Origin of the sequence: Thiomicrorhabdus heinhorstiae (assembly GCF_013391765.2) — a bacterium.
In the GTDB taxonomy this organism is placed as follows: Bacteria; Pseudomonadota; Gammaproteobacteria; order Thiomicrospirales; family Thiomicrospiraceae; genus Thiomicrorhabdus; species Thiomicrorhabdus heinhorstiae.
Window position 1 is genome coordinate 1 of the sequence record NZ_JACBGI020000014.1, and the last position, 56,924, is coordinate 56,924.

Genomic DNA, 56,924 nt, shown 5'->3' on the forward strand with positions numbered 1-56,924 from the left:
TTTTTATATAGTCGCTTTCTGCAAAAAACTTTAGTGATTTCAGGCGCGGTGTGGATAGTTGCTTGAATACGAAAAAGCATAGAGAAACAGACTTAGCGCTTAAATTAAAAACCGCCACAGAACAGGCGGTTTTTTTGTATTAACAGATCGGCTGAATATTAACGGCGGCCGGCAGCGCTGCTGCGTGGCGTCATCATTCCGCCGCCAAAGCTGTCGCGCGGCATGGTCATTGACCCTTGCGGTCTTTGCGGCAGAGCGTTTTGGCTCTGTTTATTTTTCTCGCGTCCGCGGTACTCGATTTTCGCCTTGGAAGACAATCGATCTTCAAACAGTCGTTTAAATCCGCTTTGCACAACATAGCGCAATGCTTCAGGCACTTCCGGAGTCAGCTGATTAAATCTCTGTTGTGACGGATTGAGATTTAAACGAGTCGCTTGCCAGCTACCGTCATTTTGCGGGATTGCATTGACGGCGATGAAGCTACCTCTTTCCAGCTGAATACCGGTGTCTTTCGGTGTATCCGCCTGCCAATAAACCCACTGACGGTTGATTTTAATGCGACCGTTTTGCACTTCCTCGATCCGTCCGGCCAGAGGATAGTAGATTTCTATTTCCCGAGTCATGGTGCGATCGTTTGCATCCAGTGTTTTCAGGATAACCTGTTGACCGAGCTTGAGCTGCAATGCCGTTTGCAGTTTCGAGCTTAGGGCGACATCTTGCGGATAGGCAATTTCGATATCGTTTACCCAGATACTGCCGAAGGCTTCTACGGTTCCGATAATACCGGTTCCGCCGAATCCGGAGCTGGAGTGTCCGACCTGATCCCATTCCGCATCCACGGCAGCGACCGCCATGGTTTTTCCGGTTCCACCGAATCCGGAGTTTTCGGCATAGTTCCGATCAATCGTCTGAGAGCTGGCGCAAGCGCCGAGAATCAGCAATAGGGAAGGGAGGATTAATACACGCAGCAGCGATTTCATTTATTCTCTTCCTGGGCCGAATTTTTCTCGAAGTAAATACCTAGATGGAAACCGCTGTTTGTCTCGGTTTCTTCTTCGCTGTTTTGCAATTGTCGGGCTTCCTGGTTGATTTCGCTTAATAGCTGCATCGACTTCTGCTTAGCGAGTATTTCCAGCGTTTCGACCGATTGTTGGGAAAGTTGGTGGTAATAAACCGCTCGTTCGAACTGTGGATCGCTGACCGCTTTCAGGTTATGTGCGACCACATTAAGATGCGCTCCGATGTTCTTACCGGCAAAAAACAGCTTTTCCGCCTCATCATGACGCGGAACAAATCCTGCACTGTTGAGATGGACAAAATCTTCGCTATCCACAAAGACCATTTCCTGGTTTAGCCAGTCATCAAGAATTGAGCGGGGGTGTTTGTCTTTAGAGACACTGTAAACCAACGACTCGAACGAAGGTTCGGGGCCGTTTTTCGGTAGAGCCTTCGGGGTATGGTCGTCGTTTAAATAGATAGGGTCACCAAACCAAAGCGCCATCATCTCCGCGCTGATTCCGGCGCGAATTTCCGGCTGAGTGGCGGATTCTTCCACGCTTTCGCGCAGGCGCTTGACTTCCTTTCGATGCACACCGGTCAAAAGACTGATTCGACTGTCGGTCAAGCGTTTGTTTTCCAATTTAAAGTCCTTCTCCGCGACTTCTACATAGAGCTGTTTCAGGAGTTCGGTCAGCGCAGGGTAACCGATGCCCTTATGCAGAAGAAGTTTAACCAGCGGCAGCAACATGGCGCGTACCGCTTTGGCTAAGGAATTTTGTATATCGGAGGTGTTTTCGGACATCTTTCTGGATTGCTTAATGGTTAACGTTTAGAGCCTTTGAATTGAGAACCGCCACCGGTACCCATTCCACCTTGGCTGCCTTGGTAGCTGTGCGAATTATTATACTGGTTCTGGTACTGATACTGGTTCTTGATTTGCGACTGCTGTTTCACTTGATGTGTCCCAGGAGTGGCAAACATGTTCTGGTTCTGCAACTGTTGTTTGGTTTGTTGCTGGCTCTGTTGCTGCATTCGTGGGCCTTCGCTTTCCGCATGTACCGGTTGCATTGCTGCGAATAAAATGGCAAGAGGAAGTGTGATTTTAGCTAAAGATTTCATATCTTATGTTCTCCAGTTTTTATAAATCGCTTGTCGTAACACGAAAAGCCGGATTTTCGAAATGTCGAAACATCTCTGAAATGGCGGAATGCCAAATTCTAAATTTTTAAACTCACTTTCAGTTGAGGGCTGCCCGTCATGCTAGACGTGATTCTCGGTTGCTGCCCAACTTCAGCTTTCAATTGCAGCGTACCGATATTGCTATGAGCGCTGCTCCAATGACTAAGTTCCGACTCTCCACAGCCCTGCAAACCTAAAAGGGTGATAGCGCTAAGAGAAAGGGCACGGAAAAAAGGTTTCATTCTTTTGATTCTCTATTTAAATGTGATTTTTTTACATTTAAGTCTTGATGCTCATTTTACGCCTTACCGATTGTTTGTCAAATCAAAATGTAAAAAAAGCACATTTATTTTTAAAAGTGTTCGATTTCAAAGGAGCTTTGGCATAGTGAATAGATTGCGGGTCGCGTAAAATAGGCGGCAATTAATTTGTACATAAATCTGCAAACATGAAACCAGTTCAATGACGGCGACTTCCTCTCTACCGATTCAAGCTGTAATTCCCGAGCTTTTGCAAAGTCTGCAATCCTCTGCGCAAGTGATCCTGCAAGCCGAACCCGGAGCGGGGAAATCGACGCGGGTTCCGCTGGAAATTCTGGCTTCGGATCAGTTTGCCGGTCAGAAAATTCTCATGCTGGAACCACGGCGTCTGGCGGTAAAGAATCTTGCCAACTATCTGGCTTCCTGTCTGGGAGAAAAAGCGGGAGAGACGGTCGGTTACCATTTACGTAACGAGCGTAAAGCCGGCGATAAGACACGTTTACTGATTGTTACCGAAGGGATTCTGACGCGTTATATTCAAACCGATCCGGAGTTGAGTGATTATGCGCTGGTGATTTTTGACGAGTTTCACGAGCGCTCGATTCATGCCGATTTGGGACTGACGCTATTATTGGATATTCAGGAAGCTTTGCGCGAAGATTTAAGGTGCCTGATCATGTCTGCAACCTTGCAGCTCGAATCTTTGCAGGCTTTTCTGCCGCACGCTGCGGCACTATTTTGTCCGGGACGAACTTATCCGGTTGAAGTGCACTATCGGGACCAGCCGTTGACGGTTGTATTGAAAGAAGCCTTGCAAACCGTTCAGGGTGACCAGTTTGACGATATCCTGATCTTTCTGCCCGGAGTGCGTGAGATTCAGGAGGCGATGGAATCCTGTCGGGAAAATGTTTCCGGCGACTGGCTGGCTTTGCCGTTACATGGTCAATTACCGCCGGAAGAACAGGAAAAAGTTTTTCAACCGTCGCAACAAACCAAGGTGATTTTCTCGACCAATATTGCCGAAACCTCGCTGACGATCGAAGGAATCGGCGCCGTTATCGATAGCGGACGAATGAAGGCGATGGAATACGATCCAAGCTCGGCCATGACCCGTTTGCAGACGAGATGGATTTCGCAGGCTTCGGCCATTCAACGCTCCGGACGGGCAGGTCGATTGCAGGCGGGTATCTGTTATCGGCTGTGGAGCGAATCCCGGCAGAACAGTCTGGCTGCACAGGATAAGGAAGAAATCCTGCAAGCCGATCTGACTTCTCTATGTATGGAGTTGGCATTGTGGGGCGTTAAAAATCCGCATGAACTGCGTTGGCTGACACCGCCTCCTCAGGCACATTTTGCCGCAGCGAAAGAGCTGTTAAGCGAATTGGGGCTGTTGGACGAGCAGGGCAGCTTAAGTGAAGACGGTCAGCAAGCCATGCAGATGGGGATTGAACCGCGTCTGGCAAAAATGCTGTTACAGGCGCAACGCATAGGCAAAGGTGAATTGGGCTGCGATCTGGCGGCCTGTCTTTCGGAGCGGGATTTTCTGATCGATGCCGATTCGGTCGATATTACTGTACGTTTGCAGGCGTTGCAGGATTTTCTGCTCAACGGCCATAAAGGCATTAAAGGGGTTAAAGTCCGTTTTTCGGTCTTGCAGAATGTTGTGAAATTGCGTCGACGTTTGCGGGTCTTGTTGAAACTGAATAAAGATAACAGGGAGCGTCATGTCGAGTATGCATCCGCCGGTTTACTGCTGGCGTTTGCCTATCCTGACCGAATTGCCAAACAGCGTGATCAGCGCAGCGGCGAATATCGGATGAGTAACGGCAAGTCGTGCAATCTGAGCGAAGCGGATTCCTTACGTACCGAAAGCTATTTGACCATTGCCGATCTGAATGGTGACCGCCGTTCCGGTCGGGTTTTTCTGGCTGCGGCAGTGGATGAATCTGAGTTGCTGGATTATTTTCCGCTGCGTAGTGAAGCTGTTTATCGCTATCTGCCGAAAGAGCGTCGTCTGCAGGCACGGAAAACTACGTTATTGGGGAAATTAGTCATTCAGGAAAAGCCGCTTGAAAGAATTGACGAAGCCGCCCTGAAACACTGTTTAATGCAAGCGGTGAGTGAAGATTTGACGCTGTTGCCCTGGAATAAGCGCAGCGAGAATCTGATTGACAGGGTGCAGTGGCTGGCACAATTCAGTGGCTATGAGGCTTTGACAAGATTTTCCAAACTAAATCTCAGCAAGACGCTAGAGGATTGGTTGGAACCTTTCTGGAATCACGTTGCTTCGGTGGCGGATCTGCAAAAGATCGAGCTGTTTAATGCGCTGTATTACAGCATGAGCAGTGAAGAGCAGCAAGGATTGCAAAAAGGCGCGCCGGAAAACTACTCGGCACCGAATGGCAAAGCCTATCCGATTACCTATTCCGGAGAATTGGCCAAGGTTTCTTTGCCGCTGCAGGCATTATTTGGGGAAACCGCTTCACCGAAACTGGCAGGTGGGCAAACGGTCTTGGCGTTTGAGCTCTTATCTCCGGCGGCACGGCCGATTCAGATTACCTCTGATTTAGCCTATTTCTGGGATAACAGCTACAAAGATGTCGCCAAGGAGATGCGTGGCCGCTATCCGAAACACCGCTGGCCGGACAATCCGTTGGAAGAAAAGGCTGGCAGTTCGATTAAAAGAAAGTGATTTTCAAAGCCTGAAAGCAGGCTATCTTGTCGTAAATGAAAAAGCCACTTTCCCCCAATTGAAGAAAGTGGCTTTTTTGTTTTTTGAAGACTGTAAAAATTTTGATTGGATTACAGTGTTTTCATCACTTTACGAGCGGCTTCGATGGTTGCGGCAATGTCTTCGTCGCTGTGCTGACTGGAGACGAAGCCGGCTTCGAAAGCGGAAGGTGCCAGGTAGACACCTTCTTCAAGCATACCGTGGTAAAACTTCTTAAAGCGTTCCATATCGCCTTTGGCGACCTGCGCGAAGCGACGGATGTGTTTTTCCTCGTTAAAGAAGTAACCGAACATTCCTCCGACCTGATTGGTGGTGAATGGAATCCCTGCCTCGTCGGCAGCGGCCTGGAAGCCTTGCATCAAAGCGGCGGCTTTTTGATCCAGGTTTTCATAGAAGCCCGGTTCTTGAATCAGTTGCAGCGTTTTTAGACCGGCAGCCATCGCCAGAGGGTTACCCGACAATGTACCGGCTTGATAAACCGGGCCAAGCGGTGCAATGTGATTCATGATTTCACGTTTACCGCCGAAGGCACCGACCGGCATGCCGCCGCCGATGACCTTACCGAAAGTGGTCAAGTCAGGAGTAATGCCGTAACGACCTTGCGCTCCGTCCAGACCGACGCGGAAACCGCACATGACTTCGTCGAAAATCAAAACCGCGCCGGATTGATCACAGACTTCGCGCAGGGTTTCCAAAAAGCCTTCTTCAGGCGGAATGCAGTTCATGTTTCCGGCAACCGGTTCAACGATAATACAGGCGATCTGATCGCCGATTTCGGAGAAGACCTGACGGACTTCCGCGCTGTCATTGTGTGTCAGAGTAATGGTCTCTTTAGCCAATCCTTCCGGTACACCCGGAGAAGACGGCACACCAAGCGTCAATGCGCCGGAACCGGCTTTTACCAGCAGTGAGTCGGAATGACCGTGGTAGCAACCTTCGAATTTAACGATCTTGTCACGTCCGGTGTAGCCTCGCGCCAGGCGGATAGCGGTCATGGTCGCTTCGGTTCCCGAGCTGACCATTCGTACCATTTCCATAGATGGGATAAGTTGACAGACCAGATCGGCCATAGTGGTTTCGATTTCAGTCGGAGCGCCGAAACTCAGACCCATAGTGGCTTGTTTTTGAACGACTTCAACGACTTCCGGGTGGGCGTGACCAAGAATGGCCGGACCCCATGAGGCAACGTAATCGATGTATTGACGGTCGTCGGCATCGGTCAGGTAAGCGCCTTTGGCCGCTTTGAAAAAGACCGGATCGCCGCCGACGCCTTTAAATGCACGAACCGGCGAGTTTACGCCGCCGGGAATGTGAATTTGCGCGGCTTCAAATAGATCGTGTGATTTGCTCATGGAGTGTCCTTTAATGTGAATCGGATCAACCGTTTAAATAAAAATGCTGAAAAAGTGCCAATGAAAAAAGCGCTAATTTAAAGTGCCAAATATTATACCGTGAATCGACTCTGAATTTGTCGGCTTGCCCGGGTAATATCCGCTTGTGCGAAAACGCCTTGAATGACCGCCAGAGAATCTGCGCCTGCGTCGATCAGAGGTTGAGCGTTGTTCCCGTCAATACCTCCGATGGCGACCAAAGGGATTTTAAGCTGCTGCCTGGCATTTACCAGTGTTTGAATTTCGGCTTGCGGGGCGTTCGGCTTGGTTTTGGACGGATAAAAACGTCCGAAAGCGACATAATCGGCGCCGAGGGCCTGCATCTGCAAAGCACGCTCGATACTGTTGTAACAGGAGATACCAATCAGCGCTTGCGGACCGAGACGGCGGCGAGCTTCACTAATGGCAGAGTCGTCTTTGCCGAGATGAATGCCGTCTGCAAGACAACTCACGGCCAAATCGATGTCATCGTTGATGATGAGAACAGCGTTATAGCGATCGCACAAGGTGCGCAGAGCCTTGGCTTGTTGCCGGCGTAATTCGGGAGAGAGTACCTTGTCGCGGTATTGCAGTATGCGAGCTCCGCCCTGCAACGCCTGTTCGACATGATTTTGTAATTCGTCGGGGGCTGAGAGGGCGGAGTCGGTAATGACGTAGAGTCCTTTGATGCTTTTGGGGTTCAAAGCGACGCCTTGTTTATAGCTGCGGGCTCATGCGTTTAATCCGTTCGGCAACTTGTTCGAACTGTAGTTCGCCGACGATCTGGTAAACGATACGGCCGTTCGGTGCGATCAGGAAGCTGGTTGGAGTCAGCAAAACGTCACCGAATGCTTTGGCCAGTTTACCGTCGCTATCCATCACGAAAGTAAACGGATAAGGATTGTTGGCAATGAATTTCTCAACCTGCTCTTTCGGATCGTATTGCATCGAGATGGCAACCAGTTCGAAACGGTCTCCCAAAGCCTGTTTCATCTTGGCCATTTCCGGCATCTCTTTAATGCAGCCAGGGCAAGAGGTCGCCCAGAAATTGACCAGAACCGGTTTTAGCGGCTTGTCTAACTGAATGGTTTGTCCTTGGCTGGTTTTGACACTGACGCTAGGCGCCTGGCCGAGTCCGTCGGAGAAAACCGTTAAGTAGAGCAGCGTTCCGAGAAGTCCGATAATGAAAACGGTAAAAATCTTACTGCCGATATTTTGCATGGCGAACGACCTTAGAATCAAAGTGATGAAAACAAAGCCGGATAGAATGTATCCGGCTCTAGGTTTGCGTGCTTAAATCTGGGATTAAGCGGTAATGGTTTCAACGCCGTTCGCGGTTCCGCATAGGAAAACGTCCGCATTACGGGCAGCAAACAGACCGTTAGTCACCACGCCGACGATGCTGTTCAGTTCGTTTTCCATCGCAACCGGGTCAACGATCTGCAAACCGTGAATGTCCAGAATGACGTTGCCGTTATCGGTTGTGAAACCGTCGCGAAGAACCGGTTCGCCGCCGAAACGTTTAACGATTTCACGTGCCACATAGCTGCGCGCCATTGGAATCACTTCAACCGGAAGCGGGAATTTGCCTAGTACATCGACTTTTTTGCTGTCGTCGGCGATACAAACGAATTTGTCGGCAACCGCTAGAACGATTTTTTCACGCGTCAGAGCGCCGCCGCCGCCTTTAACCAGGTGAAGACCCGGATCGGCTTCATCGGCACCGTCGATATAAACGGAAATTTCGGCCACACTGTTCAGGTCGAAAACCGGAATGCCGTGTGATTTCAAACGTTCGGCTGTTGCTTCCGAGCTGGCGACAGTTCCTTGGATTTGGCCTTTGATTTTTGCCAGTTCATCGATGAAAAAGTTGGCGGTTGAGCCGGTTCCTACGCCGATAATGGTGTCTGGAACCACATATTCGATCGCAGCTTGCGCAACTTTTTGTTTTAGTTCGTCTTGTGTCATCGGTAAACCTCTTCTTCTTATTAAATTTTTTCGCAAATAACCGGAAATTTTACTGAAATGCCAAAGGATTGTATAGCTTAAGCAACGGCTATTTTGGAAACTTTTGTGAAACTTTGCATGACCCGAATCGCATAAACTGAATTATTGCATCGGGTTTGCCTGTGTCCCACTGCCGAATTCAAAAAAGGCGCTGCCGATTAAAGCAACGCCTGTTCCTGTTCTAAATGAACTTATTGCGGCATCGGAGCCGAATGCTTCATCATCGGCGGTGGTGCAACTTCCGGAACTTCTTCGTATAGTTTCGGTGGCATCGAACCTTCTGTCCGTTCATAAGCAGCGACGACCATTCCTGACTGGGTTACGTAATACATGTCAGGGTAGACGTGTACGACTTTGAATACCATCGGACGCAGTTGTCTGCCTTGCTCGGCAAGCGGTTTACCGCGGGACATATACATGCCGCACATCGTCATGCTTGGTTCGACTTGATGTTTCGGAACCAACTTATGGTCTTTTTCGCTCAACTGTGCGCGCAGATTCAACTCTTTCAAGTATTTGCCGCGATCGGCATCGTTATCAAGACCATAGTACTCGACGCAAAGATCCAAAGTGCGTTTTTGAGCCATTTCAGGATTACGGTCTTGCGCAGCAGCGGTAAAGGTTTGAGCCGACAATAGGGCGCCCACGATTAGACCGAGAGTATATTTTGTTGTTTTCGTTGTCGCTTTCATAACGTCTCTCTTTTTTATTAATATGCTTCACCGATTTTGGCCGGTGAAGGTATTTTTTGAACACAGCATTTTAACAAGCTTTTCTTCACCGATTAGCAAAAAAATCTAATCGAATCGATAGTCGGTATCTTTTTGGATCAGATTAAAAATGCTGTAAATTCAAATTCTTGTCTGCATCAAATGCAAGTCGGGAAGTCAGGCGTTTATTGCGCGCCGCCACACTTCATTTGACCTCCGCACTTCATTTGACCGCCACATTTCATCTGAGCACCGCATTTCATCATGCGTTTGACGGATTTCACCGGCATAGTAACGGTCTTACGGCTGCCGTCGGCAAATTCCAGTTCGACCTGAACTTCGTTGCCGGCTTTAAGCGCTTCAACCGGTTGAATCAACATGATGTGTAATCCGCCCGGTTGCAGAACGGTTTCGCCATGCGCAGGGATTTCAATGAATGGAATTTGACGCATGCGCATTACACCACCGTCGTTGGTATGGGTATGCAGTTCAACCGTCTGTGCCGCTTTTGAATGGGCATTAACCAATTTGATGTCCTGACCGCTTAGATTCTTCAATGTCATAAAACTGGCGCTGGCAGGTGCTCCCGGAGGGATTTCTCGTGCGAACGGGTTGCTGACCTGAATTTCTTCGGCCTGGCTGGCCATGGCCGAAAAAGAAGCCAAAGCTGCTCCGGCTGAGAGTGCCAGAATGGCAGCGGCTTTGCGTAAAAAGTTAAAAGAGATCATGGAATATCCTTTTGATATTGTTCGATAGCATTAATAAATTGCTGCGGCGAAGTGGCGTGCGGCAGCTGAGTCTGTAATTTGCCGTTTGCATCGACAACATAAGTGAATGCCGAGTGGTCGACCGCATAGTTTTCCGGGTTGCGATCATCCTCGACCTTGGCATAAACCACGCCGTAACGACGAGCAATTTCTGCAATGGTCTGCGGATCACCGGTTAAACCGACGATATTCGATTCGAAGTAATCGGCATACTGTTGTAGTCTTTTCGGTGTATCTCTGTGTGGATCGACCGAAACAAACAGGATTTGCAGCTTACGTTTCTGTTCATCGCTCAGTTGGTGATAAGCGACTGACAGATTGCCCAGATTGGTCGGACAGATGTCGGGACAGAAGGTATAACCGAAATAGATCAATACCAGCTTGCCGCGGTAGTCGCTCAACTTATGAGAGCCGTCGGCGGCTTGCAAAGTGAAGTCGCCACCTTGCGGTTTTTCCGAGGTGACGATCGGCATTTTGTGAGTGCTGTTTTGCGAACCGGGCCAAAAAACAATTGTGGCACCGATAGCCAAAGCCAGCAGAACATAGATAAGTGTTCGTAATTTCATGGTAAGGAGTGCTCCTTAATTTTTGTGTTTCCGGAGCTCCTTTAAGAGAAACCGATAAACACAAGCCGCGCAAAATGCGCGGCCGGTTTAGATTAGAACTTCACATTCAATCTTGCCCACAGAGTGCGGCCTGGTTCGTAAACCTTGTAGGTGTTACCGGAAGTGACGTCTACGCGGTTCAGATAGTTTTCATAAGCGTGGTCAAGCGCATTGTCGACACCGCCGGATAGAGTTGTCTGTTTGTTCAGACGGTAGTTTCCGTACAGGTCAACCGTGCTCCAGGCAGCGGTTTGCAGCTCGCCGTACTCGGAGTTGACTTCGGTTTGCTCGGTTGCGAAGTTGAAACGGCTTCCTGCATCCCAGTTACCGCCGTGCATTTCTGCATAAAGACTACCGCTAAGAGGGGCGATATTCGATAGGTTACGACCATCGGTTAAGTTACGGCCTTTGGTTAGAGACGCTTGCGCTCCCAAAGTCCAGATATTGCTTGGTCTCCATTGAGTGCTGGCTTCCAAACCGTAGATTTCCGCATCAATGTTGACATAGATTGAGCTACTGTCGGTTTTGTTGCTTTCAGTTTGGTTTTTGGCCAAGTCTCTCAGGATGTAGTTGTTGGCGCGGTCATAGTATGCATTCACCGACCAGTTGTAATTTCCTGCATGTTGGCTTAAACCGATATCAAACTGATTGTGTTCTTCCGGTTTCAGGTTCGGGTTACCGATCCATGACATGCTGCCGCCCTTAGCGATGAACAGTTCCGTTGCGTCAGGATAGCGGTAGGTGCGGCTTAAACCGGCAAAGGCTTTCAGATTGCCGTCGTATTCACGCTCATAACGCAGCAAGGCATTCAGATTGTCGCTTGTATTGCGAGTTTCACCTGCATAGGTTGCGTAAGTAGAGTAAAGCTGTTGAGCGGACATTCCACCGGCACCGGCAATGTCGGCCGTTTGTGCATTGGCTTCAAAGACGTCATAACGCAAGCCCATAATGACTTTTTGACGGTCTTTAAAGAAGGATGTCGCTTCGACAAAAGCGCTTTTGGTGACGCTTTCCACTTCCGGCCACATATAGAAAGTCGCCGCGCCACTGTTCATATTGTATAGAGTAGCGGACTTATCGACGTTTTCGACCTGTAGACCGTAATCCAGACGGGTGTGCCCGACCTGGCTGGTCAGTTTTAGTTTTGCACCGCGAGTTTGTACGCTGCTGCGGGTTTCCATCGGCATTCCGGTAGCCGGCAGGGTACGCAATTCGAAGTTGTTCATCACATGATCGACGTCGGAATAATACAGGTCAAAGTTCAGTTCCTGAATGTCGTCGTTGACCTTGGTGTTGCGGTATTGCAGACGGGTGGTATCGCCGTCGGAAAGTGGTGCATCCATACTGGCGCCTTGGAAAAGCGCATCTTCTACGACGCTGCGCTCGTAAGAAAATTTCAGTTCCTGGTGATCGTCTGGCGTCCAGCCAAGATCGACATGACCCTGTTGGCTTTCGTAACTGGAGTTAACCGTATCGCCGTTACCGTCGGTATAGCTTTCAGCGGATTTTCTTGAACCTTGTAATACGATATACCCCTGATCGCCGCCGGCTGCAACGGTGGCATTCAAATCTTTGCGCAGACCGTTCGAGCTGGTGCCCAGATTGATTTCACCTTCATAAGGTTTTCCTTCAGTGAAAGTCGGAGCGCTGCGCTCAAAGAGCACCGTTCCACCGGTTCCGCCGCTGCCTTCGGTGACAGTTTGCACGCCGCGGATAACGGTGATCTGATCATAGCTGCTGATTTCGGTATAAGCGGTCGGCGGGTCCATGCGATTTGGACAGCCACCTTCGATTTTGGCGCCATCCAATAGAACGTTAAGTTGCGAGGTTTTTTGGCCGCGAATGAATAGATCGACACCATGACCACCCATTCGAGATGCATCGACACCTTCCATTTGACGCATGGCGCTGCCGGTTTCGGAGTTGCTGCTGTTTAGAACTTCTTTAGCTGGGACGGTTTGCGTATTGGTTTTATCTGCTTGCTCCTGAACTTCGACAGGTTGCAGCTGAGTTTCATCAGCCATTACCGGTAGGCTTAAGGCAGTTAGAAGCGCTAGGCTTAGGGGTTTTCGTATAAACATAAAAAGAGAAACCTTTAAATAAGAATGATTTTGTTATTGTTTTTTTAAGTCATTTTTTTATTTAAGGAGAGATGCCCAAACACTCGCTTAAATATTTGATAGAGAATCGGCGCTATTTTAAATAAGAAATGGCTAATGAGTATTGAAAATAGTATGAGTGATGCTTTTTTTGTATGGATGTAATCTTGAGCAATTATTAAGGAAAGCTTAAGAGGGTGGTTTTGACGTTAAATCTACCGGTCGGATTCTTAGCCCGCAATCTCTCGGTGTTTGCAAGTCGCGATGTTATACTATGGCGGTTTTTAAATTCCAAGATTGAAGTCGTTAGGAGCCTCATGCCCGCAGAGATTTTACGCAGAGTCTTGACCGTCCCCGTTTACGACGTGGCTCAAGAGACCCCACTCGAAAAAGCACCGCTGTTATCGGAGCGTTTGAATAATCATGTCTGGTTAAAACGTGAAGATTTGCAGCCGGTGTTTTCTTTTAAATTGCGTGGCGCCTATAACCGGATGATTCGCCTTAGCGACGAGCAAAAGCGTGCCGGGGTGATCGCCGCTTCAGCCGGAAATCATGCGCAGGGTGTTGCCTTGTCGGCATCGAGAATGGGTGTGGAAGCGACGATTGTTATGCCGACCACGACACCGCCGATTAAGGTCAATGCGGTAGAACGTCTTGGTGGAAAAGTGGTTTTGCACGGCGATTCTTACGACGAGGCTTCGCGGTATGCCAAAGCTCTGGTCGAAGAGTGCGGGCTGACTTTTATTCATCCTTATGACGACCTGGATGTGATTGCTGGACAGGGAACCATTGCTCTCGAGCTGCTGCGCCAGCAGAGCAAACCGCTGGATGTCATTTTTGTTGCCGTAGGTGGCGGAGGTTTGATTGCCGGAATCTCGGCGGTGATTAAGCAGGTTTCTCCGAATACGAAAGTCGTCGGTGTTGAACCGGATGATGCGGCTTGTTTGACAGAAGCTCTGAAAGCCGGAGAAAGAGTGATTTTACCGCAGGTTGGACTGTTTGCCGATGGAGTAGCCGTGGCACAGGTCGGTGAAATTCCGTTCCGTATCGCTCGAGAGTGCGTTGACGAAATGATCACGGTTTCGACCGATGAAATCTGTGCATCGGTTAAGGATATTTTCGAAGATACCCGGGCGATTGCTGAGCCTGCCGGGGCGGTAGCCTTGGCAGGAATGAAAAAATATGTTGAGGAGCAAGCTATCAGTGGCCAAAACATGGCGGCGATTGTCAGCGGTGCGAATATGAATTTTGATCGTTTGCGACATATTTCCGAGCGAACTGAGATCGGTGAAAAACGCGAAGCGATTTTTGCGGTCACTATTGATGAAGTACCGGGCAGTTTCAAGGCGTTTTGCGAATTGGTTGGAACGCGTGCCATTACCGAGTTTAATTATCGCTATTCGGATGCCAACAAGGCAGTGGTGTTTGTCGGTTTAAGAACCGACGGCGGTAATAGCGAAAGACGTAAAATTCTCTCAGAGCTGCATGCTCAGGGCTTGCCGGTCGAGGATATGAGTGAAAACGAGATGGCAAAATTGCATCTGCGTCATATGGTCGGCGGCCATGCCAGTGGTATTTCCAATGAATTACTCTATCGCTTCGAATTTCCGGAAAGACCGGGGGCCTTATTGAAGTTCCTGACGCATATGAGCGAGGAGTGGAATATCTCTTTGTTCCATTATCGTAATCATGGCGCGGCCTTCGGTCGTGTACTGGTGGGTGTTCAGGTACCGCCGGAGCAGCACGGGGACTTTGAAAACTATTTGCAGTCTCTGGGTTATCCGTATGTTAATGAACAGGAAAATGCTGGTTACAGATTGTTTTTACGTCCGACAGAATGACAGACTAAAGTAGCAAGTAACCTATAAAAAAGGCCGGAATTATCCGGCCTTTTGTTTTTCTTGCACTATATTCTGAAAGCCTGCTTTAGTATTCGCCGCCTTGTTTCAGATCGCTCAAACGTTTGAGCAGATATTCCAGCTCGGCACGCTTTTCGTGTTTGTCATGGACCTTTTCTTCGATAAAGTCGACCACCTGGATTTGCAACTTCAATTTATCCAGTTTATTGATGTTGCTAATACCGCCCGGGTTAAGAACATTGACTTCAAGTATCTTGTCGCCGATCATATCGACCCCCACAAAATACAAGCCGTCTGTTGCCAGACGAGGACCGATTTTTCGGCATACCGCCATTTGCGATTCGGTCATTTTGTATTTATGAGCGGTTCCGCCGATCTGAATATTGGCGCGAATATCGCCTTCCGGCGGTTTACGATTGTATGCGCCAAGAAATTTCCCGTTCAGCATCAATACTCGCACATCACCTTCTTCCGCACCTTCGATGTACTCCTGAATAATGATGTAGTTGGCGTCGCCTTCACCTTGTCCATGAATATAAAAATCCAGAATCGAGTTGATATTCGACTGGGCGTTTTTCTCCAGAACGATCACGCCATGTCCGCCGGAACCGACCAGCGGCTTTAGAATGACCTTGTTGCCGGGCATTTCATCAATCATCTGGCGAATATATTCCTTATTCTTCGATACGTGAGTGATCGGCAGGAAGCTGTTACCGGGATCATTGAACGTCGTGGTGTACAGTTTATTGTTCGCCTTACGGATACCGTCGATATCGTTGATGATAATGCACTCGTTCTTGATCGAATCCAAAAAGTTGTAGATGGTCGCATCAATAGGCGGATCTTTGCGAATCATCAAACTATCCAAACTATGCAATGGACTCAGTACATTTTTGAAAACGACTTTTTTATGGAACTGTACGATGTTATCCGGAATCTTATCCATCGCTTCGATGCGCTTGAGGTTGCCGTAAGCAACGTTATTGCGGACCGTCAGGTTCTCCGGATACAGAATAGAGACCTTGTGGCCGCGTTTCAGACACTCGCGAATCACCAGAATTGTGGAGTTTTTGCTTGGGGTGATTTCCGACCAGTCGGCCATCATGAAGCCAATATGCATAGTTTTTTATCCTCGACAAAGAAGGGTAGATGGCCGTCTTATGGAGGGGCAGCCTTGTAAAGTTGAATTATCAGCGCTTTTGCCGAAAAGTAAAGTAAAAAAGGCGTTGAAGAAGTAAATCAGCCGGGTGCTTTTCCGGCTGAAAATGAGAAAGGTTTGCGCAGGTTATCCCAACAGATCCATCTGACGATCGTTGAGCTTTTTGTCCTCGTTAATCCGGCTTGCGGTCGGACCGGACTGGTTGCGATATTTTGCGTCGCTGCGTTTGTTGTACGGTTTGTCGCTGGCGCTGGAAAGGGTCTCGAAGTTAATGGCACAGATGTCCATTCCCGGTCTTAATGCCAGAGGAAGTTTTCCGCTGTTAAAGATTTCCAACACGATCTGGCCATGCCAACCCGGATCGATACGGTGAGCGGTTACGTGCACCATTAGTCCCAAGCGTGCCAGACTGGAACGGCCGTCGAGCCAGCCGACCAGATCATCCGGAATGGTTACCGATTCCAGAGTGGCTGCCAGAGCCAGTTCGCCAGGATGCAGGAAAAAGGCTTCGCCTTCCTCGATGCAGATTTCGTCGCCCATTACGCTGTCCATGATCTTCTGAACTTCATCTTTCGGTCCGCTCAGGTCGATATAAGGCGCGGTATGATCGTTGAAAACACGGAAACGTTTGTCTAATCGAAGGTCGACGCTGATCCCTTTGATTTTATCGGTATCGGGCATAGGTTCGATATTGATTTTGCCGATTTTCAGGTGTTGAATTATGTCTCTATCACTTAGTTTCATACTGTTTTCTTGTCTATTGGAACTGAGGCGGTTTCGCCAAGGTTAAGACTATTACCCGGTCTTCTTCGGTATTTTCGATGCGAATTTTACCCGGAAAATAGTCGTAATCCGGCAGCAGCCATAATTGAATGTTTGCCTGTTCGCTACTGAAATCATAGCGTAAAGCGTTGACGTCCTTTTTTTGGAACGGCAATTCAAGTTTGACGGCTTGATCGATGGTGTTAAACGTCAATTTCTGCTGTAATTTGCTGTCCTGCAGGTAGAAATCTTCCAGCGGTTTATTATTCAGCTTCCAGTACTGGATCGCATACGCCAGGGAACTGGCGTCGTAAGCATTATCCTGTTGTGGCCAGAAACGCTGCTTTTCGACATATTCGATGCGTTCTTCGTCACTGTCCAGTTTCAGGGTTTCAATCTTGGCAACTTTGTCGTTTTTCAAAGTGGTTTTTTGGTAGCTTAGCCACTGAAAACCCTCGTCCGATTGCTGCAGAGCGATCGATTCAACCGAAGATTCATCGACGAAGTTGCTGATCCAGCCTTTGGGTTTGGCGATACTTTCAATCGTGCAGTTCAACTCTTTGTCGCAAGTCATCTTCTGGTGAGCGAGACCTAGATTAAAGCCGAACGCATTGACGGCAAAGTCCGCGTTGAAAGGCGGAATAGATTGCGCCTGAGCAAGAGCAGGGATCAGCGTTAAGCTTAGAGTGAAAACGGTTGCCTTGAATGTCGTCGCAAGTTTCATACAGCGGCTCGTCGGTTGGTAATTTAATGCTGCTAGCATACCCTTAAATAACGGCATTTAACAAGAGCGGGGTCTTGAGAAGTTGTTGATCGAAATAAGCCAGATTATCGCGTAATTCGATGCGGTGTTTACAATACCAGTCCACTACCAGCGGATAGGCGATATGCTCCTGAGTGTGTACTTTTTTGGCCAGGCTTGCAGCATCGTCGCTTGCTTCGATCAAGACCTTGGCTTGCAGGATCACCGGCCCGCCATCCAGTTCCGGTGTAACGAAATGAATGCTTAACCCATGTTCGGTGTCGCCGGCGTCCAAAGCACGCTGGTGGGTGTGCAGACCGGTGTATTTCGGTAGCAAAGACGGATGGATATTGAGCATTTTGCCGAGATATTTTTCGGTGAACCACGGCGTCAAAATGCGCATAAAACCGGCTAATACAATTAAATCGACTCTGGCACGATCGAGTTCCAGACTCAAGGCATGGTCGAATTCCTGACGAGATGGGTACTGTTTGTGATCCAGCGCTACGGTCCGAATATCGGCATTTTGCGCTCTTTGCAGCCCGTATGCATCCGCCTTGTTAGAAATCACCAAAGCGATTTCGTAGGCCGACGGGTGTTGGCGTTGATAGTCGATAAGCGCCTGTAAGTTGGAGCCGTTGCCGGAAATCAAAACAGCGATTTTCTGAGTCATAAGGTATTGCTGGATGGAGTAGGTGTATAACTAAAAACCGCCGAGCTGGTCGGCGGTTTGTCGGTTGGCTTAAGCTTGAATCAGCTTAACGCTTGGCTCGACTTGATCGGATGCTTCGATGCGGCCGATCACCGAAACGGTTTCGCCGGCGGCAGTCAGTAATTCGGTTGCCTTGTCCAGATCGGCTTCCTTAATTACGATGACCATTCCGATACCGCAGTTCAAAGTACGGTGCATTTCTTCGTATTCAACGTTACCGGCTTCCTGAATCCAGTCGAACACAGCAGCGCGTTTCCAAGCATTGGTGTTGACCGTAGCTTGAGTGTTTTTAGGCATAACGCGAGGCAGGTTTTCCAACAGACCACCACCGGTAATGTGTGATAGAGCGTGAATTTCAATGTGTTTCATCAATTCAAGAAGCGGCTTGACATAGATGCGGGTCGGGGCCATCAGTGCATCGATGAGCGGCTGACCGTCCATATCCATTTGCAGGTCGGTATTGCTGACTTCGATGATTTTACGAATCAGCGAGTAACCGTTTGAGTGCGGGCCACTGGAACTTAAACCGATCATGACATCGCCGGCAGCTACTTTAGAGCCGTCGATCAGTTCCGATTTTTCAACGATCCCGACGCAGAAACCAGCCAGATCGTAATCACCTTTCGGATACATGCCCGGCATTTCCGCCGTTTCACCGCCGATCAAAGCACAGCCTGCTTGCAGGCAGCCGTCACCGATTCCTTTTACTACATCGGTAGCTACATCCAACTCAAGTTTGCCGGTGGCATAGTAGTCCAGGAAGAATAGAGGTTCAGCACCCTGAACGATCAGGTCGTTGACGCACATTGCGACCAGATCGATCCCGACTTGATCGTGTTTTCCGCTGTCGATCGCCAGACGAAGCTTGGTTCCCACACCATCGGTTCCGGATACCAGAAGCGGGTTCTTGTATTTTTGCATATCCAGTTCGAATAGAGCGCCGAATCCACCTAAAGAGGCTGGTACTTCAGGTCTTGAAGTGGCTTTTGCAATTGGTTTGATGGCTTCTACTAAGGCATTTCCGGCATCAATGTCGACACCGGCGTCTTTATAACTGATGGATGGGTTTTTCGCTGTCATATTTTATTGTTCAGTGTTCTTAATAAATCGGCTAGGGGCTGTTTCGATCCGACATGCTTGAAATAGCCTGACCCTTTATAAAAGGTTGTGTCGGTTCGATGAAAAAATATTATGATATTGTAACTAAAATTTTAGGTCCGGATATGAGAAGTTTTCAGCAATTTGTGTTTCTTGTTTTTTTGTTTGTCGTTCAAAACGTTCAAGCCCAAACTCTCTCTACGCAAATCGATTCTTTCTACGAAGTTACCCTCCCTTACGATAAAAGCGCTTTCGCACAAGTTCCTTTCGGTCTGCAAAATCATGATGTAAATGCCGTCGTCTCGGTCGATAGCCTGTCTCAGGAGGCGATGAAAATTTTATTGAGCCGTCTGGCGGCGAATGATTCATTGCTGAACAGTGAATTAGGACGACAAACGATTACCGGCAGTAAAACTTGGCTGAAATCCTATTTCTTCAAAGCACGCAAGGAAGAGGGTGTTACCGTCGGACAGGATATCGAATTCGTCTTTGATGGCGAGCGTCTGTTCCGCATGTTGAAGCAAAACAAGGCCGCGGTCTGGTCGCCGCTTAATCGTCCAAGTACTTTGATTATGGGCAGCTTTGTTCAGGCCGGCCATGTCTTTAAGCTGGACCAGCAGGCACTGCGCTACCGAGAAGATTTGCCTTTGACCGTCTATCCGCAATGGTTCGGCTTGCCGGCCGGTTTTCCGCCGAACCAGAATAACTGGATACTGCCGATAAGAGACGGCAACCCGCCACGCATTATTCAAGAGACGCTTTTGGCTTCCGATCAGTCTTATTTGCTAAGTTTTAAACTGGTCGAAAAAAACAGTCGTCTGTTTGCTTTGGAATGGATGCTGTTTTCAAAAAGCGGGCAGTTGGTCGCCCATTCAAGCCATCGTGGCGATAATGCGAGGACTTTGCTGAATTTAATGTTTAAACATCTGGCGTATCGTTATCGCCAGTTGACACAAACTAAAAAAACCGAAGAATGGGGGAGCCTCAATATAGTGGTGCACGACCTCAAGAGCGAGCGCACCCTTAAATTGCTGCAGAAACGTCTGAGTTCTCAGCAGTCGGAGATTACTTCGATTCAACTGCAATCGGTGAATGCCGAAGGTGCGCGTTTGGTGGTGAATTACAACGGCAGTTACCAAAATCTGGTCAACTGGATCAAGCAGTGGCCGGAGTTGGGTTCATTGCACGAACGACGCAGTTATAACCAAATTGATATTTTATTAAGTTCCGAATTGAGTGAAGAACCTCAGGGAACGACAACGGGAGAAACGCCTTAGTGTTTGTACAAATGCCGTTAAAAATCGGCCTTAAGGATGAAGCCTGTTTTGAGACGTTTATTACCGAGCAGGAGTCGCTGGCGGTCGCTTTGAGTTCTTTACTGAACGCTTTGAAAGAACCGCGCGGAAATGCGTTCTATCTGTACGGCCAAAGCGGTGTCGGTAAGACCCATTTATTGCAGGCGGCGTGCCGCTATATTACCGAGAAAGGCAAAGCCAGCGTCTACATTCCGATGAGCGACGAGAGTTTGCCGCTGATTCCGGATGTCCTGGTTGGTCTTGAGCAAACCCCTCTGGTTTGCCTGGATGATATCGGTTGCAAGGTCGGTAATAAATCATGGGAGTTGGCTTTAGCGAATCTGATTACCAAATCCAGTGTCCAAGGGCATATTTTGATCTTGGCCGGGGATGATTCGATTGTTGATTGGAAAATCGCGACTCCTGAACTGGCTAAGGCATTGATGACGGTATTGCCGATCGTGTTGACGCCTTTAACGCAAAAGGAAGAGCTGATCTCTGCATTGCAGCGACACAGCCTGCGCCTTGGATTTGAATTACCCGAGAAGGTTGGTGATTATCTGCTCAAAAAGTATTCTTACGACCTGCAGGAATTGCTGGCGGTTCTGACGTTACTGGAGCAGGCGTCTCTGGTAGAAAAACGTCGTCTTTCTCTCGGGTTTGTAAAAAAAGTGTTGGAAAACGATCTTTAATACCTTGATTAAAACTTCGGACGGCAGGGGTCGCCGGAGGTAAAAAATTAAAATACGGGCATCTGAAAATTCTATGAAAAAACTAAATAAGTTATACGCAGCACTAGGCATTTTTTTGTTAATCTTGAGCTTTGGCGCGCAAGCCAAACCGCCGGCCGAAGATATTAAATTTATCGATCTGGACGGCAAGGTGACGCATCTGTCGGATTACAAAGGAAAATGGGTTGTCGTCAACCTTTGGGCGACCTGGTGCCCGCCTTGTCTGGTAGAGATTCCCGATCTGGTTCTGTTCCACGAAGAACACCATGAAAAGGATGCGATTGTGATCGGAGTGAATTACGAAGATACCGATCCGCAAAAGGTCAAGGCCTTTGCAGATTCGCAAATGATCAACTATCCGGTGGTGCGTTTTGAAGGCAAGGTTGACGGACGAACTTCTCCGTTTGGGCCTTTGAATGGCTTGCCGACGACTTATATGGTCGCGCCGGACGGTACTGTTGTTGCCGGACGTACCGGTATGGTCGACGAAAAAATGTTGAACGATTTTATTAAAAATTACAGCCAGATCTCGAAATAAGATTGTCGTCTAAACGGTTTTGAGTTTACGGCTGGATAAAGACAAGGATGGAATACTCATGATGAAACGTATTTTATTGGCGTTTTCTCTGGCTTGCTTAAGTTGGTCTGCGGTCGCGGCCGACGGTTTTTTCGATGAAACCTTCGGAAACTATCAGGAAGATTTGGAGACCGCCAAAGAGGAAGGTAAGAAAGGCATTTTCATGTTTTTCTTTATGGATGAATGTCCGTTCTGCCACCGCATGCGCACGACGATCATGACCGAACCGGATGTTATCAAGCTGTACCGAGACAATTTCCTGACGTATACGCACGATATTGAAGGCAGTAACGAAGTGGTCAACTTCGACGGAAAAAGTATGACCGCACAGGATCTGGCGGAAAAAGTCTATCGAGTACGCGCAACCCCGGTCATGATTATTTTCGGTTTGGACGGCAAGCCGATCGTCCGCTATACCGGCCCGACCCGTACTAAAGAAGAGTTTAAGTGGTTGGCGGAATATGTAATTGACGGCAGTTACAAAAAAGAGTCGTTTACCGTTTATAAACGAGCCAAGAAAAAAGAAAGCCGCCAATAATATTATCTGAGGAGATCATCCATGTCGAAATCATGGTTTCGAGTTGTTTTGCCGCTTCTAATAACCGGTGGAATAGCCAATGGCCTAGTGCCGGCGGTAGCCGGTGCGGAAGAGGCTTCGCAGGACCAGGCGGTTACTGCTCAGCCGGTTAAGGTTGCATTGCCTAATCCGCTGACTCTAGAGTATCTGCTAAACGATTTTACAATCAGCGGGCCGGAACTGGCATTGCAAAAAGCAAGGATTGCTCAGCTGCAAGCCGAAACACTGCTCTCCAATAATGCTTTTCAAGCGGATCTGCAAGCACGTCTCGGACGCAGAGAATTTGCCGAAGAAGATCAGCCGCATAATTTGCTGGCGCTGCATATCGGCAAGGTGCTGTACGATTTTGGGCGGGAGTCTTTGCGCCAGGAAGCGATTGCCGGTCAATTAAGTGCAGAGCAATCCTTGACTGCGTCGGTCGAAGAACGTCAGAAACTGGATGTTATGCAAGCCTACTTTAATGTTCTTTTGGCGGATTTCCAGTTCCGCATCGATAACGAAGCGATGGCGGTGGAATATGTCAGTTATGACAAGGCTAAAGATTTCCACGATGTCGGTCAGGTTTCCGATGTTGATTTGCTGGCAGCGGAAAACCGTTATCAAACCATCTTGCTATCTCGCAGCCGTGCCGAACAGAAGCAGTTACAGACCCGTATTCAGCTGGCAAATGTGATCGGTGCGCCAAATGCCCGTCCGGATGAATTGAAAATGCCGGATTTAGCGCTATATTTGCAGCGCGACGCTAAAGATCTGGAACTCACGGCGCTGCAAGGGGTGGTGATACAACAGAATCCGCAACTGGTGGCTCTGAATGCTAAGATTCAGGCCCAGCAGTCGGCGATAGCCTCGGCGGCCAAGAGTGGGATGCCGACGATTCGCGGCGATGCATGGGTAGGTTCGCTGTCCAGTTACCCGGAAATTCGTGAAGGGCGCTGGCGTGCCGATTTGACGTTGAACGTTCCGATAATGGACGGCGGTTTAAGCGATCTGGCTAAGGCGCAGGCGCAGGCAAAACTGGCAGAATATGAAGCCCTGTATCAACAGCTGGCTCAACAGTTGCGCGAGCAGGTCGCCGACCTTTATTTCCAGATTAAGCTCTTGGAAACCGAGAAGAAAAAACACCAGACCTTTGGTGATTATGCCGATCTTTATCTGGATTACAGCCGTGCACTGTATGAAAACGAAGTATCGACCGATTTCGGGGATGCGATGGTGCGTTTGTCGCAAGCGAATTACGATATGGTGGCATGGCGTTTTAAACAGGCATTGCTATGGGCGCAGCTTGATTATTTATCAGGTAAACCGTTAATGAATTTAAAGGGGTCGCAAGGATGAAAAAATTACTAGGATATGCGTGTGTAGGGATGCTGGCTTACGGATTAGGCAGCTCTGCCGCTTTGGCGCAGACCGTTCAGATCGGTTCTCTGGTTGCCGGTCAGGTCAGCAAGGTATACGTCAAGGTTGGGCAAAACGTTAAAAAAGGTCAGTCGCTGTTGAACATCGATTCGGCGCGTTATCAGGCAAAAAACAATATGCTGCAGGCACAGTTGCGTTTGGCGGAAGCCCGGCTTAAAGATGCGCAGGTTGAATTGAGTCAGGCTCAGGATCTTTTTGATCGTACGGTGACCGCTAAACGTTCTCTGGATGCGGCTCAATTAGCTTATGATGTTGCTCAGGCGACTAAAGAAAGTGCCGTTGCCGAGCTGGCCATGCATCAGGCGTGGAAAAAATATGTCTATGTCACTGCACCGGTTAATGCCAAAGTCGTTAAGATTCACGCACCTGTCGGCACCACGGTGTATAAAGAAAATACGCCGTTGATTGAGTTAGACGACGGTCAATAAGAGGTTTTTTGATGTTTGCGACACGAATGCGTTACGGTTTGAAATATTGGCGCTTGGCGATCCATCTGCTTTTCAAAACCAAACATTTCGGAGTGAATAACCGCTGGTGGTCCAGTCAGCCATCGTCAATCGGCTGGCATTGGTATCGGATTGTCTTGGGAATTGTCACGGTCGTACCGATCTGGCGCAACTACCAATCCATGAAAGTGCGCAGTTGCCTGGGATGGTTGCCGGAAGCGGAATGCATCGCGCTGGGCTTTAAGCCTAAGGCATAATAAATATAAAGATTCTAGGAGAGCATAAGAAATGGCTGAAAAGGTTAAACCGGCTGAGGAGTTAAGACAATCCAAACGATTGCGCAGAGGTTTCTGGGTCAGCGAAGACGACATGAGTTTCGATATTCCGTTTCTCGGACATGACGTCAACTTAACCGGTTTAAGTTTTTGGCTGGAATCTGCGGAGCACTTTCTGCCCGGGCAGAGAATCAATCTATGGTTGAGAAATGCCGTCAGCGATGAGACCTACAATCTGGAAGCCGTCGAAGTTATCTCGGTGCGTCAGGTTGGCGATCTATATTTGTGTGGCTGTCATATAGCCCAGGTTGGCAGTGAACAGCTTCTTGCACATTCCCGTCTTCTCAGCAGTCAGAATCAAAAAGCGAAGGAGGTGTCGATCGACTCCTTTAATGAATTCAATCTGGTCTCACCTCTAAATCAGCTGACACAGGATCTGTCGGAGATCGAAGATGCTGCCATGGCGCTGGATCTGGCAATGGTGCAGTGGAGTGAGCAGCATAGAATAGGTGATTTTCTACTGAAAGATCTCAAGAGCGTAATCAGCCTGGTCGAGCCGGACCTGGTTGAATCGATTGAACACTTCTGTGATTTTTACGCTTCTTCACAGAATCAATCTCTGGCTTTGCTTACCTTGGCCAAATTATTGATCCATTCTCCCGATTCGCCGAATGAGAAGCTCGAGTGGCAAGGCTTTCTGGCGGACTTCGAAGCACGTTATGTCAATAAAACCCTGCAAATAGCCTATGACTATATGCACCAGGGAATGAGCGCCGAAGAAGCCCTGTTGCAAAGCAAGCAGGATCTGGAAGACAAGCTGGCCTGAGTATCAGTCCGATGTCCTGAACCTGCTCTCCAGTAGGGGCGTTTATTTACAGACGTCCAAACAGCGACTGGATACTTTCAACTTCTCTACTTCTCTTATACAGGGCGTCAACGCACGCCGGATCCAATTTCCAGCCGCTCATTTTATGTAGTTCGTCGAAGGCTTCCTGGTTGCTCCAAGCGTGTTTGTAAGGGCGTTCGGTGGTCAGGGCATCGAAAATGTCAGCGACCGAAGTAATCCGCGCTTCAATCGGAATTTCCTCACCTTTTAATCCCTCTTGATAACCTGATCCATCCATGGCTTCGTGATGGTAGAGAACGATATTGAGAAGAATTTGCGCCTGATGAAGTTCTTCCAGCTGGAAGGTTTCGAGCTGTTTTCGAATCAGCGCCGCACCATGCGAGACGTGGCTTTTCATAATGTCGAACTCGGCCACTGTCAGTTTTCCGGGTTTGAGAAGAATACTGTCCGGAATGGCGATTTTACCGACGTCGTGCAGCGGTGCGAATTGAAAAACATTCTCGATGAATTCGTCGTTAAGTTGATGGCTTTCGGCAATTTCCAACGCGATCAGTCTTGCATAGTGGGCTACCCGGTAAGTGTGCTCTTTGGTTTCGTTATCACGCAATCCGGTCAATTCGATCGTCGATTTCAAGGTCGCGTCCAGTACGGTGTGCATCTGATGGTCGAGTTGGATCATGATGCCGATCAGGTCGGCAACGTAATTCAAGCGGTAGGCGACCTCTTCGGAAAAAACCGAAGGTTCTTTGGCATTGAAAAAGACAAAGCCGAAAAACTTGTCATGAAAAAAAATCGGATAGGTATAGCTTGAACGATAGCCGGATTGATAGATTTTTTGACTGTGTGTCTGTTTTGCCGAGCCGGCCAGGTTTTCCAGATCGTCGATGATTCGCGGCGATCGTGTCCGGTAGCTTTCGCTCAGTGAAGCCGATTTGCCTAAAGGGAACTCGTAAAATTTCAGTGGATTGTCGCCGTAAGTGCTATTGCTGTAAGTTTTGAGCATGTCGGTAGCGTCATCATACAGTGCAACACTGATTCTTTCGATAAAGGGATGCTCTTTGCGCAAATAGTCATGCAGACTTCGCAGATCTTGAGTGAAGGTAGCGTTTTTACTGCTGTAGGTTAATGGCATGCCTATCCGTTTCCGTATCATCTTTTGGGTAAATATCAAGGTCAGGGATGTGCGCAGACAGTCGCACACCTTGACTCATTGAATATTAATCGGCATCCGTTTGAATTATTTTAACGCCGGTTTTTTTTATGTCGTGAGCGACGTTCTTTTTTGGCTTCTTCCCGGGCCTGTTTTTTTGCTTCTTTTTCAGCCCGAATTCGTTCGACTTCTTTCCATTCCTCTTCGATCATCTCAGGTGTCTCCAAGGTCATGGCGCCGAGTTTCATATCGCGGTATTCCATGATGAACAGCCTGGAAACCTTGTCCAGATCGACCATGCCGCCGCCGCGTAAACAGCCGCGTTGCCGACCGATATCTTCGAGAAGTTCGATATCGCTATGCGGTAATTCTGTGAGTTTAAAGCGCTCTTTGACCGCTGCAGGATAAGCTTGGAGAAAATATTCCGCTGCATAGGAGGCGATGTCGGGAAGCTCGAATGCGGTCTCTTTGATTCCGCCGGTAATCGCCAGTCGATAGCCGCTGTTTTCGTTTTCGATATTCGGCCACAGCATACCGGGAGTATCGATAAGGATAATATTCTCTTCGAGCTTAATACGCTGCTGCTGTTTGGTGACCGCCGGTTCATTACCGGTTTTGGCAATGGTGCGTCCGGTGATGGCATTGATCAGTGTCGATTTGCCGACATTCGGAATTCCGATAATCAATGCATAAATGGTTTTAACGCTATCGGCTTTTTCCGGCACCATTTTCTTGATTAATTGCAGTACCTGTTCGCGCTTATCCGATTGCTGGGCGTTGAAAGCCAAGGTTTTTACCTGTTTCTGTTGCTCCAGAAAATCCTGCCACTCGCGGGTTTTTTCCGGGTCGGCCAGATCGGTCTTGTTGAGGATTTTGATGGTTGGTTTGTCTTTACGGATCTGCGCGACAAGAGGGTTTTCACTGCTGAAAGGAATGCGGGCATCCAGAACTTCGATGAAGACATCAACCTGATTAAAGATTTCGCGCACTTCTTTTTGCGCTTTGTGCATGTGTCCCGGATACCATTGAATCGCCATATTTTACCCCTTAAATTTATTGCCCAAATTATAGCGGCTTCGCATCCTGTTTGGGGACTATGCGTTTTCAATAGAGCTTTAATTTCGGTTTAATGCGCTTTTCCAGCAGACTGCTGAGCCATATCCAGAAGAATTTACGGCCGCCGTACAGTGCCAGCTGATGCTGGCGATACAAGCTGGCATAGAGCCAATAGGCGAGTTTGCCTTCGACCTGCCATTTGCGTTTGATCATCTGATTCAACAGCTGGCCTAGCGTTTTAAACGGACCCAATGAAACCAGCGTACCGTGGTCATAGTATTCGAAAGTCTGTAGTGGTTTGCGTTTTACGATGGCAATCAGGTTGTCGGCACAGAGTTTTGCCATTTGATGGGCGGCTTGTGCAGTTGGGGGCACCGGGCGTTGCGCTCCTTCGGGAGTGAAGCTGCAACAGTCGCCAATGGCAAAAATACGCTCTTCACCTTTCGCCAGTAAAGTCGCTTCGATTTCAACCTGGTGAATGCGGTTGGTTTGCAGTCCAAGCCGGGATAAAAATTCTGCTGCTTTAATCCCGGCGGCCCAGACGATCAGGTCGCTATGAATCTCACCGCTGGAGGTTTGCAAGCTGTTGGCGTGCACCTCCTGCACCATGGTGTTGCAGAGGATTTTAACGCCTTGTTCTTCAAGGGTTTGTGCAGCTTTACCGGATACGGATTCCGATAGAGCAGGAAGAATTCTGTCGGCGGCTTCAATCAAGTTGACTTCCAAGCTGCTATGGTGAATTTCGCGGATACCGAAACGTTCCAGTTGGTCGACCGCCTGATAGAGTTCGGCTGCCAGTTCGACACCCGTTGCTCCGGCTCCGACGATTGAAATAGTGACGGTGTCCGAGAGGTCTTCGGAGGTGTTTTCACACGGCGTTTCCGGATCCATGTTAAGACAGTTTTCTTCGGAATATTGCATGAAGCGGTTTAAAAAGGTCAGGTGAAAATCTTCGGCCTCTTGTGCCGAATCCAGACGATAACAATGTTCATGAACGCTGGCATTACCGAAATCGTTGGAGGAAGCTCCGATAGCGAGAACCAGATAATCGTAGTCGATAAAACGCTGTTGCAAGATCTGTTTGCCGTGATGGTCTTCGAGTGGGGCGAGAATCAGCTGGCGTTTCTCCTTGTCCAGACCGCACAGAGATCCCATACGAAAGTAGTAATGATTTTCCGAAGAGTGGGCACGATAACTGATGGCTTCCAGACCGGTATCCAGGCTGCCGGATACCACTTCGTGCAATAAGGGTTTCCATAGATGGGTACGGTTGCGGTCGATCAGAGTGACTTCTGCCAGTCCATATTTACCGAGTTTCTGACCCAGACGGGTGGCAAGTTCCAAGCCGCCGGCACCGCCGCCGACAATAACGATTTTCTTCATATTCGCCTCCGTAGTTTGTTACGGGCTATCAAAATAACGATTACTGTTTATTCAAGTTAAAGCAAAGAGAGATATGAGCGATTTGTTGAAAGTTACGACGGTAATTTGCTGTTTAAAGCTTGTCCGACGTCGTTAAACTTCGATAATTGTTTTTGTCGTTTTTAAAGGGAAGAATATTATAAGTACTTTATCAGTTTATGGATTAGATGGGACAAGATTTGTCGTTTTCGGTCGGAACAAGTCGATAGTTTGGGAACAATTTTGATGGTGGTGAACACCGATTCGGACTGAGAATTTCCGAATCGGCCTTAAATTAAAAGGGAGCGTAAAATGCTACGCTTGCGTCCCTTTTAATTTCGTCATCAAAAAGTCGATGAAACCTTCGGCAGGAATATCCTGAGCTTTTTCATCGCGACGATATTTGTATTCGATTTCGCCTTTATCGAGGCCGCGCTCGCCGATGACGATGCGGTGCGGGATACCGATCAAATCCATATCCGAGAACATAACGCCAGGACGCTCCGCACGGTCATCCATCAAGACATCGACTCCTAGACCGACCAGCTGCTGGTAAAGCGCTTCGGTGGCTTCGGCAACACGAGGCGATTTATGCATCTGCATCGGAACGATACACACCTGGAAAGGTGCGATCGAATCCGGCCAGATAATGCCTCTTTCGTCATTGTTCTGTTCAATGGCCGCTGCGACCACGCGAGTAACCCCGATACCGTAACAACCCATTTCCAGAACCTGAGAGCGGCTGCTTTCGTTCTGAACGGTTGCATTCAAGGCGGTGGAGTATTTATTGCCCAGCTGGAAAATATGCCCGACTTCGATACCGCGACGGATTTCAATTTTCCCTTGACCGCACGGGCTAGGATCACCTTTAACCACATTACGAATATCGGCAATCAGGGTTGGAATCGCGTCACGGTCCCAGTTGGCACCGGTAAAGTGATAACCGTCTTCATTGGCACCGCAGACGAAATCACTCATATGCGCGGCGCTACGGTCGACAATGACCGGGATACTTAGGCCGACTGGCCCGATGGAGCCGGCACTGCATCCGGCAGCGGCTTTAATTTCTTCGTCGCCGGCCATTTCGAAAGGTTCGGCAACCCATTCCAGTTTTTGCGCTTTAATTTCATTCAGTTCGTGATCACCGCGTACCACCAGAGCCACAATCGGCGCTGCTTCTTTCGCGCCTTTAACCAATAGTGTTTTGGCAACGGCTTTTTTCTTCAGCTGTAAGAAATCGCACACTTCTTCGATCGAGTGTTTGTTCGGCGTAGCAACTTTATCCAATTCCGCACTCGGAGCAGCACGTTCGCCGCGAGGTGCCAAGGCTTCTGCCAGCTCCACGTTAGCGGCAAAATCCGAACCTGTGGAAAAGGCGATATCGTCTTCGCCCGAGTCGGCCAGTACGTGGAATTCGTGCGAACCATCGCCACCGATTGAACCGGTATCGGCCTGTACCGGACGGAAATCCAGACCGATACGGCTGAAAATACGGTTATAGGCCTGATACATATCGTCGTAAGTCTGTTGCAAAGAGTCGCGATCCATATGGAAAGAGTAGGCGTCTTTCATAATGAACTCGCGAGAGCGCATAACGCCGAAGCGTGGGCGGATTTCATCACGGAACTTGGTCTGAATCTGATAGAAATTCGCCGGTAATTGTTTGTAACTGCGGATTTCGCGGCGTACCAGATCGGTAATGATCTCTTCGTGGGTCGGGCCAAGTACGAAATCACGCTGATGACGATCCTTGAAACGTAGTAATTCCGGGCCGTAATCAATACCGCGACCGGATTCTTCCCATAATTCCATCGGCTGAACGACCGGCATCAACAGTTCCTGAGCGCCGGCACGGTTCATCTCTTCGCGCACAATGGCTTCCACTTTGCGCAAGACGCGCACGCCCAGCGGTAGCCAGTTGTAAAGACCGCCGGCCAGAGAACGGATCAGGCCGGCTCGAATCATCAATTGATGGCTGATAACAACTGCATCCGCAGGTGTTTCACGGGTAGTAGACAACAGTAAGTTGGAGGTTTTCATGGACGTTGCGGAACCTTGGAAATATGACAAAAAATAAGCGCGTATTTTAGCATGTTCATGCCGTTGGTGGCAGGGAGAATCGCAATTAGTCGGGTGGGATTGAAGTAGCTCTTGCCAGCGGAACTATTTATCTGGAAGCATTGCCGCCGGAGTTGTCGTTTTTCATTAAACGGTGTATCCACTGAATCAGGTGGAAATGGGAAATCAGCAGATAAAAGACCGTGCCGATCATGATTCCGAGAATAATATTGCCGAGGAAAAAAGCCTGCCAGATATGCGGGAAAACTTCGTTAAACCACTGTGACGATCCTAAAGGAATATCGCCGAACTGGTCAAACAGATCGGGCGAGCCTAGAACCCAGGTTCCGAAAACATAACCGCCGTACCAGATCGGCCACATGGTAAGTGGATTGGTGATCCAAGCCAATGCGGTTGCCAGTGGAATATTGGCCCGCAGGTAATAAGCGAATATCGAACCGAGCACCATCTGGAACGGAACCGGTAGCATCATACAGAAGGCGCCGATAAAACCGGCACGTGCAAACGACTTCCGATCTCCAACCCAGTAAACAGGATCTTTAAAACGCGGAAAGTGTTTGTTTAGAAAGACCGATCGCTTGGTTGCTCGGGCAATCTGATGAAACTTGAGTTTGATATATCGCAGCATCGGCTAATCATATCAGAAAACCTTAATTTCCATATGTTCATTACATTGAGGAAATATGACGGTTCGCCTTAGTTGAGTATTTGAGCCGCTGATTCAGTAAGAGAGGCATTAAATTTAGGTTCATTAGAACAGTAAGGTCGGTTGTGTTGCCAGCTTGAGCACCTCTTTTATTCTCATATTTCTCGCCTGTAACGAATGCGATCTGTCATAAAAATGTAAATAGAGGGAAAGAAGTTGATTTCAAACCAGTTTTAAGCGCTTTTCAGGTTTATTTAAATCAAGCGCGATAGATGAAAGTGAATAAATCCGTATACTCGGGAGGAAGAGGTACATAGCGTTTCAGTCAGGAGTGAAACAATGCGTAACGATTTCTCTGTTTTAAAACAGACCTATTTTTCCGATCCCCGAGAGATTGAAAATCTGCACAGTTTGCGGGTTCTGTTGCGTAAGATTCTCAGTATTGAAGAGCTTCAGCAGGAAGGCAATACTAATCTGGATGCTTTAAAAACCTTAATTAAACTCTCTAATCCTTTGCGCGATTTGGATGTATTTGAGCATCAGTGCATTGCGGAGCTGTTCGAGCAGGAAGAGGATCGTTTGCAGATAATCAATGCGGTTGAGCGCTATAGACAAAATTTTCTGCCTGAATTCGAACAGGCTTTAATTTCCTTTCCCGAAGAGAGCGTTCCCGAACTTGCGGTACAAAAAGCCGGGACGTCTGCAGAGGGAACGGCAATCTTGTCAGAGAAAACTGTCGAAGAGAAAATTCGGCCGTTCCATAAAGAGTTTGCGAAGCTTGTGAAGAGTATACTGCGTGAACCGCATTCCGATGCAGCGCTGCATAAATTTCGCCTGCAAATCAAGAAGCTGCGTTATGACTTTGAGCACTGTATCAATTTGCAGCAGGAAAGTGATAAACGAGACCGTAAGTTGTTAAAACGCCTGCGTCGTCTGCAGACTCTGTTGGGTGATATTAATGATCGACGTCAGTGGCGTAAATGGTTGAAAAAACTCCAAGGTGAGGTGAGTGAATCGGTCTACGAGGAAGGTGTGCGCAGCCTTAAGAAACAGAGTAAGTTCCTGCGACATGCCCTGTTTGTGAAGTTAACCAAATATGCCAAGGGTTGACGAATGCATCTTTCATGCAACGCCTGATGATCAAGACAACTGGATAAAAAACGGCCTAAGAGAAAATTTACCTTAGGCCGTTTTTATTAGTGATGAGGCGTAAATTAGAACTTAAACAAATCTTTTAATTTGTCGGTTGCCTGTTTTTTCACGTCCTCAATCACTTCTTCTTTTTTCTCCTCGGCGGCCTTTTTAGCCTGATCTATGGCTTCTTGCTTTTTCTGCTCCAGTTCCATTTTGGCCTTCTGTTCAAACAGTGAAGCCAGATCCAGAGAAACCGCTGGGGAGACCATCGCGCCTTTCAGACGTACCGGAATGGTCAGACCGCTCAGGTCTTGGAATTCCTTACCGCCTTGTCCTTTGTCGGATTCGACGATTTTGGCATTGACCAGCACGTTCATCTGCTCGGTAACAATGTTGGCTTTACCTTCTGCGGAAATGCGCATAAATGGTGCCAGGGCACTTAAGGATTCGATATTCGCAACACCGTTAGTGATTTTCAATTTAGCCAGTAATTCACTGAAATCGGTTTGTGGTACTTCATCGGTTGCCGGCAGGGTTTCGCCGCTTAGTTTCGCTTTGGCTTCACGGATCGATTGCGCGAGGTTGAATCCTTTGACTGCGCCATCAATCAGATCACTCGATACATTACCGTTCAAGTTCTGTTTCAGCTCGGACAGCTTGCGGCCGGAAGTGGTCAAGTCGGTGTTCACGCTTCCCGTACCGCTCAACATGTCGTTGTCGGTAAACGCCAGCATAACATCGCCGACCGGAACTTTCGGAGCGGTGACTTTGGCACTGTATTGCGGCGTTTTACCGCTGACATCCAATCCGGCCTGCACCGATAGCTGGGTTCCGAATATATCGGCACGAGTCGGGCTCAGTTGCCATTTACCGTTCTTGGCTTTCAGAGTGACCAGAATGTTCTTAGGTTGCAGCTTCTGTACTTTCAAACTGCCTACTTTCACGGTTCCGTCCACCGTCATGGATTTCAACAGTTCTTCCGGTAACGGAATTTCAATATCTTCTTTGGAAGCAGGCTGCGTTGCTTCTTCCGTTTTAGTTTTTGGAAGATAGCGATTCAGATCGATCTGATCCAGAGTTAAATCATAGCGGATGTTCGGTTTGGCAAATTGGCTGACCTGAGCCGATCCCTGCAGTTTGCTCTGATCCAGATCAACCTGAAGGTTATTGACTTTAACCGCCTGTTTTCCTTGGTCGTATTCGACATTAACCTTGGCCGCGACTTGATTCAGAGTGGCTGGGTCGCTCATTTCCGGTAAAGTGATTTTCAGAGCTTCCAGCCATTTACGCAGGTTCAATGGATTCAGATTTACGCTGGCCTGTGCCTGCGGATTATCCATAATCTTCTGGGCTTTGACTTCGGCATTGATCTTCAGGTCGCCGGCTGTTAATTGTACCGCTGACAGCTCTGCGGTCTGCTTGCTTAGATTCAGGCTCGGCTTGGCAGTCAGGTCGGCTTGCAATGCACCGTTCGGTAAAACGTCGCCTTTAAGATCATAGTGCATTTTCAAACTGTCCATACTGACGGCTTGCTGGTCGATCTGCGCTTGCAGGCCGTTGATTTCCAGTTTATTGTCGAAGTGCTTCAACGGAAAATCACCTTGACCGTCACCCTTGGCATTCAACTCCATTTTAGGCAGAGTCGCTACCTGATTATTCAAGTCGACGGAGATATTTTGCAAGTTGCCCTGTACATCCAGCTGCTTAAGCGGGAAGTCGGATTTTCCTTGCGCTTGAACGCTGAGTTGTAGTTGCGGTAAATCGATCTGCTGTTTTTCCAATGCCAGATTCAGGGTCGGAATTTTCAGGGAAGCCAGTAAGCCGCTTACCGGCAGAGCCTGGCCGTCAGCTTGAGTTTCCAGCTGCAGATTACGCACAGAATATTGACCGTCACGTTCAAGTTTGGCTTCGATATCCAATGCCAGCTGGTTGTTGATATCCGGGTTTTTCAATTGGGTCTTGGCACTGAAATGGATCGGGAAGAATTCGCCGAATTCGATGCTGCCGGTACTGGCAGTCAAATCACTGATACGGACTTCCTGTTGCGCTTGAGCATCTTTCCAGACCAGTTCTCCGTCTTGAATATCCAGTCCGCCAAAGCTCAGAGCAGCCAGTTGATCAAGCGGGTTTTCTCCGCCGTCCGATTTTTCATCATGGCTCTCATCTTTATCTTCTTCACCCAGACCCTTTGCAACCAGATCATCCCAGTTGGTATGGCCTTCAGCATCTTTTTGCAGGTTTAGTTTTAGACCGTACAGGGCAAGTGCGTCGATTTGCAATTCTTTGCTAAGCAAGGGGAGAATGGCCGCGCCGACCTGTACTTTTTGTGCCTGCAGGAACGGAGTTTCGCCGAATCCTTTGGCATTGCTCAGCTGAACTTCATCCAGTTGAAGTCCAAGTTTTGGATAAAAGGAGAGGCTCATATTGCCGATCTGCAGATCACGACCGGTCTGTTTTTCGACCAGCTCGGTGATTTCTCCACGGTAATCGTTCGGATCAACCACAGCGATCAGGATGCCTATCGCAGCAATAAGCACAATAATTGTGGCGGCAAGGATTTTTAGAATCAGGGATACGGCTTTCATATGAGTCTCCGGAATCCAGTTTATTTAAGAGGTGAGAGCTAAAGCTAAATGGTAACAGATGCCTGCCGACTTGCCAGCCTCAGTTTGATGAATTTTTGTCTGAAAGCCACTTTTAAAGTGCTTAAAAGTTTGGAGATATGGGGTTTTTCAGTATTATGGTCAAATTGATATTTCAACTGGCGAACAAGAGTATTTCTGAATGACTCCCGAGCAAGAACAAATTTGGACGCAACGCTATACCGATTATCTGGCAAAACAGGATTCTCGTCCGGCACGTATCGTTTATCAAAGAGATCGGGCGCGGGTAATTCACTCGGCGTCTTTCCGTCGCCTGCAAGCTAAGACGCAGATTTTCGGTTTAAGCGAATCCGACTTCTATCGTACTCGCTTGACGCATTCGATGGAGGTGGCGCAAATCGGTTCCGGTTTGGTGGAACAGTTGATTACTGTGGCTTTGGATGGGAAAGCGGAATGCGATTATCTGGATTGGCTGCCGTCGTTTTATCTGATTGAAGCGATTTGTCTTGCGCACGATCTTGGGCATCCTCCGTTCGGACACGGCGGCGAAGTCGCTTTGAACTATATGATGCGTCATTACGGTGGTTTCGAGGGCAATGCTCAGACTTTGCGTATTTTGAGTAAGCTTGGCGAATATACGCCGGAAAACGGTTTGGATCTGTCGCGTCGTACCGCCCTGGGCGTAATGAAGTACCCGGCGATCTATAATGACGTGATCGCTTCCAATCCGGATTATCTGGCACAGCTTCAAGAACGGCAGGTTGACGATTTCCGGACTTTGGCAATGCATCGCTGGCTGCCGCCGAAGAGTCTGTATCTGGAGGAGAAGGCGATTTTTAACTGGGTATTGGAACCGTTTTCGATACAGGACCGAATTCTGTTTACTCAGCTGAACGATTGCAGTGGTTGTCATCGCCGTACCGAGCACAAAGCGCTGGATACGACAATCATGGAATTGGCTGACGATATCGCCTACGGAATTCACGACCTCGAAGATGCGGTAGCGATGAAAATGGTTGCCCGTGATCTATGGGAAGAAGAAGTGATGCGTAGTCCGGTGTTTGCCGAGCATGCGTTGTGGGGCGACGAAATGACGCAGCGTTTGTTCAGTAATTCTTCCAAAGGACGTAAGCATGCAGTCAGTAAAATGGTCGGTCTGATGGTTGAAGCGATCTATATTTACGAAGACGAGAAATTCGAACATCCTCTATTGCGATTTCAAGCACGCCTGCACCCGTCGGCAGAGGCTGTTCTGGAACTGCTGAAATCCTTCGTTTACAAAAATGTCATTACTATTCCCGAAGTCAAGCAGATGGAGTACAAGGGGCAGCTGGTGGTTTTGGAACTGTTCAAGTCGCTTAGAGCCAATCCGAGTGCATTATTACCGTCGAAAGCTTATAAGCGTTACTTGCAGGCGGGCACGGATCAAGCCAAGCAGAGAGTGATTTCGGATTATATTGCCGGCATGACCAATACCTATGCTGCTAGATTGTATAGCAAGCTGTTTACCCCATCGCAGGGGTCAATTTTCGATATGCTGTGATTGATTACGACTGCTGAGGTTTTAGTAGCCCGACTATTTAATGGATTTCGGCATATAGTATTTTGCCGCTGCAAAGGGTTTTAAGGGTGATGATTGGTTTTTTTCGCTTGAGGAAGAGAGGGTTAATTGATGTTTAAGCCGTTCAAGCGCCCAGTCTATATGTTCGTCGAGCAGTTCTCCGAACAGCCCTCGGCGTGTGGATAGTTGCTGTATTGCGTCACGAATTTGAGTGTGGCCGCCTTCCAGATTGCCCAAGGCGACCGCCAGATTTCTCAGCCATTGGGTGTAACCGATGCGACGGATCGGCGAACCTTCGAGAAAATGCAGAAAGTCCGCTTCACTCCATTGCCAGAGTTCCAATAAAGTCGAGCTATCCAAACGGTGTCGGTGCTGGAAGTCGCTTTCGGTCGTTGCCGAGCTATAGCGATTCCATGGGCACACCAGTTGGCAGTCGTCGCAGCCGTAGATACGATTTCCCATTAAAGAGCGTAATTCATCAGGAATGGAGCCGGGATATTCGATTGTCAGATAAGAGATACAGCGTCGGGCATCGATCAGGCCGTCTTCGATAATCGCATTTGTCGGGCATTCCTGAATGCATGCGGTGCAGGGACCGCATGCCTGCTTTTCGAAGGGTGGATCCGGCGGCAGTTGTAGATTGGTATAGAGTTCACCGAGAAAAAACCATGAACCGGCGCGCGGGTGGATGATTAAACTGTTTTTTCCGATAAAACCGAGGCCGGCTTCTTTGGCAATCGGTCGTTCCAGAACCGGAGCGCTGTCGGTGAAGGCGCGGTATTGCAATTCCGGTACTTCAGAGGCAATTTTTTCCGCTAGTTTCTGTAGGCGCTTACGCAGTAATTTGTGGTAATCCTTGCCGAGGGCATAACGCGAAATATAGGCGTTTTCACTCTTATGCAGCTGTTGCAACGGATCGGATGCATTGCTGTCAAGATAGTTCATGCGCACCGAGATAATACTCAAAGTTCCCGGCACCAGCTCGTTCGGTCGTGTACGTTTGTGACCGTGATGGGTCATATAGTGCATCTCGCCGTGAAAATCCAGGCCCACCCAGTTAAAATAGTCCGCCTCGTAAGCGGAGAGGTCGGTATGGGTTATGCCGACATCGGCAAAGCCGAGAGATTTCCCCCAATCCTTTATGCGTTCGGCCAGCTGAGATGCTGTTGAAGAGTCTTGCGTCATCATGCAAATATTGTACAGCTGAACGGTGGGTTGCTATCTGAAAATCTTCGGTTTCCCTCCGTCATGATGGTTGAAAAACTATTTAGGCTCTTGGAATTGAGTAAAAACGTAAAAAACAGATTATCGGTAAGGGAAGTGGAATATGGACAAGCAAAATAGAGAGTTTGTGCTTCGAACAAGTGAGGAAACCGAAGCGTTGGCGCAAGAATTTGCTCATCTTTGCGAGTCTCAAAGCCTGATAGAATCAGGCTTGGTGCTCTATTTGCAAGGTGAGCTCGGTGCTGGAAAATCCTGCTTTTCCCGAGCATTTATTCAAACGTTTTTGCCGGGGCAAAAGGTCAAAAGTCCGACCTATACCCTGATTGAGAGTTATAGTTACTTTAAATTTATGATACATCACCTTGATTTATATAGACTTTGTGATCCTGAAGAGTTAGAGTATTTAGCCATTAGAGAGCTTTTTAGCGGGAATTTCATCGCTTTGATCGAGTGGCCGTCCAAAGGTCAGCCGATTTTAGCGCCGGCAGATGTGGAAATTGAGCTGCAATATGACGGTGAAGGGCGGCGTATGCACATCCGTTCTTTGAGCCCGAAAGGAGAAGCTTTGTTAGCCGCCTGGCAGTGAACTTATAAATCTCAAGGGCTTTAGATTCGCCGGTTTCATTCCGCTCTGGACTAAATATAAATAAAAATGGCATGAAATCTGTTTTCAAATTTTTTAAAAGGCGCCTGCCAACGATGCGGATCGTTCGAGCGTCAATTTTCAGACAGGTAACAGGAAAGGGAACTCGGCAAAGCAGGGAATGTGTTTTTTGCCGGAAGAGAAACGGTTATGAGATCTAAGCGTTATCTATTCAAAAAATGTTCAATGACCGCTTTAGCGGCGACGCTGTCTTTCAGTGCGACATTGGATGCCTTGGCGAGCAGCAAGGTTGCTTCGATGCGAATCGGAGACAACGGCGAAAGGCTGCGTGTCGTATTTGATGTTGACGCGCCAGGGCGTTATCAGGTGAATCTGCTGGATGATTCACGTCTGGCCGTAAACTTCTATGATGCCGAAAACGGTTTAAATTTCTCTAAAAAAATTCTCGGTGATTCACGCCTGAATGCCGTTCAGATTCAGCAGGAAAAAGATAATCTGCAGGTGATCTTGGAGCTTCAGGAAAACACGCGTTACAAAGCGTTTGTTTTACCTGGTAAACCAGGTCAACACGATCGTGTGGTTGTAGATATGAACAGAGTGTCCGAAGCGGAAAGCTCCGAGTCTGCGCCGGTCAAACTTGGCAAAGCTTCTGTTTCTACGACCGTTTCTATAGCGGAGAGCATGAAGCCGAGCCCATCGGTCAAAGAACTGAAGGTTGATTCGGTTACCGCTCAAACTATTTCAAAACAACCATCTGAAAAAACGCTTCCGACCGAACCTTTACAAGAAATCGCATCTGCAAGCAATGCTCAACAACCGAATGGTGCTTTACTGGATCAGATGGCGCAAGAGCTTTGGACGGATTCCGCTTCGAAAGCAAAGGCGTCTGCTCCCATTGAGCAGGCAGTTGCACCTTCAAAGAAAGAGGCTCAGCAAGTAGCCGGCATCGATGATAAACAACAGGGTGTAAAACTTCCGGCTGAAGAAAACACTGCTTTAGTCGAGCAGGCTAAGGAAAGCGTAGCTCTGGTCGAAATGCCGAAAGAGTCCGAAAAAGTTGTTGAACCGGCGCAATACGATGAAGTTGAAGAGCAGGCTCTACGTGACGTTTTTGCTCACTCGGCGGATAGCAGCGAATTTGTGGTGGCGATCGATGCCGGACACGGTGGTAAGGATTCCGGGGCAGTTGGCGCGAATGGCCTGTATGAAAAACAGGTTACTTTGCAGATGGCGAAAGCTTTACAGAAGGAATTGAATCGCTATCCCGGTATTAAAGCGGTATTAACCCGTGATCGCGATGTCTTTATCCCTTTGCACGAAAGGGTCAAGATCGCCAAGCAGAACCATTCGGATATTTTTATTTCAATTCATGCCGACTCTTTCCATGACCGCAATGCACAAGGTGGATCGGTCTATATTCTGTCCCGCGGTGGAGCCAGCAGTGTGATGGCACGGGTACTGGCAAAAAGTGAAAATGCCTTTTTACAGGATTTAAGCTTAAAGGGACGTGATGACGATGTTGCTTATGCTTTAAGCGACCTTTCCCGCGAAGCGAATATCCGCGCCAGTCGAGCATTGGCCAATACGGTTCTGGAAGAGATGAGCAAACAGGTGTCGATGCATAAGGCTTCGGTTCAATCTGCGAATTTTGCGGTCTTAAAGTCGATCGATATGCCATCGTTACTAATCGAAACTGCCTTTATTTCTAATCCTGAAGAGGCTCGAAAGCTCGCCAGTCAGCATTTTCAGGTCAAAATGGCATCGTCCATCGCCGGCGGTTTGAACCGTTTTGTACAAACTCGTGTTCGCAAACCTGCGTGGGGTGAGACTTTGTTTGTTCATTACCGTGTCAAGAAAGGTGATACTTTGAGCTCGATTGCCTCGGACTACAACCTATCCGTGCAAAGGTTGCTGGACGCTAATCGTAGCGTTGATCCAAGACGTTTGTATGTCGGCACCCGTATTCTGATTCCAGTCGAAGAGCAGTTGGCAAAGCTGTAATCCAAGAGAAAATATAAAATTCGCTGGATTAAAAGTAGCGAAAACCGTTTTCTGTAACAATTCCGTCGAGGGGCACATCCCAAGGCTCATTCGGTAGTTTTGCGACTGATTGACAGCTGTGTGCCCAGCCGATCAATTTGGGTTTTGCCGTCGGCCTTTTAAGTTTGAAGGCGAAACTTCTATCATAAAATCCCCCTCCCATGCCGAGACGGTGACCGTTACCGTCGAATGCCACCAATGGCATAAAGACTATATTCAATTCTTCGCCGGCAATATGTTGCTCCGGCAGTAAATCAGGTTCGTTGATGCCGAATCGGTTCGCTTTCATTTGACTCTGTGGCGTGTAGGTCGCAAAGCCCATGTGCCAGTCGGGCAGTGTTTCCAATACAGGTAGATAGAGTTGGTGCCGGCTTTGTTGCCAAAGATAATCGATGGTCGGGTGGGTTCCGAGTTCGCCGTCCTGAGATAGAAAAAGCGCTATTTTGAGAGGAGTTTGAAATTCGTCTTCCTGAAAGAGGGTTTCGATTAGAACATCAAGTACCTGTTGCGAGTGCAGGTTTTGTTTCTGGTGGCTTAAGGCTTGGCGCCTGTTGCGAATTTGACGTCGAATTTCTGAAGGCGTCATAAAAAGGTTCCGCAAGTCTTAAGTAAAGGGAGGGACATGCAACCGCTAAGCTAAAATCCCTGAACCGGAGAAGTTCAGGTGGCAGTCTAGGCAGAAAGTTTAGGCTTCTCGGGTTAGCTAGCTAACGAGATGCTCACCACTTTAAGCTTCTGACCCCAATATTGGAATTATCGGAACGGGGTTTATGCTCAGCAACTGCATGCCTTAATTCGAATTATACCAAAACTATTTTCAAAGTTGTGTACAGAAATTGAGAAGAGTTGATTCGAAATAATTCTTGGTTCAGGGGGGCGATTTAAGTGCTGAAATAGTGGGTAATTCTGTGTTGAAATGAAAGAAGCGGTTTTATTCGTTATCGCTGGCTTGCATTAGTTCGTCCATGCGCGCTTGCAAGGTTTCGGTGTAATCAAGGGTTTCCTGTTTGAGTTGCAGGTAGTCGTAACACAGGTTGAGCGCCGTCATCAAAACTTTGCTTTCGCCACGAAGATTTGGAATCTGGTCCAGTTTGTCTTCAAGAAGTGTAGCGGCTTCCATTAAACGTTCGCGCTCTTCCGGTTCGCAGGGAATTTCGAAGGTGTGGTTCATCAGCGTTAAAGATAGCAATGTTGACTCCTTAAAAGGCGAAGTTTGAATGATAAGCGGATGGAATAAAAAGATTTTTACACTATTCGCCCATCGGGGAACCTTGTATAAAGCCGTTTCAGTCCGACACCAGGCGGTAAATTATGCTCTCTTTCCAGGAAAGCCCGCCGCTTTGATTGTGTTATTATTCATCAATTGACAGGCTTAAACAAGAGAGAACGGTTATGGAATTCGATCGAGTCAACGAGGTTATTTCCGCATTTCCGGAATTGGAGTCCCCATCCTTTATTCAAGGGATTTTAATTGGTCTGCTGTGCGCTGATAACGATATAAAAGAGACAGTGTGGATTAAACGACTGATTGAAGAGGCGGAAATCAAGTCGGTAAAAGAGTCGTTTTTACAGGTTTTGCACGAGTTGTATTTACAGACCAATAAAGGTTTAAACGGTTCGGGGTTCGAATTGCAATTATGTTTGCCGGATGATGAAACCGATCTGGCAACGCGAGCGTTTATGCTCGGACAGCTGTGCGAAGGGGTGCTTTACGGTCTGGGATTGGTGAGTCATCTTAGTGACTTTGAAGCGCGCCTGTCTCATGAAGTCAGAGATGCTTTATCCGATCTTGGCGAGATTGCCCGAATCGATATCGATGGTTTGAACGATGAAACCTCGGCGGACGATGTTAGCGAAAACGATCTGATGCAACTGGTCGAATATGTCAAAGTCAGTCTGTTAATGGTCAACGAAGAGTTAAATCCGACCCAAGCAGCGCCGATTATGGAAAACACGCCTCCGAATACACAGATTCATTAGGATTTTGACTGCAAAATGATGAATGATTTTTACGCTTTGTATGCAGAACACAGGCAGCGTTTAGCAGCGCAATTGCCGGATGACAGTTTGGTTCTGGTCTCTTCGGGAAAAGAATTGTATCGTAATCGAGACGTCGATTATCCGTTCCGGGCTCACAGTGACTTTTGGTATTTAAGCGGTTTTGAAGAGCCGGAAGCGGTTCTGGTTTTGGAAAAAAACCAAGGTGATTTGAAAACACACCTTTTATTGCGACCTAAGGATCCACTGCAGGAGACCTGGCAGGGACGCCGACTGGGTGTGGACGCGGCTTGCGAAACCTTAGGCATTGACGCAGCTTATGAGATTGATGAGTTGCATGAGACGGTTTTACAGCTGTTGGAAAATAAAACGCAGTTGTATTTCAGTTTCGGTGAATTTACCGATTGGGCACCGTTTGTTGACGAGTGGCTGACCGAATCAAAAGCCAAGCATCGGCAGGGGATTGAAACAGTTACCCGTTTATGTGACCTGGATGAAGTGTTGCACGAGCAGAGACTGGTTAAAAATCCTGCCGAGATAGCTCTGCTTAGAAAAGCCGCGCACATCAGTGTTCAAGGACATTTGGCCGCGATGTCGGCTGCATTGGAAGCAGAGTTTGAATATCAGGTTCAGGCAGAATTGGAAGCGACCTGCCGACGTCTTGGATCGCCGAGACAGTCATTCAATACCATTTCCGCAGGCGGTGAAAATGCCTGTATTTTGCACTATACGGAAAATAACGCAACTCTTAATAAAAACGATTTGATTCTGGTGGATGCCGGAGCCGAGTATAGAGGTTATGCCGGTGACATCACGACCACTTTCCCGATTGGGGGGCGCTTTAGCCCGCAGCAAGCGCAGCTCTACTCCCTTGTGCTGGAAGCGCAGCAGGCGGCCATTGCTGCGGTGCAACCGGGTGTCCCTTATATTGCACCTCATCAAGCAGCGGTGAAGATTCTGACACAGGGGTTGCTGTCTTTGGGGATTCTGAACGGTGATCTGGATGCATTGATTGCCGAAGACGCCTATAAACCGTTTTATATGCATGGAACCGGGCACTGGCTCGGCATGGATGTACATGATGTCGGTCGCTACAAACTTAAGGGAGAATGGCGTCCTCTGGAGCCGGGGATGGTATTGACCATTGAACCGGGGTTGTATATTTCCGAAACTCAGATCGGAGTGGACGAACAGTGGCGTGGTATCGGTATCCGAATTGAAGATGATGTTCTGGTAACCGGCGAAGGTCATGAAGTTTTGACTTTGGGTCTGCCGCGTACCGTGCAAGAGATCGAATCTTGGATGTCTTCGGGTGCTGAAAGAGAGATGAAACAGACGGCGGGATGAGCGTGATGACAAAAATTTCTCGTAATTGTGAAGTGGTGATTTCCGGTGGCGGCCCGGTTGGTCTGATTCTGGCGATCGGGTTGGCTCGTCAGGGGCGTTCGGTGTTGCTGGCGGAACCGGTGGCACAACAGTCGAATCAGCCCAATTCTTTTGACGGCAGGGTTCTGGCATTGACCTATGGTTCACAGCAGGTATTGCAGGCACTCGGCATTTGGGATGCATTAGTTGATTACTGCACGCCTATTTTACATGTACATGTCTCGCAAAAAGGTTATATGGGTTTAACGACTTTACATGCTGAAGAGACAGGAGTTCCTGCCTTGGGTTATTCGGTACAGGCAAGCGATCTGGGCAACGTTCTTTGGAGACAAGCGCAGCAGGAGCCATTAATCGAGATTCTTAGCCCGGCTAAAGTGATTGATTTCACGGATGCCCAAGATGGTGTGCAAGTGATTATTGAGGATTTATCCGTCTCCGATGATTCGGTTGAAGCTTCGTTGATTAAATGTACCGCGCAGCTATTGATCGGCGCTGACGGTACTCATTCCAAGGTTCGCCAGTTGATGGGCTTGCCGCTGCACGAAAAGTCTTATCACGCCTATGGTATTCTGGCCAAAATCGAGACTGAAGCTCATCCGGAAGGTTGGTCTTTTGAACGTTTTACCGAAGAAGGACCCGTGGCGCTGTTACCGATGGACGGCCATTTTCATAAAGCGGTACTGGTCTGTCCTGAAGAGCAAAAAGACGCCATTATGGCGTTGAATGACGAAGCTTATATGGCTTTGTTTGCCGATAAAATGGGTGAGCGTCTGGGTGGTTTCACTACGATCAGCGAGCGTGTAGCCTATCCGCTAAAGGAAACCTACGTCGATACCATGACTCAAGGGCGAGAACTCTTGATGGGGAACGCTTCGCATACTCAGCATCCGGTCGCCGCCCAAGGGCTGAATCTGGGGATTCGTGATATTGAGGATTTTTTACGGCTTGCGGAGCAGCAGAATGATCTTGGTAATACGGAATTTCTGCAAGGATATGCCGGAAAGCGTGAACCGGACCACCGTAAAGTGATGGGCATGACCGATGGTTTAATTCAGATTTTCCAGCATGGTTCGCCGTTAGTCGGGCATTTGAGAGGTATTGGCTTAATGGCGCTGCAGAGAATGCCGAAATTGAAACAGCGCTTTTCACGTTTTGCTATGGGGAATCAGCGGCATGGTTAAAGGCAGTGTTAGAGAATATTTCGACTTGATCGTTGTCGGCGGCGGAATGGTCGGGGCCGCTATGGCTCTGGGTGCGGCGCAAGCCGATTTTAAGGTGTTGCTGGTTGAACGTCGCCGTCCGAAAATTGAATGGGATCCCCGGCAGGCGTTCGATGTACGAGTCAGTGCTTTGACGCGGGCGTCCGAGAATATTCTTAAAAATCTTGGAGCCTGGTCAGGCATTCAACGACGTAGATATCACCCGTTTGTTGCTATGCGGGTGTGGGATGAAAGTGCGCCGGGAGAAGTGGTGTTTTCCGCTGCTGAAATGCACGAGGATAATCTGGGTTACACGGTTGAAAACAGTATCATTCAAGCTGCCCTGTGGGAGAGGATTGAACAGAACGAACATGTCGAGCTGTGCATCGGGGATTCGATTCTGGCTTTACATGAAAATATACAGTGTGCCGAATTGCTTCTGGAACAGCGAGGCAAGGTTAGGGCGGATCTGCTTGTCGCGGCCGACGGTGCTTTTTCGCAAATTAGAGATATGGCATTTATCGGCTTGGATACGCATGATTATGAGCAGTGTGCGATCGTCGGCTGCGTTAAAACCGAATTGAGCCATCAAGACACCTGTTGGCAACGCTACCGAAAAGATGGGCCTTTTGCTTATCTGGCGATGACTGACAACGTTAGTTCGATTGCCTGGTATCTGCCGAACGCGAAGAAAGAGTGGGCGTTGTCGTTGAACGATGCCGATTTTGCGATGGAGATCGAAAAAGCTTCTGCAGGTCGTTTGGGTAAAGTGATTCAAGTTGCCGACCGTCAGGCGTTTCCTTTGATTCGACGTCATGCAGAACATTATGTCAAAGCGCATTTGGCGTTGATCGGTGATGCGGCACACACTATTCATCCTCAAGCCGGGCAGGGGGTTAATCTCGGATTCCTTGATATGGCGGCATTGTTGGATGTGATTATCGAAGCCAAGTTGCAGCAAAAGCCGATTGGGAAAAAATCGGTATTGCGTCGCTACGAGCGTTGGCGACGCGGAGATAATGCGCTGGTGCAAAGATCAATGGAAGGTTTTGATTGGATGTTCAAGCAGGATATGGAATTGAAAACTGCCTTGCGACGAGGATTATTGCCATTAGCCAATAAGGTCGGTTTTATGAAAAACTGGCTGATGGGGCAGGCTTTAAACGGTCGGGATGCTTTACCGACTCTGGCGAAGACCTATATCGACAAGAGTGCTGCTGAACGGAAAATCGGATGAATATCAAAGCGGTATTAGGCGTAGCTGGCGTTCATCACGCTGAAAGTGATCGGGCGAATAAAGTTGGACGGGTATTCGAGTCTCTGGTTCTACTGGCTTTATTGGCAGTATTTATGCAGATTGTTCTGTTCTACGCCGGTTACGAATTTGAACCACCCTGGTTTAATGACCTGGTTTGGGCTGTATTTGCTCTAGAGCTGGTGGTTAACCTGATTTTAGTTCGCTACCGCTGGCGTTATTTGCGGCAGAATTGGTTGAATGTCGCAATTGTAGTGTTGGCTTTTCCGTTGATTAACTGGGGCAGTAGCTGGGTACTCATTATGCGTTCTTTGCGACTGATCCTGTTGATTCGGTTTTTCACCAGTTTTTTTAAAGACGCGATTATTATTTTAAAGAGTAATCGTTTCGGCCAGACTTTGATTGCCTTTGCTTTGTTGATTGTCGGCGCCGGTTCAATGTTTGCCTATCTGGAAGATCGCACTTTTATCGACGGCATCTGGTATGCGATTGTCACCATTACCACCGTCGGTTACGGCGATGTGGTTCCTCAATCCGAGCACGGACGAATTTTCGGTTCGATTTTAATTCTGTTCGGCGTGTTGTTTTTCTCGTTGGTAACGGCAAATATCTCCGCATTTTTGATCGGAAGTGATCAGCGCCGTTTAGAAAAAGATATTTTGACTTATATGCAGCAAACCGAAAGCCGTTTGGCTAAACAGTCTCTGGAAAACGAACGCTACGTTGAAAACTTGATGACGCATTTCTCGGCGGAAATCGAGTCTTTGAAGAAAGAGTTGGCCGAAATGCGCAAAAAAGAACGCAAAGATGAAGTTAATTCGCGTTTGCGCCAGGATAAGCGTGAATAACTGCAAAGAAGTCAGGATTTTTCGGTAATTTCGGCGTAGAATGCCCTGGTAATAAAAATTTAATGAGGCGATTAAGTTATTTGACTTTTTTTGGGCGAGCCCCTATATTCATTAACTTCACAAAAGCTTTTTTATAGAAAATCATAAAGGAAATTTCGGATGGCAGATAGACGTCTTCAGGTATTCCATACGGTTGCAAAGGTAATGAGTTTTACCAAGGCTGCAGAAACGCTCCATATGACTCAACCGGCGGTAACCTTCCAGGTTAAGCAACTTGAAGATTTTTTCAATACCCGCCTATTCGATCGAACCCACAATAAGATTACCCTTACAGAAGCCGGCAAGGTCGTTTATAACTACGCCGACCAGATTCTCGAACATTACGAAAAAATGAACAGCGAAGTTCGCGAGCTAACCGGTGAAGTTACCGGAACGCTGGTGATCGGAGCCAGTACGACGATTGCCGAGTATATGTTGCCTAGTTTGCTAGGGGCTTTCAAGAAACAGTTTGAAGACGTTAATATCCGTTTGCAGGTCGGGAACACCGACGCAATTGTTTCGATGGTTGAGAATAATATGATCGATTTGGGATTGGTTGAAGCGCCGGTTCAGAATAAAAACCTCGAAGTCGATGTATGTCGTATCGACGAAATGCAATTGATTTGTCCAAACGACCATCCGCTGTCGAAACGTGACAAGGTTACGGTCGATGATATCCGTAAATACGGCTATATTTCCCGAGAGGAAGGTTCCGGTTCGCGTGCAGTAATCGATACCTATATCCGGGAACAGGGACTCAGCTACAGCGACTTGAACGTCGTGATGGAACTGGGAAGTCCTGAGGCTGTTAAAATGGCGGTAGAGTCGGATGTCGGTGTGGCGATTGTTTCCCGTACGACTCTGGCGAAAGAATTGCAATTGCATACCTTGAAAGCGATTCCTATGGACCCGCCGATTTTGCGTCCTTTCTCGCATGTACGTCAAAAGCATAAATTCCGCCATCGTGCCGTTGGTGAATTACTGGAATTTGCAATCAATTATTGCCGTGCTCGCGCTCAGGAGCTTGGATTCCGTATTCCGACTGAGGAAGAGCAAAAAACCATGGGCCGCTAATTTTTAGCGTGGTCTATCGATATAAAAAAACCGAGCAATGCTCGGTTTTTTTATTTTTGATGTTTTTGACTACAGGTTGTCGGAAGCGAATTCCGCCAAGCGCGAACGCTCGCCCTGTTGCAAGGTAATGTGTGCACTATGTTCCCAGGATTTAAAGCGGTCAACGATATAGGTCAAACCGGTGGTGGTCTCCGTCAGGTAAGGCGAGTCGATCTGGCTGATGTTACCCAGACAGACCACTTTGGTACCTTCACCGGCACGGGTGACCAGTGTTTTCATCTGTTTAGGCGTCAGGTTCTGCGCTTCATCGAGAATAATGAATTTGTGCTGGAAAGTTCGTCCGCGCATAAAGTTCATCGACTTGATTTTAATGCGTTTGCTCAGCAGCTGCTGAGTGCTCTCCTTCTCCCAATCCGTATAGCCGTCCGATTCGGTTAAAACTTCCAGGTTATCCATTAGGGCGCCCATCCAAGGGGTCATTTTTTCTTCTTCGGTTCCAGGCAGGAAACCGATGTCTTCACCGACCGGAATAGTGGCACGGGTCATAATAATTTCGCTGTAGATATTGCGATCCAGAGTCTGTTCCAATGCGGCGGCAAGGGCCAGTAATGTTTTACCGGTACCGGCTACACCCAGAAGCGATACGAAATCGATATCCGGATCCATCAGATAGTTCAAGGCGATATTCTGTTCGGCATTGCGCGCGTTGATGCCCCAAACGCTGTGGTTCGGTTGCGTAAAATCCTGCAAGTATTCAAGAGTCGCTTTATTGTGATGGACTTCACGGACAATGGCGTTGAATCCGGCATCGTTTTGGCTGATCAAGCATTGATTAGGATACCAGCGGCAATGCTCATCCACTTCAAGTTCGTAGAAGGTACGACCTTCTTCCTGCCAGGACTTCATGTTTTTGCCGTGTTCCTCAAAGAAATGTTCCGGCAGGTATTCCCAGCCGGTATACAGCAAGTCGGCATCTTCCAGTACACGGTCATTATAATAATCTTCCGAGTGCAGACCGACGGCGGAAGATTTGATGCGCATGTTAATGTCTTTGGTGACCAGGGTTACATTGCGCTTGTTGTATTTCTCTTTTAAAGCCAAGCCGGTTTGCAGAATATGGTTGTCGGCTTTGTGGCTTGGTAGAGAAGCCGGCAATTCAGCGATCAAAGGTTCGGTTTCGAAATATAGTTTTCCTAGGTGGAGTTCGTCCTGATTCGGGTTGGGGTGAATTCTTTCCAGAGACAGACCGTTTTTGATGTCTTCAAAGCTGGCATCGCTGATAATCTGGTCGATCAAGCGGTTGGTTTCACGAACGTTACGGGAAACTTCCGACATCCCTTTTTTCCCGGCATCCAACTCTTCCAAGACCGTCATGGAGATAAAAATATCGTGCTCTTCAAAATTGAAGAGCGCCATAGGGTCGTGCATTAAAACGTTGGTGTCGAGAATAAATAGGCGGCGGTGTTCATTGGTCATAACAAGCTCCTTGCTTGAATAGAATGGCTGCTTATTAGGCAGCGATGATCTCTTTTAAAGTTTCTAGAACTTCCTCGGCGTGTCCTTTGACTTTTACTTTGCGCCATGCATGCAAAGTCTCGCCCTGCGGATCAAGCAGAAAAGTACTGCGGACGATCCCCATATATTCTTTGCCGAAGTTTTTCTTTAACTGGTAGATGCCGAAAGAGGAGCATAATTCGGCTTGCGGATCCGATATCAGATCGAACTCGAAACCTTGTTTGCTTTTGAAATTCTCGTGGCGTTTCATCGAATCCATTGATATGCCGTAAATCTTGGCATTGAGTTGCTCGAACTCGGGAAGTAGTCGCTGAAAGTCTAGGCCTTCGGTGGTGCAGCCGGGGGTGCTGTCTTTGGGGTAGAAGTAGAGAACGCTATAGTGACCAAGTAGAGTTTGTTGACTAAAAGGCTGTTGGTTAGTGGATTCCAGTTGAACGGACGATAAAAGTCCGTCGGTTGATTGGGTCATAGGGGTGGTTCCTGTTAGACGTATTTTGTCGTTTTTTTATCATCTTTTAGTTTCCAGTATGACGATTTTTGCAAAACATCGCAATAGTAGATTGGGCGTAATTACTCTTTTAAACTCAAAGCATTTATGCGTCTTGAATAAGCCGATTATTTGGTTGAAGTGTGCAGGGGGAACGGTTAAGATTACTCTTTTTGAAATTTCGTTAAAATTCTGGAGATTTGCGCTGTGTTTAAAGGCAGTATGGTGGCTTTGGTTACGCCGATGTTAGAGGATGAATCCGTTGATTTCACTTCGCTGGAAAAGTTGCTGGAGTTCCATATTGCGGAAAAGACCGATGCAATCGTCGCGGTAGGTACGACCGGTGAATCGGCTACTCTGGATTTTGAAGAGCACTGCGAAGTCGTACGCTTCGTGGTTGAAAAGGTGAACGGACGCGTTCCGGTGATTGCCGGAACCGGGGCTAATTCGACTCAGGAAGCGATAGAGTTGACTCAGTGCGCCAAGGATGCCGGTGCGGATGCCTGTTTGCTGGTAACCCCTTACTATAATAAGCCGACGCAAGAAGGCTTGTATCGTCACTACAAGAAAATTGCCGAAACGGTCGATATTCCGCAAATCCTATACAATGTGCCGGGACGTACCGCTTGCGACCTTCTTCCTGAAACGGTGATTCGTTTGTCCGAAATCCCGAATATTATCGGGATTAAAGAAGCGACCGGTGATATTAGCCGGGTAGCGAAAATCAAGGCTGGAGCCGGGGAAGATTTCGATCTTTATACCGGTGATGATGCGTCGGCGGTCGACTTTATTCTCGCAGGCGGTCACGGTGGAATTTCGGTGACGGCGAATGTTACTCCGAGAATATTGCACGAAGTTTATGCCGCAGCCTTGGCGGGTGATGAAAAAACCGCCCGTGAACTGGATGCTCCATTACAGGCATTGCACAAAGATTTGTTCGTCGAGTCGAATCCGATTCCTGTGAAATGGGCTGTTTCCCAAATGGGATTCTGCGGCGAAGCGATTCGCCTGCCGTTGACGCCTCTTTCCGAAGCGGCTCAACCGGTTGTCAGACAAGCTATGGAACAAGCGGGTATCAAACTGTAATAATTTGAGCGCCTTCCAATTTAATTTTTTAACAAAGGTTTAGCGTTTATGCGCCTCCAATCAAAAGCATTACTGATTTCTTCCTCTCTTATCCTCGTCAATTTAAGTGGTTGTTCAACAATCTCCGGCCTTTTCGGTGGCGGAGATGAGAACTACCGCGATACTCAAGGCCAGATCGTAGAAAATTTGGAAATGCCGCCAAATCTTTTCAGCCCTGCTAAAGAGCAGAGCAAAATGTCGATGGCTTTGGCAAAAGCGGAGCGCAATGCGGAAATTATGCAGGCGCAAGCGAATAAAATTCCTTCCTACGCCGCCCAAGGCATTTCAATCGGTTCCAACTTGTCGGAGCGATGGTTGCAAATCGATTCGATGGAAGCCGATAAGGCATGGGATGCATTGTTGCATTTCTTCGAAAGCCAAGGTTTTGATATCGCTGAACAGCGTAAAGACATCGGTGTCATTAAAACGACCTATAAAAAACGTGCCGAGATCGTACCTAAATCGGAATTCGGTCCGATTACCCGTATGTTGAATGCCTGGCGTCCGGAAGTGGCCGATGGTGCTTTGGACAAATTTATCGCTCGTATGGAAGCGGAAAACGGTCAGGTTCGCATCTATATCAATCACCATATGATGTTCACTAATGCTGCGAAGCAGGTTACCGGTTCCGAAGACGAGGCGAGTACCGATACTTACCGTGTTCTGCCATATAGCCCGGTGATGGAGGCAGAAGAGCTGTATCAGGCGATGGTGTTCTTCGGCAGCAGTAAAGAGCAGGCGATGAGCCAGATTGAATCAACCGAAAACATGGTTGAAATTGAAGGCGGTCACGAGTTCGACGGTTTGATTCTTTTGGCCGGAATGGAACAGAGCTGGAACTATCTGCAATCGACCGTGTACCGTGCGGATTGGACGATCGAAAAGCTGGATACCAATAAGAAAACTTTGTGGGTGAATGTACCTGAAACCTTGCGCGAGTCCGAAGGACTGCTTTCTAAACTGGCTTTCTGGAAATCATCTTCTAAAAAAGCGTTGCCGAAACAGCTGTTATTGCGATTGAACGACTATAAAGACGACGCGCAAAAAACTCTGTTGGAAGTCGATGTACCGGAGGGTGTGACACCTTTAACCGTCGAACAACGCCGTTATGTATTTGAAAGTCTGGGATTATTAGGAAAACGCTAAACCGGCTTAAAATTGCCCTCCTTGATTGAGGGCTTTGTTTTTTTCGAAAGGACAAAAAACTATGCAAATTATTTGGGGAAATCCCGCGCATTCTGCGTACCGTCTAAATCAGTTATTAAACAAACTGCAAGCTGTTGCGACTATTAGCGATGTTCAGTCTCAGTTTGTTTATTTTGTCGACACTTCTGCTGATTTAAACGCCGATGAAATCGCTCGACTGAATACTTTGTTGAACAAAGACGCCGCCGATAAGAGTGGTGAATTAGGTGCCGACAGCTGTATTGTTACCCCTCGTATCGGAACGATTTCTCCTTGGTCGTCTAAAGCGACAGACATCACTCATACCTGCGGTATCGACACCGTATTGCGTATCGAACGCGGGATTGTTTACCACTTTTCAGGTGCTAAAGCCGAAGATAAATCTGCATTAGAAGCTGTCGTCCACGACCGTATGATGGAAACGGTGAGTCATGATTTTGATTCACTGGAAAACCTGTTCTCGCATCAGTCGCCTAAGCCGATGACAACCGTAGATGTGCTAGGTGGTGGTCGTGACGCTTTAGCTCTGGCCAACAAAGAGATGGGGCTGGCGCTTTCGGATGATGAAATTGACTACCTGATTGATGCTTTCAACGGCCTTGGCCGTAATCCGGTTGATGCCGAACTGATGATGTTTGCACAGGCAAACTCGGAGCACTGCCGCCACAAAATTTTTAACGCCGACTGGACGATTGACGGCGAAGATAAGCCAAATTCACTGTTCGGTATGATCCGCAACACTTATCAGAAGAGCCCGGAAGGAGTTCTTTCCGCATACAGCGATAACGCAGCGGTAGTCGAAGGTGCGCAGGCAACGCGTTTCTTCCCGAATCCGAAAACTCGCAAGTACGAATTCTCCGAAGAACCGGTCCACTTCCAAATTAAGGTTGAAACCCATAACCACCCGACGGCCATCTCACCATGGCCGGGTGCGGCTACCGGTTCCGGAGGTGAAATCCGTGACGAAGGTGCGACAGGTCGTGGTTCCAAGCCAAAAGCCGGTCTGACCGGTTTCACGGTTTCCAACCTGAACATCCCTGGTTTTGAACAGCCTTGGGAAAAGCCATATGGCAAGCCGGGTCGTATCGTTACGCCTATGGACATTATGATTGAAGGTCCTTTGGGTGCGGCGGCGTTTAACAACGAATTCGGTCGCCCTGCGATCAACGGTTACTTCCGTACCTATGAAAACGCGCTAATCACCCACGATGGAGAAGAGATTCGCGGTTATCACAAGCCGATTATGTTGGCCGGTGGTCTGGGTAGTATTCGTGAAATGCATATCCAAAAAGGTGATATTCCGGTTGGCGCTAAGCTGGTGATTCTGGGTGGCCCTGCAATGTTGATCGGTCTTGGCGGCGGTGCCGCATCATCGGTTGAGACCGGTTCCGGTTCGGAAGCGCTGGATTTTGCTTCGGTACAACGTGAAAACCCGGAAATGGAACGTCGCGCACAAGAAGTTATCGACCGTTGTACTTACCTTGGTGAAGATTCACCAATCGCATCTATTCATGACGTGGGAGCAGGTGGTATCTCGAATGCGTTCCCTGAGTTGGTAAATGATGCCGGTAAAGGTGGGAAAATTGATCTACGTTCGGTGCCAAATGACGAACCGGGTATGTCGCCGATGGAAATCTGGTCGAACGAATCGCAGGAGCGCTATGTCATTGCCGTTTACCCGGACAAGATTGATCAGTTTGTCGAAATCTGTAAGCGTGAGCGTGCGATCTATGCCATCGTCGGCGAAGCGACTAAAGAACAAGAATTGGTTGTTAACGATACCGTATTCGAAAACAATCCGGTGGATATGCCGCTAAACGTACTGCTTGGTAAGCCGCCTAAGATGCACCGTACCGCAGAAACGCGTTCTATCCCACAGGCTGGTTTTGAAACCGCTAATCTGGATTTGAACGAAGTTGCCGAGCGTCTAATGAAATTGCCGACGATTGCATCGAAGAGCTTCCTTATCACGATTGGTGACCGTACCATCACGGGTATGGTAACGCGTGATCAGATGGTTGGCCCTTGGCAGGTTCCGGTAGCCAACGCGGGTATTACCGCATCTGACTACAATGGTTACACTGGTGAAGCGATGGCATCCGGTGAGCGTCCTCCGGTGGCACTAATTAACCCTAAAGCATCTGCACGTCTGTCGATTGCCGAAGCGATTACCAATATTGCCTGTGCGAAAATCGGCAAAATGTCGGATATTAAGATTTCTGCGAACTGGATGGCCGCAGCGGGCCATCCGGGTGAAGACTCCGCGCTTTACGATGCGGTTGAAACCGTTGGTCTAGAGTTATGTCCGGCTCTGGGTATCGCGGTTCCAGTTGGTAAAGACTCCATGTCGATGAAGACGGTTTGGAAAGAAGGTGACGAAGACAAAGCGGTTATCTCGCCAATGTCACTGAACATTACGACTTTCGCGCCAGTAGAAGATGTGCGTAAAACGGTAACGCCTCAGTTGCGCACTGATCTGGGTGATACTGAACTATTGGTTATCGACCTGGGTAAAGGGCAAAACCGTATTGGTGCAAGCTGCTTGGCACAGGTTTATGGTCAGGTCGGTGAAAATACTGCTGATCTGGATTCTGCTGACGACCTACTAAACCTGTTCAATGCAACACAAGGACTAATGGCTGACGATAAAATTGTTGCTTACCATGACCGTGCTGATGGTGGCCTGTTGGTCACTCTGGCGGAAATGGCATTTGCCGGTCACACCGGTATTAAGGTAGATATTTCTGCTCTGGGTTCGGAACCGGTTGCGGCTCTGTGTGCCGAAGAAGTCGGTGTGGTTTTGCAGGTTAAGTCTGCAGACAAAGCAGCGGTAGAAGCCGTGCTTGCGGCAAATAACTTGTCTGAGATGTCACACTTTATCGGTTCGGTTTCTTCTGACGATGCAATCTCGATTTCTGCAAACGGTGCGGAAATCTTCAATATGCCGCGTAAGCAATTACAGAAGTGGTGGACCGAAACTTCTTACCGTATGCAGGCGATTCGTGACAACGAAGATTGTGCGAAGCAGGAATTCAATGCCATCGATAATGATGCCAATACTGAAATCAACCCGGTGGTTACTTTCGATATTAATGATGACATTACCGCTGAGTTTGCTGATGCGCCTCGTCCAAAAGTGGCGATTCTGCGCGAACAGGGCGTGAATGGTCAGCAAGAGATGGCGGCGGCATTTACTAAAGCCGGTTTCGATGCAATTGACGTTCATATGAGCGATGTGCTGTCCGGTGAAGTCGACTTTGCAGACTTCCGTGGTCTGGTTGCTTGTGGTGGTTTCTCATATGGTGACGTACTGGGTGCCGGTCGCGGTTGGGCGAACTCAATCTTGTTCAACGACACTGCACGTACGACTTTTGAGAATTTCTTCCAGCGTGAAGATACCTTCTCTCTAGGTGTTTGTAACGGTTGTCAGATGCTGTCAAACCTAAAAGAGATTATCCCGGGTGCGGAAAATTGGCCGACATTTGTGCGTAACACTTCCGAGCAGTTTGAAGCGCGTTTCTCGCAAGTTCAAATCGAAGAGTCACCATCTATCTTATTAAAAGGTATGGCGGGTACCCGTATCCCTGTTGCAGTTGCACATGGTGAAGGACGTATGGACTTTGGTACAGGTGATGCATCACAAGTTGAGGGTCTGGTTGGTGTACGTTACGTGGATGCGCAAGGAAATCCGACCGAAGCATATCCATTCAACCCGAACGGTACGGCAAACGGTATGACGGGACTGACCACCCCTGACGGCCGAGTCACGATTATGATGCCGCACCCTGAACGTGTATTCCGTGCAGTGCAGAACTCTTGGCACCCTGACGAATGGCAGGAAGATGCACCGTGGATGAGACTATTCCGCAACGCGCGTAAGTGGGTTGGCTAGAAACGTCTAAGGCTCGTTAGCTGTTTGTTGGAGGTTTTGTCAAAAGTTGTCCTATTTGACAGAAACTCCTGATCTGACCTGACGAGCTTTATTTCATTATCAAGAAAAGATCTATGCTGTAGTGAAATTTGTTTCGATCTTCAGTATTTGGTCTTTTTGATAGTAGGGCCGCAAAGACAAGAAGGTTTTTAGTATTAGAA

50 protein-coding genes are annotated in these 56,924 nt (G+C 48.2%); 23 read left to right on the forward strand and 27 right to left on the reverse strand.

Going from position 1 to position 56,924, the window contains the following annotated elements; genetic code table 11:
• Positions 1–158: 158 nt before the first annotated feature.
• The 3 genes from H8792_RS07795 to H8792_RS07805 are packed head-to-tail and all read right to left on the reverse strand — an operon-like array spanning position 159 to position 2,118.
• Positions 159–980, reverse strand: coding sequence for a DUF5666 domain-containing protein (locus tag H8792_RS07795; protein WP_185978387.1), 822 nt, complete (start codon positions 978–980; stop codon positions 159–161).
• The gene (locus tag H8792_RS07800; protein WP_185978388.1) at positions 977–1,801 is read right to left on the reverse strand and encodes a DUF6502 family protein; all 825 of its coding nucleotides are present in this window, start codon (positions 1,799–1,801) and stop codon (positions 977–979) included. Before H8792_RS07800 ends, H8792_RS07795 begins: the two co-directional genes overlap by 4 nt.
• Before the next feature lie 20 nt (positions 1,802–1,821).
• A complete protein-coding gene (locus H8792_RS07805) occupies positions 1,822–2,118 on the reverse strand; it encodes a hypothetical protein (protein WP_185978389.1) in 297 nt (98 codons plus the stop codon).
• 522 nt (positions 2,119–2,640) lie between these two features.
• Between H8792_RS07805 and hrpB the strand changes: the two genes are divergently transcribed.
• Positions 2,641–5,130, forward strand: a complete 2,490-nt coding sequence (gene hrpB, locus H8792_RS07810; RefSeq protein WP_185978390.1) for an ATP-dependent helicase HrpB — start codon at positions 2,641–2,643, stop codon at positions 5,128–5,130.
• A 110-nt stretch (positions 5,131–5,240) separates the two neighbouring features.
• Here hrpB and hemL read toward each other — a convergent pair whose 3' ends face one another.
• The 8 genes from hemL to H8792_RS07850 all read right to left on the reverse strand — a co-directional run bounded on the left by hemL (position 5,241) and on the right by H8792_RS07850 (position 12,709).
• Positions 5,241–6,521: a glutamate-1-semialdehyde 2,1-aminomutase gene (hemL, locus tag H8792_RS07815; protein ID WP_185978391.1), complete on the reverse strand. Its 1,281-nt coding sequence runs from the start codon at positions 6,519–6,521 to the stop codon at positions 5,241–5,243.
• 92 nt (positions 6,522–6,613) lie between these two features.
• Positions 6,614–7,243, reverse strand: a complete 630-nt coding sequence (gene thiE, locus H8792_RS07820; RefSeq protein ID WP_185978392.1) for a thiamine phosphate synthase — start codon at positions 7,241–7,243, stop codon at positions 6,614–6,616.
• Between the two features lie 13 nt (positions 7,244–7,256).
• On the reverse strand, positions 7,257–7,760 hold the full coding sequence (locus H8792_RS07825; protein ID WP_185978393.1) for a peroxiredoxin family protein: 504 nt from the start codon (positions 7,758–7,760) through the stop codon (positions 7,257–7,259).
• 84 nt (positions 7,761–7,844) lie between these two features.
• Entirely contained in the window at positions 7,845–8,507 is a 663-nt protein-coding gene (rpiA, locus tag H8792_RS07830; protein WP_185978394.1) for a ribose-5-phosphate isomerase RpiA, read from the reverse strand.
• A 230-nt stretch (positions 8,508–8,737) separates the two neighbouring features.
• Entirely contained in the window at positions 8,738–9,238 is a 501-nt protein-coding gene (locus H8792_RS07835) for a hypothetical protein (protein WP_185978395.1), read from the reverse strand.
• 203 nt (positions 9,239–9,441) lie between these two features.
• Positions 9,442–9,984, reverse strand: a complete 543-nt coding sequence (locus H8792_RS07840) for a copper chaperone PCu(A)C (RefSeq protein ID WP_185978396.1) — start codon at positions 9,982–9,984, stop codon at positions 9,442–9,444.
• Positions 9,981–10,589, reverse strand: coding sequence for an SCO family protein (locus H8792_RS07845; RefSeq protein WP_185978397.1), 609 nt, complete (start codon positions 10,587–10,589; stop codon positions 9,981–9,983). The genes H8792_RS07840 and H8792_RS07845 overlap by 4 nt, the downstream gene beginning before the upstream one ends.
• Positions 10,590–10,681: 92 nt before the next feature.
• Positions 10,682–12,709, reverse strand: coding sequence for a TonB-dependent receptor domain-containing protein (locus H8792_RS07850; RefSeq protein ID WP_185978398.1), 2,028 nt, complete (start codon positions 12,707–12,709; stop codon positions 10,682–10,684).
• Positions 12,710–13,044: 335 nt separating this feature from the next.
• Here H8792_RS07850 and ilvA point away from each other — a divergent pair, with 335 nt between their 5' ends.
• Complete coding sequence (ilvA, locus tag H8792_RS07855) at positions 13,045–14,568, forward strand: threonine ammonia-lyase, biosynthetic (protein ID WP_185978399.1); 1,524 nt, start codon at positions 13,045–13,047, stop codon at positions 14,566–14,568.
• 85 nt (positions 14,569–14,653) lie between these two features.
• Here the strand turns inward: ilvA and gshB are convergent, their stop codons facing one another.
• The 5 genes from gshB to purM all read right to left on the reverse strand — a co-directional run bounded on the left by gshB (position 14,654) and on the right by purM (position 19,041).
• The gene (gene gshB / locus H8792_RS07860; RefSeq protein ID WP_185978400.1) at positions 14,654–15,706 is read right to left on the reverse strand and encodes a glutathione synthase; all 1,053 of its coding nucleotides are present in this window, start codon (positions 15,704–15,706) and stop codon (positions 14,654–14,656) included.
• Between the two features lie 165 nt (positions 15,707–15,871).
• On the reverse strand, positions 15,872–16,489 hold the full coding sequence (gene dcd, locus H8792_RS07865; RefSeq protein WP_185978401.1) for a dCTP deaminase: 618 nt from the start codon (positions 16,487–16,489) through the stop codon (positions 15,872–15,874).
• A 13-nt stretch (positions 16,490–16,502) separates the two neighbouring features.
• A complete protein-coding gene (locus tag H8792_RS07870; protein WP_185978402.1) occupies positions 16,503–17,231 on the reverse strand; it encodes a DUF3108 domain-containing protein in 729 nt (242 codons plus the stop codon).
• Positions 17,232–17,274: 43 nt separating this feature from the next.
• Positions 17,275–17,922, reverse strand: a complete 648-nt coding sequence (purN, locus tag H8792_RS07875) for a phosphoribosylglycinamide formyltransferase (RefSeq protein ID WP_185978403.1) — start codon at positions 17,920–17,922, stop codon at positions 17,275–17,277.
• A 69-nt stretch (positions 17,923–17,991) separates the two neighbouring features.
• Positions 17,992–19,041, reverse strand: a complete 1,050-nt coding sequence (gene purM, locus H8792_RS07880; protein ID WP_185978404.1) for a phosphoribosylformylglycinamidine cyclo-ligase — start codon at positions 19,039–19,041, stop codon at positions 17,992–17,994.
• A 143-nt stretch (positions 19,042–19,184) separates the two neighbouring features.
• Between purM and H8792_RS07885 the strand changes: the two genes are divergently transcribed.
• The 8 genes from H8792_RS07885 (at position 19,185) to H8792_RS07920 (ending at position 25,202) form a co-directional block, all read left to right on the forward strand.
• Positions 19,185–20,336, forward strand: coding sequence for a DUF2066 domain-containing protein (locus H8792_RS07885; protein ID WP_185978405.1), 1,152 nt, complete (start codon positions 19,185–19,187; stop codon positions 20,334–20,336).
• A complete protein-coding gene (gene hda, locus H8792_RS07890; RefSeq protein ID WP_185978406.1) occupies positions 20,336–21,046 on the forward strand; it encodes a DnaA regulatory inactivator Hda in 711 nt (236 codons plus the stop codon). The genes H8792_RS07885 and hda overlap by 1 nt, the downstream gene beginning before the upstream one ends.
• Positions 21,047–21,119: 73 nt before the next feature.
• Complete coding sequence (locus H8792_RS07895) at positions 21,120–21,623, forward strand: TlpA disulfide reductase family protein (RefSeq protein ID WP_185978407.1); 504 nt, start codon at positions 21,120–21,122, stop codon at positions 21,621–21,623.
• Between the two features lie 58 nt (positions 21,624–21,681).
• Positions 21,682–22,200 (forward strand): thioredoxin family protein, encoded by a 519-nt coding sequence (locus tag H8792_RS07900; protein ID WP_228767011.1) that lies wholly within the window; start codon positions 21,682–21,684, stop codon positions 22,198–22,200.
• 21 nt (positions 22,201–22,221) lie between these two features.
• Entirely contained in the window at positions 22,222–23,574 is a 1,353-nt protein-coding gene (locus tag H8792_RS07905; protein ID WP_185978408.1) for a TolC family protein, read from the forward strand.
• Positions 23,571–24,083, forward strand: a complete 513-nt coding sequence (locus H8792_RS07910) for an efflux RND transporter periplasmic adaptor subunit (RefSeq protein WP_185978409.1) — start codon at positions 23,571–23,573, stop codon at positions 24,081–24,083. The genes H8792_RS07905 and H8792_RS07910 overlap by 4 nt, the downstream gene beginning before the upstream one ends.
• An 11-nt stretch (positions 24,084–24,094) precedes the next feature.
• Entirely contained in the window at positions 24,095–24,358 is a 264-nt protein-coding gene (locus H8792_RS07915; protein WP_185978410.1) for a hypothetical protein, read from the forward strand.
• A gap of 31 nt (positions 24,359–24,389) precedes the next feature.
• On the forward strand, positions 24,390–25,202 hold the full coding sequence (locus tag H8792_RS07920; RefSeq protein ID WP_185978411.1) for a PilZ domain-containing protein: 813 nt from the start codon (positions 24,390–24,392) through the stop codon (positions 25,200–25,202).
• Between the two features lie 46 nt (positions 25,203–25,248).
• Here H8792_RS07920 and H8792_RS07925 read toward each other — a convergent pair whose 3' ends face one another.
• From H8792_RS07925 to H8792_RS07945, 5 genes are all read right to left on the reverse strand, one after another.
• Positions 25,249–26,355: an HD domain-containing phosphohydrolase gene (locus tag H8792_RS07925; protein WP_185978412.1), complete on the reverse strand. Its 1,107-nt coding sequence runs from the start codon at positions 26,353–26,355 to the stop codon at positions 25,249–25,251.
• Positions 26,356–26,465: 110 nt separating this feature from the next.
• Complete coding sequence (ylqF, locus tag H8792_RS07930; protein ID WP_185978413.1) at positions 26,466–27,410, reverse strand: ribosome biogenesis GTPase YlqF; 945 nt, start codon at positions 27,408–27,410, stop codon at positions 26,466–26,468.
• Positions 27,411–27,477: 67 nt separating this feature from the next.
• Complete coding sequence (locus H8792_RS07935) at positions 27,478–28,812, reverse strand: NAD(P)/FAD-dependent oxidoreductase (protein ID WP_185978414.1); 1,335 nt, start codon at positions 28,810–28,812, stop codon at positions 27,478–27,480.
• Positions 28,813–29,145: 333 nt separating this feature from the next.
• Positions 29,146–30,870: a proline--tRNA ligase gene (locus H8792_RS07940; RefSeq protein WP_185978415.1), complete on the reverse strand. Its 1,725-nt coding sequence runs from the start codon at positions 30,868–30,870 to the stop codon at positions 29,146–29,148.
• A gap of 127 nt (positions 30,871–30,997) precedes the next feature.
• Positions 30,998–31,537 (reverse strand): DUF2062 domain-containing protein, encoded by a 540-nt coding sequence (locus tag H8792_RS07945; RefSeq protein WP_185978416.1) that lies wholly within the window; start codon positions 31,535–31,537, stop codon positions 30,998–31,000.
• A gap of 357 nt (positions 31,538–31,894) precedes the next feature.
• On the opposite strand from H8792_RS07945, the gene H8792_RS07950 reads away from it, so the two are divergent.
• Positions 31,895–32,665 carry a CHAD domain-containing protein gene (locus H8792_RS07950; protein ID WP_185978417.1) on the forward strand — a complete coding sequence of 257 codons (771 nt, stop codon included), beginning with the start codon at positions 31,895–31,897 and terminating at the stop codon, positions 32,663–32,665.
• Positions 32,666–32,769: 104 nt separating this feature from the next.
• Here H8792_RS07950 and H8792_RS07955 read toward each other — a convergent pair whose 3' ends face one another.
• Positions 32,770–35,274: an AsmA family protein gene (locus tag H8792_RS07955; RefSeq protein WP_185978418.1), complete on the reverse strand. Its 2,505-nt coding sequence runs from the start codon at positions 35,272–35,274 to the stop codon at positions 32,770–32,772.
• 199 nt (positions 35,275–35,473) lie between these two features.
• On the opposite strand from H8792_RS07955, the gene H8792_RS07960 reads away from it, so the two are divergent.
• Positions 35,474–36,835, forward strand: a complete 1,362-nt coding sequence (locus H8792_RS07960) for an anti-phage deoxyguanosine triphosphatase (RefSeq protein ID WP_185978419.1) — start codon at positions 35,474–35,476, stop codon at positions 36,833–36,835.
• 33 nt (positions 36,836–36,868) lie between these two features.
• Here H8792_RS07960 and queG read toward each other — a convergent pair whose 3' ends face one another.
• Complete coding sequence (queG, locus tag H8792_RS07965; RefSeq protein ID WP_185978420.1) at positions 36,869–38,041, reverse strand: tRNA epoxyqueuosine(34) reductase QueG; 1,173 nt, start codon at positions 38,039–38,041, stop codon at positions 36,869–36,871.
• A gap of 139 nt (positions 38,042–38,180) precedes the next feature.
• Here queG and tsaE point away from each other — a divergent pair, with 139 nt between their 5' ends.
• Positions 38,181–38,663, forward strand: a complete 483-nt coding sequence (tsaE, locus tag H8792_RS07970) for a tRNA (adenosine(37)-N6)-threonylcarbamoyltransferase complex ATPase subunit type 1 TsaE (RefSeq protein WP_185978421.1) — start codon at positions 38,181–38,183, stop codon at positions 38,661–38,663.
• Positions 38,664–38,870: 207 nt separating this feature from the next.
• Positions 38,871–40,682: an N-acetylmuramoyl-L-alanine amidase gene (locus H8792_RS07975; protein ID WP_185978422.1), complete on the forward strand. Its 1,812-nt coding sequence runs from the start codon at positions 38,871–38,873 to the stop codon at positions 40,680–40,682.
• Positions 40,683–40,710: 28 nt separating this feature from the next.
• On the opposite strand, the gene H8792_RS07980 is transcribed toward H8792_RS07975, so the two are convergent.
• Together H8792_RS07980 and H8792_RS07985 are read right to left on the reverse strand one after the other, a co-directional pair.
• The gene (locus H8792_RS07980) at positions 40,711–41,307 is read right to left on the reverse strand and encodes a 5-formyltetrahydrofolate cyclo-ligase (RefSeq protein ID WP_185978423.1); all 597 of its coding nucleotides are present in this window, start codon (positions 41,305–41,307) and stop codon (positions 40,711–40,713) included.
• A 345-nt stretch (positions 41,308–41,652) separates the two neighbouring features.
• Positions 41,653–41,910 carry a cell division protein ZapA gene (locus H8792_RS07985; protein ID WP_185978424.1) on the reverse strand — a complete coding sequence of 86 codons (258 nt, stop codon included), beginning with the start codon at positions 41,908–41,910 and terminating at the stop codon, positions 41,653–41,655.
• A 203-nt stretch (positions 41,911–42,113) separates the two neighbouring features.
• On the opposite strand from H8792_RS07985, the gene H8792_RS07990 reads away from it, so the two are divergent.
• The 6 genes from H8792_RS07990 to H8792_RS08015 all read left to right on the forward strand — a co-directional run bounded on the left by H8792_RS07990 (position 42,114) and on the right by H8792_RS08015 (position 48,520).
• Positions 42,114–42,701, forward strand: coding sequence for a UPF0149 family protein (locus H8792_RS07990; protein ID WP_185978425.1), 588 nt, complete (start codon positions 42,114–42,116; stop codon positions 42,699–42,701).
• A 15-nt stretch (positions 42,702–42,716) separates the two neighbouring features.
• Positions 42,717–44,066 (forward strand): aminopeptidase P N-terminal domain-containing protein, encoded by a 1,350-nt coding sequence (locus H8792_RS07995; protein ID WP_228767012.1) that lies wholly within the window; start codon positions 42,717–42,719, stop codon positions 44,064–44,066.
• Between the two features lie 5 nt (positions 44,067–44,071).
• Entirely contained in the window at positions 44,072–45,286 is a 1,215-nt protein-coding gene (locus H8792_RS08000) for an FAD-dependent monooxygenase (RefSeq protein ID WP_228767013.1), read from the forward strand.
• Positions 45,279–46,541, forward strand: a complete 1,263-nt coding sequence (locus tag H8792_RS08005) for a UbiH/UbiF/VisC/COQ6 family ubiquinone biosynthesis hydroxylase (protein WP_185978427.1) — start codon at positions 45,279–45,281, stop codon at positions 46,539–46,541. Before H8792_RS08000 ends, H8792_RS08005 begins: the two co-directional genes overlap by 8 nt.
• The gene (locus tag H8792_RS08010; RefSeq protein WP_185978428.1) at positions 46,538–47,407 is read left to right on the forward strand and encodes a potassium channel family protein; all 870 of its coding nucleotides are present in this window, start codon (positions 46,538–46,540) and stop codon (positions 47,405–47,407) included. The genes H8792_RS08005 and H8792_RS08010 overlap by 4 nt, the downstream gene beginning before the upstream one ends.
• Positions 47,408–47,566: 159 nt before the next feature.
• Positions 47,567–48,520, forward strand: coding sequence for a LysR family transcriptional regulator (locus tag H8792_RS08015; RefSeq protein ID WP_185978429.1), 954 nt, complete (start codon positions 47,567–47,569; stop codon positions 48,518–48,520).
• Between the two features lie 69 nt (positions 48,521–48,589).
• On the opposite strand, the gene H8792_RS08020 is transcribed toward H8792_RS08015, so the two are convergent.
• Together H8792_RS08020 and H8792_RS08025 are read right to left on the reverse strand one after the other, a co-directional pair.
• Complete coding sequence (locus H8792_RS08020; RefSeq protein WP_185978430.1) at positions 48,590–49,996, reverse strand: PhoH family protein; 1,407 nt, start codon at positions 49,994–49,996, stop codon at positions 48,590–48,592.
• A gap of 34 nt (positions 49,997–50,030) precedes the next feature.
• The gene (locus H8792_RS08025; RefSeq protein WP_185978431.1) at positions 50,031–50,504 is read right to left on the reverse strand and encodes a peroxiredoxin; all 474 of its coding nucleotides are present in this window, start codon (positions 50,502–50,504) and stop codon (positions 50,031–50,033) included.
• Positions 50,505–50,729: 225 nt separating this feature from the next.
• Between H8792_RS08025 and dapA the strand changes: the two genes are divergently transcribed.
• From dapA to purL, 3 genes are all read left to right on the forward strand, one after another.
• A complete protein-coding gene (gene dapA, locus H8792_RS08030; RefSeq protein ID WP_319557725.1) occupies positions 50,730–51,608 on the forward strand; it encodes a 4-hydroxy-tetrahydrodipicolinate synthase in 879 nt (292 codons plus the stop codon).
• A 48-nt stretch (positions 51,609–51,656) separates the two neighbouring features.
• Entirely contained in the window at positions 51,657–52,793 is a 1,137-nt protein-coding gene (locus tag H8792_RS08035) for an outer membrane protein assembly factor BamC (protein ID WP_185978432.1), read from the forward strand.
• Between the two features lie 61 nt (positions 52,794–52,854).
• Complete coding sequence (gene purL, locus H8792_RS08040; RefSeq protein WP_185978433.1) at positions 52,855–56,724, forward strand: phosphoribosylformylglycinamidine synthase; 3,870 nt, start codon at positions 52,855–52,857, stop codon at positions 56,722–56,724.
• Positions 56,725–56,924 lie beyond the last annotated feature (200 nt).

Coding starts and splice junctions, on each gene's coding strand:
- H8792_RS07840 (WP_185978396.1), bottom strand. CDS start 9,984: ATGATCTCTTTTAACTTTTTACGCAAAGCCGCTGCCATTCTGGCACTC.
- tsaE (WP_185978421.1), top strand. CDS start 38,181: ATGGACAAGCAAAATAGAGAGTTTGTGCTTCGAACAAGTGAGGAAACC.
- H8792_RS08035 (WP_185978432.1), top strand. CDS start 51,657: ATGCGCCTCCAATCAAAAGCATTACTGATTTCTTCCTCTCTTATCCTC.
- H8792_RS07975 (WP_185978422.1), top strand. CDS start 38,871: ATGAGATCTAAGCGTTATCTATTCAAAAAATGTTCAATGACCGCTTTA.
- H8792_RS07800 (WP_185978388.1), bottom strand. CDS start 1,801: ATGTCCGAAAACACCTCCGATATACAAAATTCCTTAGCCAAAGCGGTA.
- purL (WP_185978433.1), top strand. CDS start 52,855: ATGCAAATTATTTGGGGAAATCCCGCGCATTCTGCGTACCGTCTAAAT.
- purN (WP_185978403.1), bottom strand. CDS start 17,922: ATGACTCAGAAAATCGCTGTTTTGATTTCCGGCAACGGCTCCAACTTA.
- H8792_RS08020 (WP_185978430.1), bottom strand. CDS start 49,996: ATGACCAATGAACACCGCCGCCTATTTATTCTCGACACCAACGTTTTA.
- H8792_RS07980 (WP_185978423.1), bottom strand. CDS start 41,307: ATGACGCCTTCAGAAATTCGACGTCAAATTCGCAACAGGCGCCAAGCC.
- H8792_RS08025 (WP_185978431.1), bottom strand. CDS start 50,504: ATGACCCAATCAACCGACGGACTTTTATCGTCCGTTCAACTGGAATCC.
- H8792_RS07825 (WP_185978393.1), bottom strand. CDS start 7,760: ATGCAAAATATCGGCAGTAAGATTTTTACCGTTTTCATTATCGGACTT.
- queG (WP_185978420.1), bottom strand. CDS start 38,041: ATGATGACGCAAGACTCTTCAACAGCATCTCAGCTGGCCGAACGCATA.
- H8792_RS07910 (WP_185978409.1), top strand. CDS start 23,571: ATGAAAAAATTACTAGGATATGCGTGTGTAGGGATGCTGGCTTACGGA.
- ilvA (WP_185978399.1), top strand. CDS start 13,045: ATGCCCGCAGAGATTTTACGCAGAGTCTTGACCGTCCCCGTTTACGAC.
- H8792_RS07895 (WP_185978407.1), top strand. CDS start 21,120: ATGAAAAAACTAAATAAGTTATACGCAGCACTAGGCATTTTTTTGTTA.
- rpiA (WP_185978394.1), bottom strand. CDS start 8,507: ATGACACAAGACGAACTAAAACAAAAAGTTGCGCAAGCTGCGATCGAA.
- H8792_RS07945 (WP_185978416.1), bottom strand. CDS start 31,537: ATGCTGCGATATATCAAACTCAAGTTTCATCAGATTGCCCGAGCAACC.
- gshB (WP_185978400.1), bottom strand. CDS start 15,706: ATGCATATTGGCTTCATGATGGCCGACTGGTCGGAAATCACCCCAAGC.
- H8792_RS07870 (WP_185978402.1), bottom strand. CDS start 17,231: ATGAAACTTGCGACGACATTCAAGGCAACCGTTTTCACTCTAAGCTTA.
- ylqF (WP_185978413.1), bottom strand. CDS start 27,410: ATGGCGATTCAATGGTATCCGGGACACATGCACAAAGCGCAAAAAGAA.
- H8792_RS08010 (WP_185978428.1), top strand. CDS start 46,538: ATGAATATCAAAGCGGTATTAGGCGTAGCTGGCGTTCATCACGCTGAA.
- H8792_RS07885 (WP_185978405.1), top strand. CDS start 19,185: ATGAGAAGTTTTCAGCAATTTGTGTTTCTTGTTTTTTTGTTTGTCGTT.
- H8792_RS07850 (WP_185978398.1), bottom strand. CDS start 12,709: ATGTTTATACGAAAACCCCTAAGCCTAGCGCTTCTAACTGCCTTAAGC.
- H8792_RS07900 (WP_228767011.1), top strand. CDS start 21,682: ATGATGAAACGTATTTTATTGGCGTTTTCTCTGGCTTGCTTAAGTTGG.
- H8792_RS07845 (WP_185978397.1), bottom strand. CDS start 10,589: ATGAAATTACGAACACTTATCTATGTTCTGCTGGCTTTGGCTATCGGT.
- H8792_RS07935 (WP_185978414.1), bottom strand. CDS start 28,812: ATGAAGAAAATCGTTATTGTCGGCGGCGGTGCCGGCGGCTTGGAACTT.
- H8792_RS07835 (WP_185978395.1), bottom strand. CDS start 9,238: ATGAAAGCGACAACGAAAACAACAAAATATACTCTCGGTCTAATCGTG.
- H8792_RS08015 (WP_185978429.1), top strand. CDS start 47,567: ATGGCAGATAGACGTCTTCAGGTATTCCATACGGTTGCAAAGGTAATG.
- H8792_RS07905 (WP_185978408.1), top strand. CDS start 22,222: ATGTCGAAATCATGGTTTCGAGTTGTTTTGCCGCTTCTAATAACCGGT.
- hrpB (WP_185978390.1), top strand. CDS start 2,641: ATGACGGCGACTTCCTCTCTACCGATTCAAGCTGTAATTCCCGAGCTT.
- H8792_RS07995 (WP_228767012.1), top strand. CDS start 42,717: ATGATGAATGATTTTTACGCTTTGTATGCAGAACACAGGCAGCGTTTA.
- H8792_RS08005 (WP_185978427.1), top strand. CDS start 45,279: ATGGTTAAAGGCAGTGTTAGAGAATATTTCGACTTGATCGTTGTCGGC.
- H8792_RS07990 (WP_185978425.1), top strand. CDS start 42,114: ATGGAATTCGATCGAGTCAACGAGGTTATTTCCGCATTTCCGGAATTG.
- H8792_RS07795 (WP_185978387.1), bottom strand. CDS start 980: ATGAAATCGCTGCTGCGTGTATTAATCCTCCCTTCCCTATTGCTGATT.
- H8792_RS07805 (WP_185978389.1), bottom strand. CDS start 2,118: ATGAAATCTTTAGCTAAAATCACACTTCCTCTTGCCATTTTATTCGCA.
- hemL (WP_185978391.1), bottom strand. CDS start 6,521: ATGAGCAAATCACACGATCTATTTGAAGCCGCGCAAATTCACATTCCC.
- H8792_RS07955 (WP_185978418.1), bottom strand. CDS start 35,274: ATGAAAGCCGTATCCCTGATTCTAAAAATCCTTGCCGCCACAATTATT.
- H8792_RS07940 (WP_185978415.1), bottom strand. CDS start 30,870: ATGAAAACCTCCAACTTACTGTTGTCTACTACCCGTGAAACACCTGCG.
- H8792_RS07950 (WP_185978417.1), top strand. CDS start 31,895: ATGCGTAACGATTTCTCTGTTTTAAAACAGACCTATTTTTCCGATCCC.
- purM (WP_185978404.1), bottom strand. CDS start 19,041: ATGACAGCGAAAAACCCATCCATCAGTTATAAAGACGCCGGTGTCGAC.
- H8792_RS07960 (WP_185978419.1), top strand. CDS start 35,474: ATGACTCCCGAGCAAGAACAAATTTGGACGCAACGCTATACCGATTAT.
- H8792_RS07920 (WP_185978411.1), top strand. CDS start 24,390: ATGGCTGAAAAGGTTAAACCGGCTGAGGAGTTAAGACAATCCAAACGA.
- H8792_RS08000 (WP_228767013.1), top strand. CDS start 44,072: ATGACAAAAATTTCTCGTAATTGTGAAGTGGTGATTTCCGGTGGCGGC.
- H8792_RS07915 (WP_185978410.1), top strand. CDS start 24,095: ATGTTTGCGACACGAATGCGTTACGGTTTGAAATATTGGCGCTTGGCG.
- dcd (WP_185978401.1), bottom strand. CDS start 16,489: ATGAAACTAAGTGATAGAGACATAATTCAACACCTGAAAATCGGCAAA.
- H8792_RS07925 (WP_185978412.1), bottom strand. CDS start 26,355: ATGCCATTAACCTACAGCAGTAAAAACGCTACCTTCACTCAAGATCTG.